Origin of the sequence: Vibrio sp. 10N.222.52.B7, from assembly GCF_041474275.1 — a bacterium.
Classification (GTDB): domain Bacteria; phylum Pseudomonadota; class Gammaproteobacteria; order Enterobacterales; family Vibrionaceae; genus Vibrio; species Vibrio crassostreae_C.
Genome location: NZ_JBFRTU010000021.1, coordinates 94,638 through 141,035, shown reverse-complemented (window position 1 = coordinate 141,035; position 46,398 = coordinate 94,638). Strand labels below are relative to the sequence as shown.

Annotated in this window: 39 protein-coding genes, 1 pseudogene and 1 riboswitch; of the genes and pseudogenes, 17 read left to right on the top strand and 23 right to left on the bottom strand. The window is 44.9% G+C overall.

The genetic code is table 11. From position 1 onward, the window contains the following. Positions 1-89: 89 nt before the first annotated feature. The 3 genes from AB4512_RS08540 to AB4512_RS08530 form a co-directional block, all read right to left on the bottom strand. Positions 90-1,451, bottom strand: coding sequence for a sodium-dependent transporter (locus AB4512_RS08540; RefSeq protein WP_017059919.1), 1,362 nt, complete (start codon positions 1,449-1,451; stop codon positions 90-92). A 289-nt stretch (positions 1,452-1,740) separates the two neighbouring features. After that, entirely contained in the window at positions 1,741-2,499 is a 759-nt protein-coding gene (locus tag AB4512_RS08535; protein ID WP_372174755.1) for a YggN family protein, read from the bottom strand. An 88-nt stretch (positions 2,500-2,587) separates the two neighbouring features. Then, positions 2,588-3,061 (bottom strand): GreA/GreB family elongation factor, encoded by a 474-nt coding sequence (locus AB4512_RS08530; RefSeq protein ID WP_017059917.1) that lies wholly within the window; start codon positions 3,059-3,061, stop codon positions 2,588-2,590. 145 nt (positions 3,062-3,206) lie between these two features. Here AB4512_RS08530 and AB4512_RS08525 point away from each other — a divergent pair, with 145 nt between their 5' ends. Beyond that, positions 3,207-5,141: an ATP-dependent DNA helicase RecQ gene (locus tag AB4512_RS08525; protein WP_372174754.1), complete on the top strand. Its 1,935-nt coding sequence runs from the start codon at positions 3,207-3,209 to the stop codon at positions 5,139-5,141. A gap of 64 nt (positions 5,142-5,205) precedes the next feature. On the opposite strand, the gene dinB is transcribed toward AB4512_RS08525, so the two are convergent. Then, complete coding sequence (dinB, locus tag AB4512_RS08520) at positions 5,206-6,282, bottom strand: DNA polymerase IV (RefSeq protein WP_029235195.1); 1,077 nt, start codon at positions 6,280-6,282, stop codon at positions 5,206-5,208. Positions 6,283-6,445: 163 nt separating this feature from the next. Between dinB and AB4512_RS08515 the strand changes: the two genes are divergently transcribed. After that, a complete protein-coding gene (locus tag AB4512_RS08515) occupies positions 6,446-7,684 on the top strand; it encodes a response regulator (RefSeq protein ID WP_017071276.1) in 1,239 nt (412 codons plus the stop codon). A gap of 135 nt (positions 7,685-7,819) precedes the next feature. Here the strand turns inward: AB4512_RS08515 and nqrM are convergent, their stop codons facing one another. The 9 genes from nqrM to bolA form a co-directional block, all read right to left on the bottom strand. After that, positions 7,820-8,074 carry a (Na+)-NQR maturation NqrM gene (gene nqrM, locus AB4512_RS08510; protein WP_009848378.1) on the bottom strand — a complete coding sequence of 85 codons (255 nt, stop codon included), beginning with the start codon at positions 8,072-8,074 and terminating at the stop codon, positions 7,820-7,822. 16 nt (positions 8,075-8,090) lie between these two features. After that, positions 8,091-9,095 (bottom strand): FAD:protein FMN transferase, encoded by a 1,005-nt coding sequence (locus tag AB4512_RS08505; protein WP_017059913.1) that lies wholly within the window; start codon positions 9,093-9,095, stop codon positions 8,091-8,093. 174 nt (positions 9,096-9,269) lie between these two features. Further along, positions 9,270-10,496, bottom strand: a complete 1,227-nt coding sequence (gene nqrF, locus AB4512_RS08500) for an NADH:ubiquinone reductase (Na(+)-transporting) subunit F (protein ID WP_017059912.1) — start codon at positions 10,494-10,496, stop codon at positions 9,270-9,272. 29 nt (positions 10,497-10,525) lie between these two features. Next, complete coding sequence (nqrE, locus tag AB4512_RS08495) at positions 10,526-11,122, bottom strand: NADH:ubiquinone reductase (Na(+)-transporting) subunit E (protein ID WP_009848375.1); 597 nt, start codon at positions 11,120-11,122, stop codon at positions 10,526-10,528. A gap of 7 nt (positions 11,123-11,129) precedes the next feature. Beyond that, positions 11,130-11,762, bottom strand: coding sequence for an NADH:ubiquinone reductase (Na(+)-transporting) subunit D (locus AB4512_RS08490; RefSeq protein WP_008223083.1), 633 nt, complete (start codon positions 11,760-11,762; stop codon positions 11,130-11,132). Continuing rightward, positions 11,762-12,529, bottom strand: a complete 768-nt coding sequence (locus AB4512_RS08485; RefSeq protein ID WP_004735209.1) for a Na(+)-translocating NADH-quinone reductase subunit C — start codon at positions 12,527-12,529, stop codon at positions 11,762-11,764. Before AB4512_RS08485 ends, AB4512_RS08490 begins: the two co-directional genes overlap by 1 nt. Beyond that, positions 12,519-13,763, bottom strand: coding sequence for an NADH:ubiquinone reductase (Na(+)-transporting) subunit B (locus AB4512_RS08480; protein ID WP_004735208.1), 1,245 nt, complete (start codon positions 13,761-13,763; stop codon positions 12,519-12,521). The genes AB4512_RS08485 and AB4512_RS08480 overlap by 11 nt, the downstream gene beginning before the upstream one ends. Positions 13,764-13,768: 5 nt before the next feature. Next, on the bottom strand, positions 13,769-15,109 hold the full coding sequence (locus AB4512_RS08475; protein WP_032545690.1) for a Na(+)-translocating NADH-quinone reductase subunit A: 1,341 nt from the start codon (positions 15,107-15,109) through the stop codon (positions 13,769-13,771). A 518-nt stretch (positions 15,110-15,627) separates the two neighbouring features. Continuing rightward, on the bottom strand, positions 15,628-15,936 hold the full coding sequence (gene bolA, locus AB4512_RS08470; RefSeq protein WP_017059909.1) for a transcriptional regulator BolA: 309 nt from the start codon (positions 15,934-15,936) through the stop codon (positions 15,628-15,630). A gap of 174 nt (positions 15,937-16,110) precedes the next feature. Between bolA and AB4512_RS08465 the strand changes: the two genes are divergently transcribed. From AB4512_RS08465 to AB4512_RS08450, 4 genes are all read left to right on the top strand, one after another. Further along, entirely contained in the window at positions 16,111-17,262 is a 1,152-nt protein-coding gene (locus tag AB4512_RS08465) for a methyltransferase (RefSeq protein ID WP_017068516.1), read from the top strand. Positions 17,263-17,328: 66 nt separating this feature from the next. Next, positions 17,329-17,898, top strand: coding sequence for a YajG family lipoprotein (locus AB4512_RS08460; protein WP_017059907.1), 570 nt, complete (start codon positions 17,329-17,331; stop codon positions 17,896-17,898). Beyond that, positions 17,898-18,446: a peptidylprolyl isomerase gene (locus AB4512_RS08455; RefSeq protein WP_372174753.1), complete on the top strand. Its 549-nt coding sequence runs from the start codon at positions 17,898-17,900 to the stop codon at positions 18,444-18,446. The genes AB4512_RS08460 and AB4512_RS08455 overlap by 1 nt, the downstream gene beginning before the upstream one ends. A gap of 53 nt (positions 18,447-18,499) precedes the next feature. Then, entirely contained in the window at positions 18,500-19,858 is a 1,359-nt protein-coding gene (locus AB4512_RS08450) for an AmpG family muropeptide MFS transporter (protein WP_372174752.1), read from the top strand. Between the two features lie 78 nt (positions 19,859-19,936). On the opposite strand, the gene AB4512_RS08445 is transcribed toward AB4512_RS08450, so the two are convergent. Continuing rightward, positions 19,937-21,283 carry a DUF4397 domain-containing protein gene (locus AB4512_RS08445; RefSeq protein WP_372174751.1) on the bottom strand — a complete coding sequence of 449 codons (1,347 nt, stop codon included), beginning with the start codon at positions 21,281-21,283 and terminating at the stop codon, positions 19,937-19,939. A gap of 586 nt (positions 21,284-21,869) precedes the next feature. On the opposite strand from AB4512_RS08445, the gene AB4512_RS08440 reads away from it, so the two are divergent. From AB4512_RS08440 to csdA, 3 genes are all read left to right on the top strand, one after another. Beyond that, positions 21,870-22,676 (top strand): outer membrane protein OmpK, encoded by an 807-nt coding sequence (locus tag AB4512_RS08440; protein WP_102394087.1) that lies wholly within the window; start codon positions 21,870-21,872, stop codon positions 22,674-22,676. Positions 22,677-22,786: 110 nt separating this feature from the next. Continuing rightward, a complete protein-coding gene (panE, locus tag AB4512_RS08435; protein ID WP_372174750.1) occupies positions 22,787-23,680 on the top strand; it encodes a 2-dehydropantoate 2-reductase in 894 nt (297 codons plus the stop codon). 87 nt (positions 23,681-23,767) lie between these two features. Continuing rightward, a complete protein-coding gene (gene csdA / locus AB4512_RS08430) occupies positions 23,768-24,979 on the top strand; it encodes a cysteine desulfurase CsdA (RefSeq protein ID WP_371714471.1) in 1,212 nt (403 codons plus the stop codon). 173 nt (positions 24,980-25,152) lie between these two features. Here csdA and csdE read toward each other — a convergent pair whose 3' ends face one another. The 4 genes from csdE to AB4512_RS08410 all read right to left on the bottom strand — a co-directional run bounded on the left by csdE (position 25,153) and on the right by AB4512_RS08410 (position 28,212). Beyond that, complete coding sequence (csdE, locus tag AB4512_RS08425; protein WP_371714492.1) at positions 25,153-25,584, bottom strand: cysteine desulfurase sulfur acceptor subunit CsdE; 432 nt, start codon at positions 25,582-25,584, stop codon at positions 25,153-25,155. Between the two features lie 37 nt (positions 25,585-25,621). Next, complete coding sequence (gene tcdA, locus AB4512_RS08420) at positions 25,622-26,431, bottom strand: tRNA cyclic N6-threonylcarbamoyladenosine(37) synthase TcdA (protein WP_371714493.1); 810 nt, start codon at positions 26,429-26,431, stop codon at positions 25,622-25,624. A gap of 113 nt (positions 26,432-26,544) precedes the next feature. Continuing rightward, complete coding sequence (gene mltA / locus AB4512_RS08415) at positions 26,545-27,657, bottom strand: murein transglycosylase A (protein WP_017059898.1); 1,113 nt, start codon at positions 27,655-27,657, stop codon at positions 26,545-26,547. An 81-nt stretch (positions 27,658-27,738) separates the two neighbouring features. Continuing rightward, positions 27,739-28,212, bottom strand: coding sequence for a DUF2850 domain-containing protein (locus AB4512_RS08410; protein WP_371714508.1), 474 nt, complete (start codon positions 28,210-28,212; stop codon positions 27,739-27,741). Positions 28,213-28,374: 162 nt separating this feature from the next. On the opposite strand from AB4512_RS08410, the gene argA reads away from it, so the two are divergent. Next, on the top strand, positions 28,375-29,712 hold the full coding sequence (argA, locus tag AB4512_RS08405) for an amino-acid N-acetyltransferase (RefSeq protein ID WP_146491375.1): 1,338 nt from the start codon (positions 28,375-28,377) through the stop codon (positions 29,710-29,712). Between the two features lie 282 nt (positions 29,713-29,994). Continuing rightward, on the top strand, positions 29,995-30,186 hold the full coding sequence (locus AB4512_RS08400; protein WP_004735192.1) for a hypothetical protein: 192 nt from the start codon (positions 29,995-29,997) through the stop codon (positions 30,184-30,186). Positions 30,187-30,265: 79 nt separating this feature from the next. On the opposite strand, the gene recD is transcribed toward AB4512_RS08400, so the two are convergent. The 5 genes from recD to AB4512_RS08375 all read right to left on the bottom strand — a co-directional run bounded on the left by recD (position 30,266) and on the right by AB4512_RS08375 (position 41,113). After that, entirely contained in the window at positions 30,266-32,476 is a 2,211-nt protein-coding gene (gene recD, locus AB4512_RS08395) for an exodeoxyribonuclease V subunit alpha (protein ID WP_372174749.1), read from the bottom strand. Then, entirely contained in the window at positions 32,476-36,150 is a 3,675-nt protein-coding gene (recB, locus tag AB4512_RS08390) for an exodeoxyribonuclease V subunit beta (protein WP_372174748.1), read from the bottom strand. Before recB ends, recD begins: the two co-directional genes overlap by 1 nt. A 240-nt stretch (positions 36,151-36,390) precedes the next feature. Beyond that, positions 36,391-36,531, bottom strand: a complete 141-nt coding sequence (locus tag AB4512_RS08385; RefSeq protein ID WP_372157797.1) for a hypothetical protein — start codon at positions 36,529-36,531, stop codon at positions 36,391-36,393. Between the two features lie 27 nt (positions 36,532-36,558). After that, positions 36,559-40,035, bottom strand: a complete 3,477-nt coding sequence (gene recC, locus AB4512_RS08380; protein WP_372174747.1) for an exodeoxyribonuclease V subunit gamma — start codon at positions 40,033-40,035, stop codon at positions 36,559-36,561. 127 nt (positions 40,036-40,162) lie between these two features. Further along, positions 40,163-41,113, bottom strand: coding sequence for a TDT family transporter (locus tag AB4512_RS08375; protein ID WP_017071043.1), 951 nt, complete (start codon positions 41,111-41,113; stop codon positions 40,163-40,165). 208 nt (positions 41,114-41,321) lie between these two features. On the opposite strand from AB4512_RS08375, the gene AB4512_RS08370 reads away from it, so the two are divergent. From AB4512_RS08370 to dapD, 6 genes and pseudogenes are all read left to right on the top strand, one after another. Then, complete coding sequence (locus AB4512_RS08370; protein ID WP_017059889.1) at positions 41,322-42,218, top strand: LysR family transcriptional regulator; 897 nt, start codon at positions 41,322-41,324, stop codon at positions 42,216-42,218. An 88-nt stretch (positions 42,219-42,306) separates the two neighbouring features. Continuing rightward, complete coding sequence (locus AB4512_RS08365; RefSeq protein WP_008223840.1) at positions 42,307-42,600, top strand: YebG family protein; 294 nt, start codon at positions 42,307-42,309, stop codon at positions 42,598-42,600. Positions 42,601-42,755: 155 nt separating this feature from the next. Beyond that, positions 42,756-42,840: riboswitch (Fluoride riboswitch) on the top strand. 194 nt (positions 42,841-43,034) lie between these two features. Then, positions 43,035-43,727, top strand: a complete 693-nt coding sequence (locus tag AB4512_RS08360; RefSeq protein WP_372174746.1) for an iron-sulfur cluster assembly scaffold protein — start codon at positions 43,035-43,037, stop codon at positions 43,725-43,727. 24 nt (positions 43,728-43,751) lie between these two features. Beyond that, positions 43,752-44,741, top strand: a complete 990-nt coding sequence (locus AB4512_RS08355; protein WP_372174745.1) for a GGGtGRT protein — start codon at positions 43,752-43,754, stop codon at positions 44,739-44,741. Positions 44,742-44,938: 197 nt separating this feature from the next. Continuing rightward, positions 44,939-45,082, top strand: a pseudogene (locus AB4512_RS08350) (MarC family protein); the annotation flags it as partial. Between the two features lie 258 nt (positions 45,083-45,340). After that, complete coding sequence (gene dapD, locus AB4512_RS08345) at positions 45,341-46,372, top strand: 2,3,4,5-tetrahydropyridine-2,6-dicarboxylate N-succinyltransferase (RefSeq protein WP_017059885.1); 1,032 nt, start codon at positions 45,341-45,343, stop codon at positions 46,370-46,372. Positions 46,373-46,398: the final 26 nt, after the last annotated feature.

Genomic DNA, 46,398 nt, shown 5'->3' with positions numbered 1-46,398 from the left:
ATTGGGGGTCAGTTCATTATGAGTGGCTTTGTACTTAATATTTCAAGTTCAGAGGAGGTAATTTCAAAAAGCCCAGATAGGGTTCTGCATTAACCGAAAGATGCCCAGATAACCGTTGCTACCAAAATTGGGCACACAAACTTCACATACATTGGCCAAACCTTACCAAACCAACCAAGTTGAAAATCAGGACTGCCTTGTTCAAGCTCTTTCACTTTTGAAGCTCGGCTCCATACCCAACCACCAAACACACAGAACATCAGTGCAGCGACTGGTTGAAGATACTGAGTTGCAATCATCGCTACCATGCCAAACATCGCAGCAAAGTTGTAAACAATCACCACACTAAACAGCGCGATAGCACCACCAATCACCCAGCTTGTTGGCGTTCGTCTAGTATTGAAACGCTCACTCACTAGCGCAACCGGGCCTTCAAGCATCGAAATCGAAGAAGTCAGTGCAGCAATCGTTAGTAGTAAAAAGAACACAATCGCAAAGATCTGTCCAAGCACACCTAAACTATCAAACATCAACGGCAAAACCGTGAATACTAGAGTGTCAGAGCTTAATAGTGAGCCGTCTTCAGCGTAGATTTGAACGCCTTTTTGCATCGCAACAAACATTGCTGGCATCACCACTAATCCAGCAATAAAAGCGACAGCAGTATCCACCAGAGTTACGTTCATCGCCATTTTTGGTAGGTTCTCTTTCTTGCTTAAGTAAGAGCCATAAACCAACATCGAGCAACCGCCAATAGTGAGTGAGAAGAACCCCTGTCCCATTGCCGCCAGAATCAGTTTTCTATCCCACACTTTCTCAAAGTCTGGAATAAGGTAATGTTTTAGGCCTTCCATCGCGCCAGATTGCGTCATGATGTAAACAAACAATAAGCCAAATAAAACAAACAGCGCAGGCATCAAACGAGTCGACCATTTCTCGATGCCTTGCTTAACACCGCCCTGCACAATCAAGATAGTCAGTACATAGAACGCGACGGTACCAAATACGTTGCGCTCAACACTGAAGCCCTTAAACCAATCAGCAATCGCTTCTAGGCCGATAAGATCCGCGACCGCACCAATTAGGAAACAGATCAACCAGCCACCAACAATACTGTAAAACGCCAACACTGCGCTTGGTACACTCAGTCCAACCCAACCGACAAACTCACCGACTTTCTTACCCAAAGGGTTTGTCGTCAAAGATCGCATGCTATCAACTGGGTTTGCTTGGCCGTGACGGCCTATAGCCATCTCAACCACCAACATAGGGAAAGCAACCACGAAGATCATGATCAAATAGACTAAAAGGAAAGCGCCACCACCGTTGCTAGCAACTTGAGTCGGGAAACCCCAAATATTACCCAAGCCAACCGCTGCACCAGCCGCTGCTAAAATAAAACCTAAACGAGAGCTAAAGTGCTCTCTTGAAGAGGAAGATTGTTGGTCCATATCGCCCGCATTAAAAATCAGTGAACTAGTTGAGAAGTACAGTAATAAAAAGCAATGATAGGCACAACCAATAAATGAACAATTCTCTGATTTTTACAATCAATGCGCTATTTAGAACAACAAAATTAACAAAAAACCAGTCTTATCGTTCAATTATAAGCAACAAAGCGAAGCAGTAGGCTTAAGAAGGAAATGGATTGAATTGAGATAAATACTCGCCGTGTGGTTCCATTTATACAAACAAAAAGAGCACCGACCGGTGCTCTTACTATTCATCACTAGACTCGAATTAAATTGTGAAGACTTGGTAATCTTTTAAGTTCGGAATGATTTCATGCAGTTCTTGCTCTTGTTCTGCCATCTCATCAAGTGAATCACAGAAATCATTCGCTTCCTCCTGTACTTGTTGAGAGTGTTCTTTCATTCGCTCTTCAACTTTCAGCTTTAATTCAGCCATACTGTCAGCCAGTTCAGTCAGGTTTAGGCCACCGTCTTGTTTCATTTTTTCTGACATCGCATTAAAAGCGCTAGAGATAAATTCTTGGTTAAAGATTTCTTTCGCCTTCTCGAAATCTTCAGACCAGCCATTGGCCATCGAATCAAAGCTTTCTGCAGGCAACACTAATTCGCCATCTTTGTAATAACGCGCTTCCAGTTCTGCAAAGTAGGTTTTCATTGATTCTTTTACATTATCAAATGACTCAGGTGAATCCAGGCTAGCCGCGATATCATCAATCACGTCATTGGCTAACGCTAAGCTATCGTTGGCCATTTGTTTCGCTCGAGGTAAGTACTCACTCATGTTTTCGCGATATTTCTCAATCGCCGCTTGTTGGTCGGCATCAAGCTCAACCTTCTCACCATGAATATAGAGGTCGTTGTTATCATCAAAAACGGCCGTATCACCATTCACTTGATGGATTTCGACTTTTTGGTCATCAATTCGTAGTTCATTCTTCAAATCAACTCGACACTGAGCAGCAAACGTTGGCAAGCTCACAACAGCGATAACCGCTGTTAGTGATGCAATTAATACATTGTTTTTCATAACATCCTCTCATCAATCTGACAGATTACTATACCCTTGGTATATGCTCCTTTGTCAGAGAAACGTTTTATATCTATTAGTCAGTTAGTTAGTCGATAGAGATAACTTCGTAGCAAAACTGTTTATCTGCGACCTTAAACTCAATCTCATCACCAACTTCTTTACCCATTAGAGCCTGGCCAAAAGGTGCATTTGCCGTCACGATGGCAATCTCATTCTCATTCCACGTGACAGAAAGTCCGCCGACTCTCGGCCCCATAAAAAAGTGTTTATATTGATCATGCTCGTCAATGACCACAACGTAACTGCTCACCGTAACCTTCTCACTATCACGCAACACTAAGTTACGATAACACTGAATATCGTCTTCACACTCTTGTACCCTCACCGCTTGACCATGGGCGAGATACGAAGCTTCTAATGCCAATGTATCGTACTTATGTTCAGGCACTGTCTCTTCATCTGTCGCAGCATCAATAGCGCGTTGAGTAGCAGATTGTGCGATACGTAATCGGGATTCAAGTTGCTCTATGATTATTTGGCGAAGCTCAGACTTATTCATACTATTGGGGTGCTTTTCTATAGGAGCTACAGAATAGAATTAGGTACAATCAGGTGCAAGACATTTGATTCATCAAGCGACGCTATCATGAATGGGCGCCCGCTTTAGCATCAATACGACACTTAATAACTCAGGTAGAACATAAATGATTGAGCAGAAGCTAAAACAAGTATTCGGATTCGACTCACTGCGCAATGGGCAAAAGCAAGTCATTGATAACGTTCTATCTGGTCACTCGACTGCCGCGATATTCCCGACAGGCTCAGGTAAATCGCTGTGCTATCAATTACCAGCATTAGAGTTACCGCACTTAACCTTGGTGATATCGCCACTGTTAGCCTTGATGAAAGACCAACTCGCTTTCCTGCACAGTAAAGGCATTAGCGCAGCGGCAATCGAATCAAGCCAAGACCGACAAACCACACAACAGGTTATGCAGTCAGTGCGTAACGGTGACACCAAGATCCTCATGATCTCCGTCGAGCGCTTGAAGAACGAACGCTTTCGTCAGTTTATCTCCCAAGTGTCGATCTCACTGCTTGTGGTCGATGAAGCGCACTGTATTTCAGAATGGGGACACAACTTCAGACCCGACTACCTGAAGCTTCCTCAATACCAAAAACAGCTCAATATTCCTCAGGTTCTACTACTGACAGCCACTGCGACTACAGCGGTTATCCAAGATATGAAGTCAAAGTTTGAAATTGATGAGGAGCGCGTTGTGGTTACGGGTTTCTATCGTCAAAATCTCGATCTGTCGATTCAACCTTGTGAACAAACCAGTAAGCTAGAAACCTTGTGCAATGTGGTTAACCAAGCTTCTCTCGCTCCGACTATTGTTTATGTCACCCTTCAACAAACGGCAGAGATGGTGGCTCAGCAGCTTCGCAATGCTGGCGTTAATGCAGTGGCTTACCATGCGGGTCTTAAGCCTGAAAATAGAGATGCTATTCAACACCAATTCATGAATGATGACGTGAGCTGTATCGTCGCAACTATCGCGTTTGGTATGGGCGTGGATAAGTCCAACATTCGCCGAGTGATTCACTTTGACTTACCAAAATCGATCGAAAACTACTCACAAGAGATCGGCAGAGCTGGTCGAGATGGGCAAGCGTCTGAATGTGTTTTACTGGCTAACAAACACGGTTTAAGTACACTCGAGAACTTCGTTTTTGGTGATACGCCAGACAACATATCGATCCAAGCGGTATTAAAAGAGATCTACGAAAATCAAAACATTGGCGCTTCTGGCTCGAATCAATGGGAGATCATGCTTAATCAACTATCACGTGAATCCAACATTCGTCAGTTACCGCTAAAAACACTACTGGTGTATCTCGAAATTGAAGGTGTGATTGAGCCCAAGTACAGCTACTTCGCAGACTACAAATTTAAGTTCATTCGTCCGAAACAGCAGATCACAGAGCAATTTCAAAGTGAACGTCGTCAATTTGTCGAAGCGATTTTCCAATGCTCTCCTCAAGCAAGAGTGTGGTGCCAAGTCGACTTCGATGCGCTTTGGACACACTTCCAAGCCGATCGTCAGCGTGTGATTGCGGCTATCGACTACTTCAATGAACAAGGTTGGATTGAACTAGAAAGCAAGCAGATCACCGATGTCTACGCGATCCACAATACTTCTGAAGATATGATGCAACTGTCAGAGCGTCTAACTGAGTTGTTTAAAGCAAAAGAAAACAGCGAGATAAACCGCCTTAACCAAATGCTGAATTTCTTTGAGGCGGATACTTGCCTAAGCTCACGCCTTGCGAGTTATTTTGCCGATGATAAAGCACCAACAAACTGCGGTCACTGCTCTGTATGTCGAGGAGAAGTGGCAATCTTACCAACCGTTGATGTTGAACCTATCGATGATGAGACGGTGATGACATGGATACATGAGTTTATTTCGGCTAGCCAACAACTGATTACCGACGAGGCAATTACTCGCTTCTTATGTGGAATCGCCACCCCGCTTTCAACCAAACTCAAAGCCAGTAAAATGGTCGGTTACGGCAAGCTAGAGCAGCAACCGTTCAGTGATACCTTAGCGCGAGTAAAACAACTTCCTAGGTAATTCTTACTTATAAAAAACCGACTAGGCTATGAAGCGTAGTCGGTATTCATCTCACTCATTATCTTTAAAAGAAGCTCAACTGACGCATTTGGTCTTTAGGTTGCAGCATTACGCTTAAACCAAGCAGGCGTATTTCTCGCCCCTGTTGTCTTTTCAGTATTTCACTAAGCAGCTCTTTGAAGTGTTCACGATCGAGAGAGGCATGGATGTGCTCAATCGTGGTTTGTTGAAAGTCGGCGAACTTGAGCTTAATGCCCTGCTTGATGATCGCTTTGCTTGGGCTAGCCTTTTCTAAGCGAGTCTCGAGTTCAGGAAATAGCTTATCTTCGATTACCTGCCAACATTCTGCGTAGCTTGAAATGTTTTGGGTAAAGGTGCGCTCTACACCTACCGATTTTCGCTCGCGCTCGATGATAACTTCTCGATCATCAATGCCATGACTGCGCTTCCAGAGTGATGCACCTTGACGGCCAAACTTGAGTAGCAGGTCTCGATAGTCAGACTCTTTGATATCCTTACAAGTAAAGAAACCCGCTTGGTGCAGCTTTTCTATGCTCACTTTGCCGACACCGGGAATCTTTTCAAGTGGTAGCTCATCGATCACTGATTGCACGTCTTGTGGAGGGATAACAAACTGACCATTGGGCTTATTCAGATCTGAGGCCACTTTCGCCAAGAATTTAATCGGTGCAATTCCTGCAGAAGCTGTCAGGTTCAGTTCGTTCCAAATATCACGGCGAATAGACTCGGCAATAAGTGTTGCTGAACCGTGACACCGCTTAGAATCGGTGACATCAAGGAAAGCTTCATCCAAGGAAAGTGGTTCAATGATTGATGTGTATCGAGAGAAGATTTCACGGATCTTTTTAGATATCTCGACATAGACCGACATTCTTCCCGGCACAACCAATAGATTAGGACAAAGCTGTAGGGCCTTTCCGGTAGGCATTGCAGAGCGAACACCAAACTTGCGGGCTTCATAATTACAGGTGCTCAAAACGCCGCGTTGCTTTTCATGCCCACCAACAGCTAACGGGCGATTTCGGTAAGCAGGGTTATCACGCATTTCTACAGCCGCGTAAAAACAATCCATATCGACATGGATTATTTTTCTGACTTTCTCTTGGTCCGAACTGCACATTTGGAAATAACTCAACCTTACAACTGTATCTATGAACAGTATAATCAATTATTCTCAGATTTAAAATGATCTGGAGTCCAGCTAAAGAGGTTTCTCTTCAATAGCCATGAGCTCTTCTGATACTATTGTTAACGAGTATTTAGTCTATAAGTAGGGATCGCTTGTGAGTGAAAAAATACTAGTAGTGGAAGATAGCCGAGCATTTCGCAACTACCTGTACCAACAGCTGAAAAATAGCGGTTATGAGGTAGCAGTTGCTGAATCGATTGCAGAAGCAAAAAACATCTTGGAACAAGAGACGGATTTCTTGTGTGCCGTATTAGATTACTGCTTACCTGACGGGCAAGACGGTGAGATCATTGATCTCGTCTTAGGCTATCAACAGAAAATCATTGTCCTGACCGGGATGTTCGACAATCAACTGCGAGAGCAAGTCCTAGCCAAAGGCGTTATCGATTACATACTTAAAGACAGTATGTCATCAGTAAGCTACCTACTTCCCCTGGTTCAAAGAATTTCGAATAATCGCCATCACAAAGCATTGGTTGTCGATGATTCAGCGGTCGTTCGCCGTTACATAGCTCAACTTCTAGAACACCAATATATCCAAACTATCCAAGCCGAAGATGGCGAACAAGCATTAAAGCTCCTTCATAACGATCCCGATATTACGTTCGTTGTTACAGACCATGATATGCCGAAGAAAGACGGTATAGCGATGATCCGTGAGATACGACGCGATCACGACAGAAACCAGTTGGCTATTCTAGGGTTATCAGGCAGCGATGATCGCACCATGACAGCTCGATTCCTTAAAGCGGGGGCTAACGACTTCCTTTACAAGCCTTTTAACCAAGAAGAATTTTTTTGCCGTATCCATCAACTGCTTGATATGAAAGAAGCGGCCAACGAGCTATTTCGACATGCCAACGAGGATGCTCTTACTGGCTTATGGAACCGTCGTTACCTGTTCAATCAAACATGTAAAGGTTGTGAGCAGCGCAGTATAGCCATGATGGATATCGACTTCTTCAAGAAAGTGAACGACACCTACGGTCACGATGGTGGTGATGCAGTCCTCGTGGAAGTCGGCAAGATCATCAAAGACCATTTTAAAGATGATGTTGCTGTACGCTTCGGTGGCGAAGAATTTTGTATTCAGTCGTGTGGTTCGTTTGAGAGCTTTGTTGACAACTTAGAGTCCATGAGAGAAGCCATTGAAAGCCATGTTGTTGAGCATGACTCTCAAAGAATCAAGGTCAGTATCAGTATCGGCGTAACCGATTTAGACGCGAAGCTAGATGAGCAGATCAAAGCCGCTGATGAGCTTCTTTATACGGCAAAAGAGCAAGGTAGAAACCAACTAGTGTTTGCGCGTAACAGCATGCAAATCGAACAATAGTCATTCGCCTCTGTTTCCATTTTTGGTATACCAAGATTAATTGCTAGACCTCAAAACTAAAAAAGCTCAAGACGATAATCTTGAGCTTTTCAATTTGAGGGCATAGATAGCTCTATCCCCTATGACTGTCACCAATTAAGCGATACGGTCTTTACTCCAAGCCGCTTCTTTTTGTTGACGCTCAGCCAGCTTCTCTTCACGGTAAGCTTCACGTGCTTCACGCTTCTTACGCGCGTCACAAGGTTCAGGGCAGTTACATACTTTATCAATACCAACAGCACCCAAACCGCCACAGCTACCTTTCACAACTTTCTTTTGGATAATGTAGCCAATTGACATCGCTGCGATTACTGCAAGAAAAACACCAAATGTAATCAGAAATGTATTCATAATTATCTCGCTTACCTTATTTACCTAAGTATGGCTTAAATGCTTCAGAAGCAATTTCTTTAAAGCCATCTGCTGTTTTTACCACCATGAACACTGGGATGTTATGTTGGTTTGCGACTTCCATTCCTTTTTCCTCACCTAAGACCATAAGGCCCGTAGATAAGCCGTCTGCAGTCATTGAAGACGGGTTTAAAACAGTCACAGAAACCACTTTATGGTGAAGAGGCTTTCCTGTTTCAGGGTTGATGATGTGTGAGTAACGAACACCATCACGTTCAAAATAGTTACGGTAATCACCAGAGGTTGCGATAGCCATATCACCCGGCTCGATGATCTCTTGGATATTACGCTCATCAACGCTTGGTTTCTCAATCGCGATACGCCAGCCCACGTTCTCACGGTTTAAACCTTTCAGACGAATTTCGCCACCGACTTCAACCATGTAGTTGTGAATACCGATAGAATCAAGGTAGTCAGCGACGACGTCAACACCCCAACCTTTTGCAATCGTGGATAGATCGACATACAGGTTAGGTAGGTCTTTCTTCAACATGTTGCCTTCAACACTAAGATGATGGATACCAATCTTAGCCTTGCGAGCCGCCAGCTCTTCATCTGATGGCACAACTTCAGGACGAGCTTCAGGACCAAAACCCCATAAGTTAACTAACGGACCAACCGTTACATCCAGAGCTCCTTCAGTAAGACCGTTCAAACGAATCGCTTCTTTCACAACCGTCGCTGTTTGCTCAGATACTTCGAACGCATCCGCACCTTTATGCTGGTTGAAACGGCTTAATTCGGAATCTTCACGGTAAGTCGACATCTGGTCGTTTACTTCTTCAAGTAGACGATCGATCTCTGTATGAACTTCATTAGACTCAGGAAATTCATCACCATTGATGTATTTAATATTGTAACTCGTGCCCATCGTTGGGCCACTCAAATGCACTTGCTCTCTTGACTGCTCACAGCCCGCAAGAAAAATCAAAGAAGTTAATGCAACAAGCCAAATTCTCACTTGCTTACTCCTGTCTAATGTTGAGGATTTATATAAGGAAAAATAAGAGTAAAAAATAGGTATTTTGAATGCCTTACTCTTTCTTATATAAGCCAGTATGTTGTCAAAAGCTGTCTTAGAAAAACAAATGGCTGACTCGTAGGAGTCAGCCATAATATCAATCACTTAAGTGGATTAACCACCGAAGTCATCTAGTAGGATGTTTTCATCTTCTACACCAAGATCTTTCAGCATGCCGATAACAGCAGCGTTCATCATCGGTGGACCACACATGTAGTACTCACAATCTTCAGGAGCTTCGTGATCCTTCAGGTAGTTTTCGTACAGTACGTTGTGGATGAAACCAGTGTAACCGTCCCAGTTGTCCTCTGGTTGAGGATCAGACAGTGCACAGTGCCACACGAAGTTTTCGTTTGCAGCCGCTAGGCCATCGAAATCTTCAATGTAGAACATCTCACGCTTAGAACGCGCGCCATACCAGTAAGACATCTTACGAGTAGACTTAAGACGCTTAAGTTGGTCGAAGATATGAGAACGCATAGGCGCCATACCTGCACCACCACCGATGAATACCATTTCATTGTCTGTGTCTTTAGCAAAGAACTCACCAAATGGACCAGAAATAGTACATTTGTCGCCTTCTTTAAGAGACCAGATGTATGAAGACATAACACCAGGAGCTACGTCAGGGTTGTTTGGCGGCGGAGTTGCGATACGCACGTTAAGCTTGATGATGCCTTTCTCTTCTGGGTATGAAGCCATAGAGTAAGCACGGATCGAATGCTCTTTAACGATAGACTCATAACGGAACAAGTTGAACTTATCCCAGTCACCACGGTATTCCTCAGGAATATCGTAATCTGCGTATTTCACGTGATGTGGTTCAGCTTCAATCTGAATGTAACCACCCGCGCGGAACGGAACTTCTTCACCTTCAGGGATCGCTAGAGCAAGTTCTTTGATGAAAGTAGCTTCGTTGTTATTCGAGATAACAGTACATTCCCACTTTTTAACACCAAAGATATCTTCGTCTAGTTCAATCTCCATGTCAGTTTTCATAGCAACTTGACATGCAAGACGTTCGCCTTCGCGAGCTTCACCTTTTGTGATGTGATCAAGTTCAGTTGGAAGGATGTCGCCACCACCAGACTTAACTTTTACACGACACTGACCACAAGAGCCACCGCCACCACAAGCAGAAGATACGAAGATACCAGCGCCAGCCAGGGCACCAAGTAGCTTGCTACCAGGTTGAGTAACGATCGCCTTTTCAGGGTCGCCGTTTACTGAAATAGTGATGTCACCTGATGGTACTAACTTAGACTTAGCGAAAAGAATCACTAGTACTAGAGCCAGTACAATAATGGTAAACATCGCTACGCCAAGAATAATACTAAACATTTGTTATTCCTTATTACTGGGTGCTTACCCTACAGTTGAACACCAGAGAAAGACATAAAGCCTAACGCCATCAGACCAACAGTAATGAACGTGATACCAAGGCCACGAAGACCTGGAGGTACGTCAGAGTACTTCATCTTCTCACGGATACCCGCAAGAGCAACGATAGCTAACATCCAACCCACACCAGAACCGAAGCCGTAAACAACAGATTCAGCAAAGTTGTAGTCACGAGTTACCATGAAAGATACACCACCAAAGATTGCACAGTTAACTGTGATCAGTGGAAGGAAGATACCTAGTGCGTTGTACAAAGGTGGGAAGAAACGGTCTAGAACCATCTCTAGGATTTGTACAAGTGCCGCGATAACACCGATGAATGCGATGAAGTTAAGGAAACTTAAATCGACACCTTCAACAAGCGCGTTTTCTTTCAGGATGTGTGTGTAAACAAGGTTGTTTACAGGAACAGCGATTGTAAGTACTACAACTACCGCAACACCAAGACCAAAAGAAGTTTTAACTTTCTTAGATACCGCTAGGAATGTACACATACCTAGGAAGAAAGAAAGCGCCATGTTTTCGATGAAAATCGATTTAACTAGCAGACTAATATAATGTTCCATGACTACCTTACCCCTTCGCTTCTACTTGTTCTGGTTTGAACACACGAATTGCCCAAATCAAGAAACCAATTAGGAAGAATGCAGAAGGTGCTAGAAGCATCAAGCCGTTTGGCTGATACCAACCACCGTTGCTCACTAGAGGTAGTACTTCCATACCAAATAGTTTGCCAGAGCCTAGAAGCTCACGGAAGAAACCAACAGTGATAAGAACGAAACCGTAACCAAGACCGTTACCAAGACCATCGATTAGAGATGGGATTGGCGCAGACTTCATTGCGAATGCTTCAGCACGACCCATTACAATACAGTTAGTAATGATTAGGCCTACGAATACAGATAGCTGCTTAGAGATATCGTATAGGTATGCTTTAAGCACTTGGTCTACCACGATTACTAGTGATGCGATAATTGCCATCTGAACGATGATACGCACACTGTTAGGAATGTGGTTACGGATCAAAGAAACGAAGAAGTTAGACAGAGCAGTAACGAACATTACCGCGATAGTCATAACAAATGCTGTTTCTAGCTTAGTGGTTACCGCAAGAGCAGAACACACACCAAGAACCTGTAGCGCAATTGGGTTGTTGTCCAACACCGGCGCTAAGATGCTCTTTTTAATTTCTTTTGCACTAGACATTAGTTCAGACCTCCGTCACGAACTTTTGCTAGGAACGGACCAAAGCCCATATCACCTAACCAGAAGTCAAATGTATGTTGAACACCAACGCTAGTCAGTGTTGCACCAGAAAGGCCATCTACACCGTGCTCAGAACCTTGAGGAGCGCCACCTTTAACAACCTGGATAGCAGGTTTGTGGTTTTCGTCGAATAATTTCTTACCAACGAATTGAGCGCGCCAAGTTGGGTTCTCAACTTCACCACCAAGTCCAGGAGTTTCACCTTGCTCGTAGTAAGTGATACCAGAAACTGTGTTGCCATCAGTTTCTACCGCAACGAATGCGTACATCATTGACCATAGACCGTTACCGTGAACAGGGATGATAACTTTAGAAGTTTCAGCGCCATCTTTCACTAGGTATACCGTACCCGTGTTAGCACGACGAATGATCTTAGCGATGTCATCTTCAGCTGAAAGCTTGATTGACTGAGCCGGATCTTTTGCCGCTTTACGTTGGTCGTATGCAGCAGCGTCGCCGTCAACGAAATCGCCAGTAGCGAAATCAACTAGACGAGGTTCGATGTTCTCTGCGTACAGTGCTGGGATATTACCCGCAAGTTCAATGCCCGCAACTTCAAGGATCTTAGTTTGCTGATCCAGAACTGCGTTAGCTTGTTGCTTAGGTTTAAGAACAACTGCAGCTGTTGAAACGATGATTGAGCACACTAGGCTCAATGCGATAACAACAAACAGCGTCTTTTTAATGCTATCGTTATTACTTGCCATAGCGCGCTAGTCTCCGCTTAATGTTCTTCTCGATTACAACGTGGTCAAACAGAGGAGCAAATAGGTTTGCGAATAGAATCGCAAGCATCATGCCTTCTGGGTATGCAGGGTTAACTACACGAATCATTACACACATTGCGCCGATTAGGATGCCGTACCACCACTTACCTTTATTGGTAAATGAAGCTGATACTGGGTCAGTCGCCATGAAGAACATACCGAACGCGAAGCCACCTAAAACTAGGTGCCAATGCCAAGGCATGCTGAACATCGCATTAGTGTCAGAACCAATCACGTTAAATAGTGTTGATACTGCAACCATACCGATCATTACACCCGCAATGATGCGCCATGACGCAATGCCCATGTAAACAATCATTGCTGCACCAATCATAAGTGCAAGCGTTGAAACTTCACCGATAGAACCTGGAATGTTACCAATGAATGCGTCCATCCAAGTGATTGCTTCACCTGATGTTACGTTCATTAGTGCACTACCGCCGCCTTGAGCCCATTGGCTAAGCGCTGTTGCACCAGAGAAGCCATCTGCAGCAGTCCAAACTACGTCACCTGAAATCTGTGCAGGGTATGCAAAGAACAGGAACGCACGACCAGCAAGAGCAGGGTTCAAGAAGTTACGACCCGTACCACCGAAGATCTCTTTCGCAACAACAACACCAAAGGTAATACCTAGTGCTGCTTGCCATAGAGGAAGCGTTGGCGGAACGATAAGCGCAAATAAGATAGAAGTAACAAAGAAACCTTCGTTGACTTCGTGCTTACGCACCATACAGAACAGTACTTCCCAGAAACCACCAACGATAAATACCGTTGCGTAGATAGGTAAGAAGTAAGTCGCACCCAAGAGCATCTTACTGCCCCAACCTGCATCGGCCCCTAAGGAGGCTCCAAGCATTTCGGTTAGCCAGTAGTGCCAGTTACCATCAATGATAGAAACTAGTTCTGCACCTGAATACATGTGGTTTAGTGCTGCGATAGCCTGACCACCTGCGTTGTACATACCCCAGAACATTGCTGGGAATACCGCAAGCCAAACCATGATCATGATACGTTTTAAGTCAACGCTATCACGGACATGCGAGCTTTTCTTTGTAACAGTACCTGGTGTGTAGAAAAGTGTTGCTGCTGCTTCGTAAAGCGCAAACCACGTTTCGTGTTTACCACCTGGTTCAAAATGATGCTCGATGTCTTCAATAAACTTTTTAAGGCCCATGAAAATTACCCTTCCTTCACAATTGTATCTAGGCATTCACGAAGTAACTGACCGTACTCGTACTTACCAGGACATACAAAGGTACACAGTGCTAAATCTTCTTCATCTAGCTCTAGCGCACCAAGTGCTTGTGCACTATCAACGTCACCAGCGCATAGATCGCGAAGCAGCAAAGTAGGCTCCATATCTAATGGCATTACTTTCTCGTAGTTACCAATTGGAACCATAGAGCGATCACTACCGTTCGTTGTCGTTGTCATATTGAACAACTGACCTTTAAACACGTGACCAAGGAATGAACGAGTAACAGAGAACTTGTTCTTACCAGGCATAGCCCAGCCGAATAGCTCTTTATCACGACCTTCACGAAGAACCGAAACTTGTTGATGGTAACGGCCAAGGTAAGCATGTGGACCTGAAGCGTGAACACCAGATAGCACTGAACCTGAGATCAGGCGAACTTCACCTGGCATCAACTCGCTGTCCGTCAACTCTTCAAGGCTAGCACCAATTTGAGTACGAACTAGACGAGGGTTGTTAACTACTGGACCAGCCAGAGAAACAACACGCTCAGAGTAAATCTCACCAGTAAGGAACAACTTACCGAATGCGATAACGTCTTGGTAGTTAATGCTCCACGCTACATTTTGTGCATTTACCGGGTATAGGTAATGCATATGCGTGCCTGCAAGACCTGCAGGGTGTGGGCCATCAAAAACATGTTCTTCAACGTTAGACTGAGCTGAACGAGGTAAGCTAGTACCTTTTTTACAAACGTACACTTTACCGTTAGTCAGAGTTGAAAGAAGATCTAAACCAGCAACGAAAGCATCAGACTGCTCGTTAATGATTAATTCTGGCTCAGCTGCTAGCGGATTAGTATCCATAGCAGTAACGAAAATAGCCTGAGTTTCAGAATCAACTGCTGGAACCTTGCTGAACGGACGAGTTCGCAAAGCGGTCCATGCGCCAGACTCAACTAACTGAGCTTTAACCGTTTCACGGTCAAGACTTGCTAGTTGGTTAGCTTCATAGCTATTGAACGTGATTTGCTCATTGCCTGCTACTTCAATCACTACTGATTGAAGAACACGCTTAGCACCACGGTTCACTTCAATAACTTTACCGCTTGCTGGAGAAGTAAATACAACACCTGGGTTCTTTTTATCTGCAAAAAGAACTTGGCCTTTCTTCACTTCATCACCAACGCGAGCATGCATCGTAGGACGCATACCAACGTACTCTTCGCCAAGCAAGGCGACTTTAGTGATGGACTTACCATCATTAATCACCTGGGATGGAGTTCCTGCGATAGGAAGATCCAAACCCTTCTTTATTGTAATCATACGCACTTGCACTACTTTATCGGGAAAAAGATTCTTTTAATTGCGTAAATTCAGGACGTTTTAAAATCGCCCTTAGACACGACATTACAGTGTCCGGTTTTGGTAAATTTGAGATACCAAAATCGCAACATTACATTAATAAACTCATCACAAATATTATGTGAGATTTATCAGGTGCGATATTCTAGCATTTTTTGACAACTTGATGCCATGACCAATAACTTGAATACCGCGTTTATTTGGTGAGATTTGAAGCATATGGACTCTCAAATATGTATAAATTTGACGAGCCGCACAGATAAAATGGCTTTTGAAACGTGTTTTAAACAAGAGATTAATACTCTGTCACAAACTAATATTTTACTAGTTATGTTGAAACACTGTTAATAAAAACATTACTCATTGTAGGTATTTGAGCTCGTTCAATTTGACATCAGTTTGGGTGATATAAGAACGAAAAATACATACGTTTGACGACAAAAAAGCGCCATGGCGCTTTTCTCTGTATATAGGCCTTCTTACTTTCCGCCACCCATACACATTGGACTGTCTGGCACGCTATCTAGCTGCTTCATCCATTCATCTTTTGTATAAGTGTGAATAGACAGTGCGTGGATATTATTGGCTAACTCTTCTGAAAGTGCCTTATTTACCGCTCGATGACGAGCAATAAGACGCAAACCTTCAAACACATCGCTGACAACAATCACTTTGAAATGACTCTCAGAACCAGCCGGAACATTGTGCATATAGCTCTCATTGACCACGTTTAAATGACTTGGTGAAAACTCATTGTGCAATTTTGTTTCGATAACTTCTTGGATCATTGTGATTCCTTAATAACGTATTGGCATTATCCGTGGGATGAGTATAAACCCTAAGCGGTCGACTGTCTGAGTATTTGATAGCGAATGGCGTAGGTTTAGTTGAGTTTTTTCTATCTTGTTCAGCCTGCATTTGAGACAATATCTTTGTTATTTCTTACATAAGTATCTCAAGCAATGAAAACCGAACTTACCCTTCACGATAGAACTTTAACCTTACATCGTTTCCCGAAACGTTCAAATGAAACCCTTCAAGCTTGGGATGCGGGCGACGAATACCTGATCAGTCATGTTGAAGAGATGAACCTCGAACCTGGCAAACACATCCTGATCATGAACGACAGCTTCGGTGCCCTATCCGCTTGGTTCTCGAAAGATCATGATGTCACTATGATGAGCGACTCATTTATCTCTCACCGTGGTGCCCTGAAAAACTTGCAGCGCAATCAAAGTAACCGAGTGAACTTCTTGAACACGATGGATGATATCCCACACGGTATCGATCTTGTGATCATGCAGCTGCCAAAAACAAATCGTCACCTAATCTGGCAATTGAGTCAGCTACGCCAAGCATTGCCTGAAGGCTGCCAAGTGATCGGCGTCAACAAGGTAAAAGAGATTCACACCTCTACGCTTAACCTGTTCGAAAAATACCTAGGCGAAACCAAAACATCACTAGCGAAGAAAAAACACCGCTTAGTCTTCTCATCTCCAAACTGCCAGCCAATTCAAACGGTAGAGCCTTTTGTTGAATGGGATGTAGACGGTGAAGATATCCGCCTGAAAAATTTACCAAATGTTTACTCAGGGGAAGCACTCGATCAAGGCGCTCGCTATATGCTAGAGCACATCCCTCAAGATCCTGAGCTACGTCATATCATCGATCTTGGTTGTGGCAACGGTGTATTGAGTGTAAAAGCAGGGCAATTGAACCCACAAGCCCGTATCACCTGTGTGGATGAAAGCTTTATGGCGGTGGAATCGGCGCGCCAAAACGTCAAAGATAACCTTGGTGAAGAAGGCAACTTCCAGTTCATCGCCAACAACTGTTTAGATGGCTTCAAGAAAAACAGCACCTACTTAGTGATGTGTAATCCTCCATTCCATCAGCAACAAGCAATTACGGATCACATTGCGTGGCAAATGTTCTGTGATGCAAAGCATGTTCTAAGCAATGGAGGCAAATTAATTGTTATTGGCAACCGACACCTCGGATACGATGTCAAACTAGCAAGACTATTTGGTGAAGCTAACGTTGAAACGCTTGAACTAAACCAAAAATTTGAGATATTACAAGCAACAAGAGAACCTGCGAATTTTAATAAATAAGCAGAAACGACTTCACAAGAATTTAAGATACCGAGCTTCTGGTGTGAATTTAGAAAGGATAAAGGAATGAAAAAACTGATTTTGGCTGCTTCTATTATGGCTTTGACAGCATGTTCAGCCCCTCAGCAAGAACAGATCAATGTAATGCCAGAAGCTTCACTAAGCTCAAGCAACCTTGTACAAGGCAAAACATACACACTAACCAGTAAAGATGTTCGTGCCGCTCAATATGTTGCATTGGTTGATAGTGGCCGTTCAAACATTCAGCCAATTCACGCTAAGCAAAACATGCGTATCTCTCTAGAAAATGCTGTTGCACAGCAGTTAGAGTCTCAAGGTTTTCGTGCGAGCGTAAACAGTGAAAACTCGATTGTTTTAGAGATTCAAGAAGCACTCGTTACCGTAGAACACACCATTATGGAAAACAAAATGGACGGTAAAGTAACGCTTGAAGTTACGGCTGAAACGCCTGAAGGCAAACTAGTGAAAACATTCAACGGTACTGCAACGCGCACTGGTGCCTTGAGTGCGTCAAATGACGACATCTCTATGGTTCTTAATGACGTGATTAACTTGGTTCTTACGGAAATCGCTAACGACCAAGAGCTACAAACTTACATGAAGGAACGTTTCTAATGGGTCGTATTTTATCTTCTATCGCATTAATGCTAGTGAGCGTAAGCGTTTGGGCTGGTCCTAAAGTAAACGTGGAAACAACATTAGGCGACTTCACTATTGAGCTTAACCAAGAACAAGCACCGGTTAGCGCGGAGAACTTCCTAAAATACGTGGCAGACGGCAGCTACGAAGGCACTATCTTCCACCGTGTTATTCCTGGCTTTATGGCGCAAGGTGGCGGCTTCGATCAAGAGATGAATCAACAAGCAACTTACGCTCCTATCAAGAATGAAGGCAGCAATGGCTTGAACAACGATACAGCAACAATCGCTATGGCTCGTACTAATGCGCCAGATTCTGCAACTCGTCAGTTCTTCATTAACTTCTCTGATAATGATTTCTTGAACGCAAAAGGTGGCAACCCAGGCTACGCTGTATTCGGCAAAGTAACTGAAGGTTTTGATGTTGTTCAAAAGATGGCAACGATTCCAACCAAGCGAATGGGCCGCATGTCAGACATCCCAGTCGACCCAATCGTCATCACTAAAGTGACCCTTCTTAAGTAATCCAATGTAACGCCCTTATTTCTTAAGGGCGTTTTTCTATACAAGGACGCCCTATGTCATCAGGCACTCCCTCTCTTTCTTGGATGCAGACTTTTCGCAGCTACCTAGATAAACGTCTACTTTGGGTGTTTATGCTCGGCTGTTCGAGTGGCTTCCCATGGGTTCTTATTGGATCCAACATGTCTGGCTGGCTAAAAGATGCAGGTTTAACGCGTGCTGCCATTGGCTACTTTGGTAGTGTGTTTGCCGTGTATGCGATTAACTTTTTATGGGCACCATTGGTAGACCGAGTAAAACTGCCGGTGCTTCACGCAATACTCGGCCAGCGCCGCAGTTGGATCTTTTTCTGCCAAACCATTGTTTTAATCGGCACCTTATTCATCGCAGGCGTCAATCCCGCAGAGAATTTGGCGTTTACCTCAATGTTGGCGCTCGCTATTGCCATTGCCTCAGCCACGCAAGACATCGCGATTGATGCATTTCGTATTGATACCTTCCCAAAATCCGAAGCATCAAAACTGCCGCAAGCTTCCGCAATGGCCGTAATTGGGTGGTGGACGGGGTATTCTCTACCAGGCTACCTTGCCTTTATTAATGCAGACTCAATCGGTTGGAATGGCGTGTATTACGGAATGGCAGGCGTCGTTGTCGTACTAATGCTGTTTACTCTTTTTGTCGGAGAGCCAAATACACAACGCGAAGCCCTGCAAGAACAGGCTCAGCAACGCCACAATAAGGTTGTCGGTTCGAAAGTCGTGGCTTGGTTCAGTGTTACCGTGTTAGAACCGTTTTATGACTTCTTCAAACGAAACGGAGTTCAAGTTGCCATCACCCTACTGCTGTTCGTATTCCTATTTAAGATAGGTGAAGCCTTCCTAGGTCGCATGTCGATCACCTTCTATAAAGAGATAGGTTTCAGTAACGAACAGATCGGCCACTATTCGAAGTTAATTGGTTGGGGCGCAACCATATTCTTCACTTTGGTAGGCAGCGTCTTCAATGTAAAATTCGGTATTGTACGCGGACTGATGATCGGCGGTGTGGCAATGGCGGCCAGTAATCTAATGTTTGCGTGGATCGCTCACACTGGCCCGAGTGAAACCTTGTTCTTGTCAACCATCATTGTCGATAACTTTACAACTGCGTTTTCAACCGTAGCGTTTGTCTCTTTCTTAACACTATTAACCGGGCAGGCCTTCTCTGCAACCCAATATGCATTACTCGCATCCTTGGGTAACTTCGGTCGAACAACACTGGCTTCATTTAGTGGTGAATTGGTCGATTACCTCAATGATTGGTCAACCTTCTTTATACTGACCGCACTTATGGTGATTCCAAGTTTGATCATGCTCTATTCGTTACGCCACTTTTTCACGGATTTACTAGAAAAAGCTAAAACCAACCACGAATAAGAGAAAAAGAAGACAGAATAGAAAGAGGGTAGCTTCACGCTACCCTCTTTTACTTTGTCACTACTGATCTAGTAAACGCTAGTCTGTTGTATCACTCACAATAAGGTTGAAGCCTGTGCCAGCCGAATCGTCGATCGCCACAACTTGATACACCACGCCATCAGCCAAGGTCGCCTGTGCTGAATTAACAGCGATTGTTGATGGGTCACCTGCAACGGTAATCGTTACATAATAAGTTCCCGCTGCAACATAAATGCCATTCGCATAATCTTTGAATTTCACATCACTTAGCGCCGGAGTGCTACCAGAGATCCCCGCCTTTTCTGTTAAGTAGATATCCACCGATGCCGCAATTGGATTAGCAGCGGCGTGGGTAATGTTTAACACCGCACTGGTCGCAACCGGACGACGGTTTTCAGGAATAACCAATGGTTCCAAACTCATTGGAGTTACCGTCCCTACTGCATAGATGCTGTAATCCATACCAGCAAATACCGCGACTCCATCTGCATCAATCAGTGCATTGGTTGTAGTGCCATCAGCAAAGATGTCAATGTCATAACTTCCTGCGGCTAAATCGATAAAACCGCGGATCTCTTTAAACATCAAATCAGCAAGAGGTGCAAATGCAGCTCCGTTGACAAAAACATCTACATCTGGGGCGCCATCAACGAGATGACCGACTCTTACTTCTGCAGTTTCTGCCATGTCGTAGATTAAAGATGAGCCCGAACCGTCCATTACCATCAATTTTACTGGGGAAGCGCTATTGGAGTCAGCTCTTGGCACCGCCGCAATAGTTAGCTCGCTACCGCCAGACAGAGTGATTTCTCCAGAGTCAAAAGCAATAGCATTGCCGCTCACGGTTTCTAATCTCACTCGGTATTGCCCTGCTGGAATATTGAGTACGTCAGTAAAATCTTTATAGCCCAGCGTACCAAGCGGAGCGCCCAATGGATCACTCGGCCCTGTCACATATAGGTTTACATCGCCGACCCCTGTTGCCGCGTGTACTACTTGCACATCTAGACTTGAACTTGTCGCCGTTCCCGCAGCAGGTCGTGTAACAACCAAAGCCTCAACCGGGTTATTGGAACCGTCAGCATCACCGACCACCATCACGGTGTAATCTAATTCACCGCTTAAATCGAATTGGCTTGGCGAAATAACAGTAGCAACAGCGTCACCTGGGAGTTGAACATCGACTTGAAGAGTTGTCTGTCCTTGATCTACTGAGGCGTATCCGGATGCCTGAGCATAATCGACACCGCTCCAACGAGCCTGGCTATTGACTAAAACGTTAGCTAAAGGCGCATCTGGCGATGCATGTACAGCTTGTAGTTGAGTTGTTGGTTCATCGTCATCATCACACCCAACAATGAAAAGGGCTGATATCGCTACAGCGAGTATAGGTGAATATTTCATCGGTCTTCTCTCCAAAAAAGTTAGACCAGTTCGTCACACAAATGATTAGTCCAATAACTAATCTTTAAAAAGTATTTCAAAATCTAGTGCAGTGAACTGTCTTTAATTCTCCGTGATTCAAAAAGTAGCTAGGTTCAAATCCCTAGGCAGTCATCACATGAGTTGTCCATCAATTGATTCCAACTCCACTACGCTGTTGGTCAAAAATAGATCAAAGACGAGATTAAGAGGTGGTTTGAATGAGTCATTTTTTAAGAGAAAACGCTTAGAAAAGAATACTGTTGATTTTGATATGCATATCACTCTATTTAGTATAATCGTTTGCTTAGAGCATCAATTCACCAATTTATCTACAAAATAATCTAATTTCACAAAATCAATAGAATTAGAGGTGCATCAAGATGCATTGCCACCTTAAAGTTCCATCATTTAGATCATTAGTGTGATCCACTTCAAATTAATAATTGTAGTTTTCACTCTGTCTCACTTTTATTTGAGAACAAAATCGCTATTATGCTCGGCATTCGGACATCATAAACACGCACGGATTAGCGGGTTATTCATTTTTAACATAGAGAGTTCCATTATGCGTAAATCACTTTTAACTCTTGGCCTACTTGCAGCAACTTCTGCTCCAGTAATGGCAGCGGATTATTCTGACGGCGACATCCACAAAAACGATTACAAGTGGATGCAGTTCAACCTTATGGGTGCGTTCAACGAGAAGCCTGGTAACTCTAGCCATGATTACATGGAAATGGAATTTGGCGGTCGTTCAGGAATCTTCGACCTATATGGCTATGTTGATGTATTTAACCTACTTTCGGATCCAGGTAGCGATAAAGCAGATAGCGAAGCAAAAATGTTTATGAAATTTGCTCCTCGTATGTCTCTTGATGGGTTGACAGGCAAAGACCTTTCATTTGGTCCAGTACAAGAGCTTTACGTTGCCTCTGAAATTACTTGGGACGGAGTTAACACAACTGACACTACTTTTGGTGTTAACCAGCAAAAAGTTGGTCTAGGTTCTGACGTAATGGTTCCTTGGTTAGGTAAAATTGGCCTAAACCTTTACGGTAACTACGATTCAAACGTTAAAGACTGGAACGGCTACCAAGTTTCTGCAAACTGGTTCAAACCATTCTACTTCTTCGAAAATGGTTCATTCATCTCTTACCAAGGTTACATCGATTGGCAATTTGGTATGAAAGATGAATACAGTGCAGAAAGCAGTGGCGGCGCTATGTATAACGGTATCTACTGGCACTCAGATCGTTACGCTGTAGGTTACGGTCTAAAAGCATACGAAACTGTTTACGGCTTAGAAGATGGCGGTTTCGCCGGTCGTACTTCAGGCGTAGGTCACTACGTAGCAGTAACTTACAAGTTCTAATAGAACTTCTAAGAAAGTTTCCAAAATGGCACCCTCGGGTGCCATTTTTTATTGCTTTCATTTAATGCCTCGCTATCCTTGCAGCATCACTTTCTTATCTCGGTATTACTGTGAACATCACTATTGTTGGACCAGGAGCTATCGGCTCTTTATGGGCGATTAAATTGCTTCAAGCTGGTCATAATGTCTCGTTGTGGAGTCGCTCCCCTGAAACCTCAATTGACCTAACACTTGATGAGCAAACTTCACTTTCCTTCAGTAATAACAATATCGAAAAGCTATCAACGAGTGACTTAGTGATCTTCACAGTCAAAGCTTGGCAAGTAGAAGAAGCCACTACTCCGTTACTTCAATACCTCGACTCTGACACCATTCTCATGTTCATGCATAACGGAATGGGTGCGGTCGATAACATTGCTACTAAAATTGATGATCACCCGATAGTATTGGCGACCACGACTCAAGCCGCATTCAAACCCAGCCGTAATCATGTATCTCATACAGGGTTAGGCCACACCCAATTGGGTGCTTTTAACCAAGTCGGTCAGCAATGCACGTTTTTAGTTGATGTCCTCAACCATGCCCTGCCAGAGGTAAGCTGGAACCCTGAAATAAAAACTGCGCTTTGGACTAAGCTCGCGATTAACTGTGCCATAAATCCACTCACTGGGCTCAAGCAGATTAAGAATGGCGAACTTGCTGATCACCAATTTGAGGGGGTGTTGCGTTCGATAGTTCAAGAACTGACAGAAGTGATGCAAGCAGAAGGGATCGCTTGTTCATTCGACGGATTAGAAGCAAGTGTCAAGCAGATCATCCAAGCCACGGCGCAGAACAACTCATCCATGAAGCAGGATATGTTTTACCAACGCAAGACAGAGATCGACTTCATCACTGGGCACCTAATAAAAACAGCGCTTAAGCATCAGATAAAAGTTCCCGTTAACCAAAAGCTGTTCGATCAGGTCAAAGAGCAAGAAAATAGCTGGAATCATCAAGATTAGTCAGCAACGGTTAACAAGTCGCGATAAAATAACAATACCGCTAAGCACAACGCTAGCACCAATTTCCAAGATTTTAGGTAAGAATAGATGTTTGATATCAATCACATCCGAGAGCAGTTTCCTGCGCTATCACAAACCATCAATCAACAACCATTGATTTACTTAGACAGCGCGGCAACAACACAAAAACCTCAGGTAGTTATTGATGCCATTAGCCAATATTACTCCAAACAAAATGCCAATGTTCACCGTGGTAGTCATAGCTTAACAGCGAACGCGACCAGTCAGTTTGAAGCTGCTAGAGATAAGGTCGCTCAGTTCATTGGCGCAGCCTCATCAAAAGAGATCATCTGGACTCGTGGTGCCACCGAAGCACTCAATTTAATTGCTCAAACTTACGCAAGAAGTACCCTTCAACCTGGCGATGAGATCTTAGTGAGTGAAATGGAACATCACGCCAACATAGTGCCTTGGCAAATTGTTGCAGAACAAACCGGCGCTAAAGTCGTTAAAGTACCAATGACATCGGATTGCGAATTTGACCTCACTGCGTTTGATGCGCTTTTAAATGAACAAACCAAAATTGTTGCATTAGCTCAGATAACCAACGTAACAGGTTCTCGTCAGCCGATTGAAGTCGTCATCGAGAAAGCACACAAAATGAATGCGATTGTTGTGGTCGATGGCGCACAAGGCATCGTTCATGAGCCCGTTGATGTTGCTGCTTTAGGCGCTGATTTCTACGTTTTCTCAGGGCATAAACTCTATGCTCCAGCAGGTATTGGCGTGCTTTACGGTAAGCTTGAATTGTTAGAAGCGATGCCACCTTGGCATGGTGGTGGCAAGATGGTTGAGCGCGTATCTTTCTCTGGCACCACTTTTTCTGAACTGCCGGGTAAGTTTGAAGCTGGCACACCTAATGTAGCTGGAGCTATTGCTTTGAGCACTGCAATAGAGTGGTTGCATCAATTTGACCAACAAGATGTCAAGAATCATGTCCACCAGCTACAGCACAAGACCTACCTTGCACTCAGTAAACTGGGTGATATTCAGGTATTGGGTTATCAACCCAACGCAAGTGTGATTACTTTTGTAATGGACGGTGTTCACCATCAAGATATTGCTACGCTGTTGGATCAGCAAGGTATCGCAGTTCGCGCTGGTCACCACTGCGCTCACCCATTAATGGATGCACTTAATGTGAAAGGAACTGTTCGTATTTCATTTGGTATTTATAACAATCTAGATGATGTTGAAAAGCTCGTAGCGGCGATAGAAAAAGCCGTTGATATGCTTTAGGGAATAATGAAGCACAGTTAGAAGCAGTAACGCAATCCAAACGAGATTCCCTACTACGCTCCTTCGTCGCTTTAGGGAATGACGAAATACAGTTAGAAATCGTCATTCCAGAACTGAGGAACGAAGTATCTGGAATCTCTCTAAAGCACTACGATAAAAATGTGTGGAGACAATTACGATTTAGCGAGGTTCTTGATTTGCTCAACGATCGCTTTTAATCCATTACCGCGAGATGGGCTTAGGTGTGTGATTAGACCGATTTTTTCAAAGTAGCCGTCAATATCGAACGCTTGAATCTGCTCTGATGTTTTGCCGTCATACGCAGCCATCACTAATGCAATCAGACCGCGCACGATACGAGCATCAGAATCAGCACAAAAGTGCCAAACACCATCGATATTCTGAGAAACCAACCACACTTGGCTTTCACAGCCAGAGACAATCACCTGTTCACTTTTCAGTTCATCAGGCATAGTTGGCAGTTTCTTACCCCATTGAATGACTTGGCGATAACGGTCTTCCCAGCCGCTGAATGTCTGCATCTTCGCGACGATATCATCACTGGTAATTTCAGTGCCGAATGGAGAGCTTGGGAATGTGGTCATTTTAATATCCAGTCGATTATTAATTGAATAGAAGACGTTACTTAGCGTGCTTTTGAATCAGCTTTTCTACAATACGCGAAACAGCCACAAAACCAAAAGTCGCCGTTACTACGGTTGCCGCACCAAAGCCCGTCGCACAATCCATGCGCTTTGGACCTTCAGCTGTTGCTTTCGCAGCACATACACTGCCGTCAGCTTGAGGGTATTTCAGCTGTTCAGTCGAGAACACACAATCGATACCAAACTTACGCGCTGGATTCTTAGGGAAATTATGATGACGACGAAGGGTATCTTTTAGCTTCTTCGCTAGCGGATCTTGAATCGTCTTGGTCAAATCGGCCACTTTGATTTGCGTTGGGTCGATTTGCCCCCCCGCACCACCAATGGTGATTACTTTGATTTTGTTACTGCGGCAATACGCCAACAACGAAGCTTTAGCTTTCATGCTATCGATCGCATCCAACACAAAATCGAACTCTTTCGATAAGTATTCCGCCTGATTATCAGGACCGATGAAATCGTCAATCAGGTTAACTTTACACTCAGGGTTAATCAGCTTAACACGCTCAGCCATCACTTCGATTTTGCTCTTACCAACCGTGCCCGACATTGCATGAATTTGACGGTTGATGTTAGTCACACACACATCATCCATATCGATCAAAGTAAGCTCACCTAAACCAGTACGAGCAAGTGCTTCAACAGCCCATGAACCTACACCGCCAATACCGATAACACACACGTGTGCAGCTCTAAGTATGTCGACTTCACTATTGCCATACAGACGACGAGTGCCACCAAATCGTTGGTCATAGTTTTCTGAAGCTGGAGTGGTCAATTCACGCATTGTTGCCGCCAATTTATTTCTGAGAAAAAGAAAAGAGTGCGTTTTATACGCACTCTTGAATAAAAAGTCTAGGGGATTAGCGATTCGCTTTCAATGCCCTATTTTATTGTCGCTTACTCAACCTTTTCAGGAGGCAAAGCCCAAGGCGCTTCGGTTGCGCTGCCATCTAAGCCGAGCTTCCACACGCGACCAAAATGCTTGTAGTGACCCGCTTCAGTGCCTGCTCGCGGCCCCATACCATGGTAGAGATCCAAATGGTTCTGCTTAACCGCGCCGCCCGTATCCAAAACCAATAACAATCTTAATTGGTGCGCACCGCTCCAAGTACCATCCGCATTCAATAAAGGAACCTCAGCCAAAATTGGAGTTCCCATAGGCAAGATAGAGCGATCGCCTGCTACTGCAGCCATTGGCAATAACGGAATCCCAGCACTGCCCATTACTGACAAGTCGTCTCTCGCTTCAAAAAACACGAAAGATGGATTTTGCTCAAGCAACTCTTTGACCACTTCAGGATCGTTTGCCAACACCCACTCTTTGATTGCTTTTAGTGACATTTTTTCGCGTGGAACTAAGCCTCGCTCAATCAAAACACGGCCAATGCTCACATAAGCTTTATTGTTCTTACCTGCGTAAGCGAAATACTGCAGCGTATCATCATCACCGAAGTGCACGAACCCACTGCCCTGCACTTCCATCATAAATGGGTCTATACGGTTTGCTGAGTAACCTAACTCAAGGCCTTGACCTTCTAATGCGCCGTTGTAAATCTCTTCGCGTGTTGGACACTCTTTACCACACTCAGGAAGCCCGTAAACTGGGTAACGGTATTCTTCATTCGCTTCGTGGCGCAGTTCCATAACAGGAGAAAAGTAGCCCGTAAACAAAACATTGCCTTGTTTATCACCACCACCTAGTTGAGCAGTTTGAACGCCAAAATTAGCGAGCTCGCTTGGATCTCCACTCAGCATCGCCCACTCATTGAGTTGTTGATAAAGCGGCTCATAGATTTTAGCCATTGAAGGGGATTTAGAAACCACCATCTCAGCTTGTTCTGCAAATGCGGTATAGTCTCTTGGTTTATTGGATTCAACCTGATCGACCTTATTCAAGGTACGAGGAAATTCGTCATCAAGGTGTTGTTGAGCAAGATCAGTGGGTTGGGCACAGCCAAATAACAAAGAGGCCGCGACTAGGGGAAGCCATTTTTTAATCACAAGAGTCATCCTAAAAATTCTATGCATCGAGGATGACAAAAACAGTCAGATAACACAATCGTAGATTGTAAGAGTTTACAATAAGATAACCTATCGGACGGAGTTATCGATGTGACCTTTAAGACGGAAGATGGGATTGTAATGACTGTCAGAATCGAGCACCATTTCTGTATTGTCAGAGTTGGTCATGCGGAAGCGATAGGTTTTATCACCCGCCTTGTATTCAAAGTAGTTACCGTCAAAATCAAAGGTCGTCGAAACAACAGATCCACGAACTGACACACCATTAGCATTCAGTACAAACTCATCTGTCGCATAATGTGCAACATCCTGCTCTATCCAAGTGCCATATATTAGATGATCAGACGTCGCCGCATCTTGCACTCGGGAAAGCACATCACCAAATAAAGAAACCACAGCAAATGAACCCACCAAGGCTAAAACCATTAAGCAGCGCTCAATGATCTTACGCTTCAACTTAGATTGATTGCGCTGATCTGCTTCACTATAGAGGCCTTTAGTGATCTCATCGATCTTGTTCTTTGTAGCTGGAGCTTGCTGCATTCGTTTACGACTCATAAGGATGCTATGCGCATTCTACACTGAGACAGTTTATATATTGAAGCCTACATAAGAATAGTTTGCGCTTTATTCCAAAAAGGTGTTGTTTAGATTTGAATTTAAATGCTAAATTAACGAATAAATAAACACAAATGGACTTGTTCTGTGAAATTAAGAAGTACAGCGCTAGTAAAAGGTTTCAGACAATCAACCCCTTACGTGAATGCTCACCGTGGCAAAACCATGGTCATTATGCTGGGAGGCGAAGCTGTTGCCGATAGAAACTTTGGTAACATTATTAGCGACATTGCCCTACTCCACAGCCTTGGCGTGAAGATTGTTCTCGTTCACGGGGCAAGGCCACAGATCAACCAACTGCTAGCAAAACAAGATTGCCATACGCCTTATCATAAGAACATTAGGGTCACTGATGAATATTCTCTGGGTGTAGCAATGCAAGCTGCTGGACAGCTGCAACTTGCTATCACCGCGCGCCTTTCGATGAGTTTGAACAACACTCCGATGGCAGGTACTCAACTCAATGTGATGAGTGGTAACTTCATTACGGCTCAGCCGCTAGGTGTGGATGACGGTACGGATTATTGCCACAGCGGGCGTATTCGTCGAATCGATATCGAAGGAATAAATCGCACACTCGACCAAGGATCCATCGTACTGCTGGGCCCTATCGCTAGTTCCGTGACAGGCGAAAGCTTTAATCTGCTTTCTGAAGAAGTCGCCACCCAAGTTGCGATTCGTTTAAAAGCCGACAAACTGATTGGTTTTTGCTCCGAACAAGGGGTAACAGATGAAAGCGGCACTGTACTCGCCGAACTCTTCCCTAAAGACGCCAAGCAAATTCTAGAACGCTTAACGGAATCTCAAAAGCCTGCCGAAGACATGAGCACAGGAACACTGCGCTTCTTGAAAGGAGCGATCTCTGCTTGTCGTGCCGGAGTGCCTCGTTGTCACCTCATCAGCTACAAAGTCGATGGCGCATTAATCCAAGAGCTGTTCTCTTTTGATGGTATTGGCACGCAAGTGGTCATGGCGAGTGCCGAGCAAGTCAGACAAGCTCAGATTGATGATATCGGTGGTATCTTTGATCTCATTCGCCCTTTAGAAGAACAAGGCATCTTGGTTCGCCGATCAAGAGAACAATTAGAGCAAGAGATCCATCGATTTACCATTATCGAAAAAGACGGGCTAATTATTGGTTGCGCAGCGCTATACGCCTACCCGGAAGATCACATGGCAGAGATGGCATGTGTTGCAATTCATCCTGATTATCGTGATGGAAATCGTGGACAATTACTGCTGGATTACATGCGCCACCAATCAAAATCTCGCGATATCGACCAAATATTTGTCCTAACGACACACAGCCTTCATTGGTTCCGTGAACAAGGTTTTTACGAGATAGCAGTTGATGAATTACCGATGGAAAAACAAGGGCTATACAACTATCAACGTAACTCAAAGATCCTAGCACTTAACGTATAAATAAAGTTTTGGAGCAAAATCTCACTTCAACATAAAAATAATTGTAAACGTAATCGTTTTCTATATGAGATTTATTAACTATGCACTTTAACTCACACGTAAAATTGTATAGAATTTGGTCGCTTTAACAAAATAACAAATGTTTTTATTGGAATTACCATCTCGGTTGTCATATCACATGCATTGAGGTGGTCACTGCACGGATTGCTATACCCGTTGACGGTCAGCACGCTAACATTAGCTCTGCTCGTTAATATAAACAGCAAAAAGAGCAACATTGATATGAGAACCATTGTTTGTAACTCGCTGCAAAGTTTTTGGGATATGGCTGATAACCAATTCTTAGAAGGGCTAGACGTACACTGCGTGTTCCCTGTGAGCGAGAATCTAAAAGAGTTTATTTTGAATTGCCAAGCAAAATACAAGATAAACCACATATCGTTTACTCGAGCGTTTTTAAGCAAAGAGTCTTAATAACGTTCAAAGCAACCAGGGATGGTTGCTTTGTGTTTATCTAGCTTAAGTTCAAGTCCTTTCTAACAGTAATTAACAACTAATTCGTTAAGCGACTGCCTAAACCACTCACTCGCTCTGTTTTCACCTTAATCCCACGCTTCAACACATTTGTGTCGCTGAACATCATCAGTCGTTTCTTGGCACGTGTAATACCGGTATAGATAAGCTCTCGCGTTAAAATAGGGCTGAAATCCGGCGGCAAGATCATTAAGGTCAGATCAAATTCACTACCCTGAGATTTATGTATCGTCATCGCATAAGCTGTTTCATGATCGGGCACTCGGCTTGGTAGCACAGCTTTCACGCTGCCATCGGGCAACTCAAAATAGACCTTCAAGCGAGGAGTTGAATCAGGTTGGCTTGAATCCGCCTCAAGCATACAAATACCAATATCACCATTGTATAATCCCAAGCCATGATCATTTCGCGTCACCATGACAGGTCGCCCGTGATACCACAGCTCGTCGTTGTGTGGGTTCACTAAACGTCTTGCGGCAAGCGCTCTTTCAATTCGGTGGTTGAGGCCTTTAACACCAAAATCACCTTCACGAATAGAACACAACAGTCGGCATTGACTGAACAAATCGAGTACCGATTTGGCTCTCGCGTCTTGAGTCTCTAACTCTTCCAATGGCACATTCATTCGGTTGAGATACGCACCATACTCATTAACCAAGGTACGTAGCATCAAGTTATAGCTGTCGCTCGATAGAGGATGGTTCTCAATATCGCCAAATCCTTTGCCGAACACTTGGTCGACTTGATTTGCAGAGCCGTTATTGATTGCTTTTGCCAACTGCCCAATACCAGAACGCGCATCGAAACGGTAACTCTTCTGCAGCATACACAGACTATCTGCAATCGCCGGAGAATTAACGGCTCCCGCTTTTGCCTGCTGTGTATTGGCTATCGCATCAAAACCCGTCATCTCCGCAATCAAGTTGCCTTGTGCACTGCTGTAACCCGCAGAGTTGAATGAACAGATATCACCTAACACCGCACCGGCTTCAACGGAAGCGAGTTGGTCTTTATCCCCCAGCAAGATAAGCCTTGCATGCTCAGGAAGCGCATCCACCAGCTTATACATCATCGACAGATCGACCATCGATGCTTCATCCACCACCAAGATATCAAGGTGAAGTGGATTGCGTCGGTTGTGTCTAAACTCAGCCCGGTTAGGAATCGCACCAAGCAATCGGTGCAAAGTGCTCGATTCCGTTGGTATGTTGGCTTTTACTTCAGGCGCTAAAGGCAGTTGCTCAATCGCTTTACCAATCGACTCAGTTAAACGCGCCGCCGCTTTACCCGTTGGTGCCACTAGCTTAATCGTTGGGGTTTTACCTTGGCTGAGTGATTGCTCGACCATCGCCGACAATAACTTGGTTACCGTGGTTGTTTTACCAGTACCCGGTCCACCAGAAATCACCGCAAAGCGACGACTCAGAGCTACTGCTGCTGCCACTTTTTGCCAGTTCAAACATGCCGATAGCGGTACCAAACTGTCTAGAACACCTAAGTCCGCTACCTGCTTAGCTTGGACGATCGCTTGATCGATTGCGCCCCAATTCAGAGATTGATCATCGACGATATCAAGATGATCACATACCAGCTGTTGACGCAGTACCTGAGACGTTTGTTGGTTTGCTTCAGCCTTGGCTAAAGCGTTAAACAGAAAGTGATAACTACGTGCAAAGAGCTGATTGAGTGTTTCCGTCAGCGCCTTTTTCTGTTCAGTATTAAACTCTACCGGCTTACTTAAACGGTTTAACGTGTTTGCCAGTACCACCTCGTAGTTCCAATAACGCTGTAAGTAGACACGCTGTCCATCAAACATCAGCGGCTTAACACAGTCATTGGTTGCTCCAACTAAATTGGACGATTGAAGTACCGCCAACCAATCAATACCTAACAACTTTTGGTTCAATTGCAGAGCCGTTTCACCGTACAACCCAAGTAACTGGGCTAGATCTGCCGTTTGTTCATGGCCTGTCGTATGCTGCTGTATCAGCTGAGTACAAATGTGTCCTTTGCCTAATTCATGGCTCACTACCCCAGCAAGAAAGCCGATCTCTTGAGAGTAACTCGTGGCTTGCTGATCAATAAAACGAGCAAATTGATAATCCAACTGACGAATAGAACCCTTATCCGCAAGAAACTGGAGTACATCCACAAGTTGCTCAGGGATAAGTGAAACTGGCTTTGCTGTGTTCGCAGTCTCTATGCTGGTATTAGTGGTCGTTGTTGTCATTATAAGAGCCCCATCTGTCCAGTTTCATCGTCATTCAATTGTGCTGAACGTCGGTCTATCACTTTACCGTCAATCAATTGATCCATTTCATCAAGTAAAGCCAATGTTGGTTTCGCCGAGAAAATCCCTTGCTGAGATTGGCCGTCCATGCCTCGTAAGAACAAGTAATAAACACCACCAAAATGTTGTTCGTAGCTGTAATTGGCAACACGACTACGTAAAAAGCGGTGCAGAGCCAATGCATAGATTTGATATTGCAGATCGTAGCGGTGGTCGGCCATCGCTGATTTCAATGCTTCGCCATGGTAGACAGCAACATCATCACCTAAATGGTTCGATTTCCAGTCGAGTACATAGTATTTACCTTGGTGCTCAAACACCAAATCGATGAAGCCTTTCAGCATACCTTGCACGGTTTGGAAACCTAGGTCGCCGGCTTTAGCCGATAACGGGTCGTGATATTGAATGGTTTGATTCAGTTCAGATGCGGCCAACACTTCGATAGGCAACAAGAACTCCATTTCGACTAATCGTTGAGTCGAGTCTTTCTCACTTAGCTTTAGATTTTTGCCATCCAACGCGGTGTTCAGCACCGTGTCGACCAGTTGCTGAAGCACAGGTAGCCACTCTAATTCATATTGCTCTGATTCTAATAAGTGAGTGATTACTTGCGTGTTATGCTCACTGGTTGCTGGTTCGGTAAATTCAACCTCCTCAAACAAGGTGTGCAAGAAAGTACCTGGGCGAGCACCACGTGGGAACGTAAAGATAGATCGTTCAGGTTCAATCAACTCAGATTCATCCTGCTCATCAGCCGAGTCAATATCAAAGCCAGATACCTCAATGGTCGCGTCATGACTCGCACCGTGACTGCCTTGCTTTACAAGCCCCGAGTAACTGGTGATACGCCAAGCCCTGTCGATTGAAGCCTTTAGCTCGTTCGCATGTAAGTCTTCGCTCACTTGCTCTGTCTGTACAAACACTTGCTCGTGCGCGGTTGGAGTTTCGGCTAGCAGCACAATTGAGTTCTTGCCCTCAATGGCTGCAAGAGCCTGATTCAATTCGGCAATACCTTGCTCTTGACCGTTTTGAACCAAATAGCCCATCGCACTCAAATGCACGCCGGTCGGTTCTTTGGTTGAACGCCCTTTACGCAGTGGCGCCATACCAATAAAACAGCCATAAACCGCACGAGTCAGCGCTACATAAATCAAACGCAAGTCTTCCGCTAGTCGCTCTTTATCTGCTTGGGCTAAGGCACTGTCACTACCTGTAATATCCAACACCGTGGTGTCTGAATCATGGTCGTAGAATTTGCCTTCGCTTGCTTCTCGGTAACTCGCAACAAATGGCAGAAATACTAAGTCATATTCCAAACCTTTCGACTTATGAATGGTAACGATTTGAACTAAGTTTCTTTCTGATTCAAGGCGTTGAATGTCATCTTCACTGCCGCCTAAACCATTTTGAGCATCCGAGATCGCTTCCGCTAGCCAGCGTAACAAGCCATAGTCGCTGTCGAGTTCTTGCCTAGCTTGTTGCAACAATTCGCCAATGTGCATCAAATCAGTGAGTGAGCGCTCACCATTTTCTTCTTCCAGTAAGCGTTCCGCGAGATGCCTTTTACTGATCACGCTGCGAAGCATTGGTAATACGCCACGTTGCAGCCACAACTTACGGTATTCTCGAAATTCGTTAACGACGTTTTCCCACACCACTTCATCGTTGTTGAGTTCATCCAATGAAGACGCATCCAGAGCAAACAACTCAGAGGCTAAACTCGCGCGCAATGCACGATCGTTTTCTGGTGTCAGCACCGCTTGCAATAGGCGTTGAATATCTTGTGCGACCAAGTTAATGAACACACTGTCTCGGTTAGACAAATACACACTTGCAATGCCTTGTTCAGAGAGTGCATTCTTGATCAGACGACCTTCACTACCAGTTCGAACCAAGACAGCAATATCACCCGCATTCACGGCATGTTGTTTTTTGCCGTTATCAAAATAGGCTTGCTGGTTTTGAGAAGCGGTCAGAATAGTTTGAATTTGACTCGCCGTCGCATCAGCCATTGCCTTGTGATATTCGCCCTTTGGTAACGGCTTGTCTTCAGCCTCTTGTAGCCAAAAGGTGAGTGCGTGCTGAGTTTCTCCGTTCATCACCCATTGGCGCTTATCAGCCGATGGACTGGCTGCAACAGGCAAAAATGGAATGTCTTGATCATAGATAAACGGACTGTCTGAATTCATAAACACTTGGTTTACTGCACTGACCATATCCGCACTTGAACGCCAGTTGGTGCCTAAAGTGTAGTGAGCACTAACTTGGTTTCTCGCTTTGATATAGGTAAAGATATCTGCGCCACGGAAGCCATAAATCGCCTGCTTCGGGTCACCGATCATAAACAAACCGCACTGCGGATTATCGAGATAGATTCGGCTAAAAATACTGTATTGCAGTGGATCGGTATCTTGGAATTCATCGATCATCGCTACCGGGTATAAGGTGCGAATTCTTTCCACCAGCAAGGATTGCTCATCGACATCGATCGACGCGGATAACTGAGTCAGTAAGTCATCAAACGACAACCACTGCTTCTGCTGTTTAGCCTTGGCTAGCATAGTTCGACAATGGGTAATCGCATGCGCCAATAACGGAGCTTTCAAGTCGGCAGGGTTATTTAAGAAATCTTCAATCGCTTCGAAAACGGCGTGCTGCGGTGCGGTGCCTTTCGGTGTTTTCTCGATTAACGTGGCTTGTGAAAACTTCTCTAATTTATCTGGGTATTGATAATCATGGGTGTCGCTTTGCGCCCATGCCGTCACCGCCTCTAGCCATGTCGGCAGAGACTTCTTGGTGTAGCTACGTTTGTTCACATCCGAACCAGAGATCAAAGCTAAAAAATCCGCTTCAGACTCACACCACAGTGCTTTAAGCTGCTTCACTTTGTCTAGGTTCTGATTGTGTAGAGTTTGCAAATCACCCGACATCGCGTCGACGGTTAGCTTCAATGGAGAACCCGTCAGATAACGATTGACGTCTGCTAACAATGCAGCCGGTGAACCCCAGATATTACGCACCTCACCTGCTAGCTGAATAGGTAGCGGGTAAAACTGCTTACGCCAATAGTCGGCTACTACTTGCGCTTTAAGATGGCTTTCATCTGTCACAAACTCATTATCAAATCGGCTGCCAGACTCGAAGGCATTTTGAGTCAACGTTCGCTGACAAAAGCCGTGAATGGTGTAGACCGCGGCTTCGTCCATTTGCCTTTCGGCATTGAGCAGTGTTTTTGCAGCGCCAGCGTGGTCTTCGATTTCTTGCAGCAAAGGAGCAATCACTGGGTCGTCACTTTGCCCGCGAGCAAACGCAATGCGCGCATCATGGATTCGAGCACGGATACGATCTCGCAGCTCAGCCGTTGCTGCTTCAGTAAAAGTCACCACCAGAATTTGGTCTACGGTTAGTGGCTCATGGTGTCGGGTGGCTTCCGCGAGCTCGCCTTGTGGTGCTGCCGTGCCGTGTCCGAGCAGTAGGCGTAAGTACAAGCCAGCGATGGTAAATGTTTTACCTGTACCCGCCGATGCTTCAATTAAACGCGCGCCATGAAGTGGAAACGTCATGGTATTGAGTGTCTGTGGAGCAATTACCTGAACACTGCTTGTGGTCGTCATGCCTTACTGCCTTCTGATAAATATGTTGTTACAAATGTGACCTAGCATGGAAAACGTCATTCAATTTACGTCCTACGCTGATTTGTTAATAGTTAGTGCGATCTCTCTCACGGATCAATTCGGATCGCCTCGCTACTATGCGCCCACGAGTTCAGGAGCGCGATTCGAGTCTTATACTCATTGCCTACTTAGAACCACAGAATAATGGTCCCTCTGACCTGTGGCCGTACAGCGAACGCCCTACACTAATAATGATTTACTGGCGGCCACTTTATTTACTGTACCTTGCTTCTCTTCATCTTGATTCCCTTCACCTTGAAAGCAAGCGTCCCAAATGCTTACCAGCGACTCTCTTTCGTCTTTCATTAGTTCAGCGTACACACAATTGATCTTATCGATCACAGCCACTTACTCCTGATCTTCCAGATCGGCAGCAGCCAACCTTGCCGCCTGTAACACAAGCGTTGAATACATACGCGACTCAGCCGCCAGCTCATCGTCCCACTTAGGCCAAATACGCGAGATGTAGGTATCTCGACCCTCGCCCGTGAAAGCGAAGCTGTCATTAAAAGTATCGGCCATTTTCTTGAGCGACTTCTCTTCATCATCGACCCATTTACCGCGGCTAAAACCCGCTTCAACGCTGGCCAAGGCGGTTTTCGGGAAGTACGGCAGTGGTGCCGTCATACCTTGATAAAACAGTCGCACTAACTCAGCCAATAAACTCTTCGCCTGCTGCGCATCACCGATAGGTTGTAGCGTTTGGTGAACCACACCTTCTTTTCTGTCATAACCAATAATATGAGTCGTTTTGCCGTGCCCCATCACTGCGCAACACAAGTGATCGATCCACGCGGCCAAGTAATCTTGCGAACGAATTTTGCCACTACGAAAACGTACCAGCCCCGATTGATAGTTTTGAGTAAGCCAACCCATCAAACGAACGGGTTTACCCTCGCCTAGCACGTCAAATTCAATATTTACCTCAAGATCTTGCTGTGGCTGCCCACTTACAAATCGAATCTCTTTGGCTAAGTCTTCTGCTTGAACGCGATTGGTTTCAAATTCGATATCACCAAAAGCGCCGACCGGTAATCGGCCCTGTGCTTTTTGCTCAGAGACAAACAATCGAACCGCTTCATCAGCCCCTTCTGGATGGTCTAGCAACACTTGCAGCAGAGCATCCTTAAGCTGGAAGCTTTCTAAGCCATTAAGCACGAACGGCTCATCGTCTTCCATTACCGGAAGCGGTGGCTCAAACACTACTTTTAGGCGACGATTAAAGAAGTATTGTACCGGCAAGCGCCAGAAACGCTGCAGTTCAACCAGATCGAGTTCTAACGGATAAGTCGCACCAAGCAAATAGTCATCCAACGCACGATTGAATTCGCCACTGCATTCACCGGAACGGTTAGCCGCAGGAAGCCATTCTTTGGCGTAACTCAATACATGGCTTGCATCACCTTGAGTAAAGGCTGCAGGGCTGAACGGCGTCATTGTGTGTTCAAAGCTGATCGCTTGAGTCAGTTTGATGCCTGAATCATCACTTGGTAATGATTGGTCTTCACTTAGGCAGTAGTTTTGCTGGCAGTACTCAATCAACTCTGAAACCAATACCGACGGCACTCGCTCAGTATTATCTTGAATCGAGCGGCCGACATAGCTGATGTACAAACACTCTTGTGCTGACAGCATTGCCTCCAAGAATAGGTAACGGTCATCATCACGACGAGAACGATCGCCAGGTCGTGTGCGTCCGTTCATCAAGTCAAAACCTTCTGGCGGCATTGAGCGAGGGTAAACACCATCATTCATGCCTAACAAACAGACGGTTTTGAACGGAATAGAACGCATCGGCATCAGGGTACAAAAGTTAACTTGGCCCGCTAAGAAACGCTGACTAATACGCGCACCAGATAACTTATTATTGAGGTACTGGTAGATAATGCTTGGCGACAACTCTTGCTCATACAAGGCGTCATCAAGCTGTTCATTTAATTGAGAAAGTGCATCACGAATCGACTTAAGCACCACCTCACCTTCCAGCTCAACCGCAAAGAAATCATCAATCATTTGCAGCAAGGTTTCACGCCACATATCGATTGATTGGGTTTCAGTTAGTCGTTGGCGGTAATGAGCGATACGGTCAATAAAGTGCGCTAACTTACCCGCAAGTTCGGCGTTAATACCCTGAACTTCGTTATAAGCGGCAATCGGAGAGTGTTCAGTTTCAAACAAGCCCGCAGAGTCCGACATCGCATAGCCCAACAACATACGCTGGATACCAAATAGCCAGGTATTTTGCTCGGTTGCAGGTAGGTCAAATTCTGTCGCCGTTGAAGCGTCAACACCCCAACGAATGCCCGCTTCTTCAACCCATTGCTTGGCTTGCTCGAATTGAAACTCATCAATACCAAAGCGCGCCATCATTGCAGGAATTTCTAATAGCTCTAGTAACTCAGACGCTAAACAACGCGTATTCGGTAGCGCGACCAGCTGCATGAAAGCAGTCAATATTGGGCTTTCTTGGTCTGCAGTTCTATCAGAGATCGAGTAAGGGATATAACGCTCACCCGGAGCATTACCAAATACCGCCTGAATAGCAGGGCTGTAAGCATTGATGTCTGCCACCATCACAATGATATCGCGTGGTTTTAAGCTTGGATCAGCATCAAACATCGCTAACAACTGGTCATGGAGAACCTCCACCTCGCGCATTGGGCTGTGACAAGCGTGTACCGTCAACGAACGATCGTCCAGCTCAACCACTTGTTTGTGGTTGCTGGAGTCTAAGATGTGATCGTCTTGGTGCTCTTCTAACTCAAGAATATCGGCTTGCAGTTGATGCAGCAGGCTGTCTCTCTCGACATCAATAAAGAACTCATGCTCTTCGCTGTCTGATTGAGACAGCAAGAACAGGTTATCTCTGCCCAGTTTACCCATAGACGCCAGTAAGCTATTACCGACCGCTTGGCTGGTATGCAGTTCGTCTTCAATATTGGCTTCAATGCCATCTTTTAATGGTGAGACTTCGCCTTCTAGCTGAGGTAAACCATCAACCAAAGCAAACTGCTTACGACGCTGCGCTTCCACTCTCGCCAAGTATTTACGGTCACGAATATCGCCCCAGTAATGTTGGCAAGGGTTGGTAAACATCAGGTGGACATCAATCTGCTCGCCAAGCGCTTTCAATGCGTCCATATAACGAGGAGGCAGTGACGAAATACCAAACACAAACAGACGTTTCGGCAGGTGTTGTAACTGGCCTTGTTGATTAGCTAACGCTTCAATGAAGTCGTGATACAAGTTACCACGGTGATATTTCGATTGGCCTTGAGAGAGCGTTTGCTCGTAGAGTGCCTTCCACAAAATCGGCTGCCAAGGGTGCTCTTGTTGCCCTTCACTATCAATCAATTCTGCAACGGGTTCTCCCGCTTCCCACATCGCCATCCACTCAGGTCGATACACCAAGTAGCCATCGAAGATATCGGCAACTTTCTCGGCTAATTGATACAACTTAGAGCCGTCTTCGTCGTTTTCAAGATAGCGCTGTAGGGGTAAGAAATCAGGGTGGTCAAGCTTCGCAGGTAGCAAACTCATTAGCTTCCATGTCATCGCTTCCTTGTTAAAAGCACTGCGTTTAGGTACATCAGGAAGCACTTGGGTAAACATATCCCAAATGAAGGTTGCTGGAAGAGGAAAGTCTATATTTGCTGCTACACCAAACTCTTTGGCGAGTTCCATCTTAAGCCATTGAGACATACCTGGGCTCTGAACCAAGATCTGCTCTTTTTCGAAAGGGTTGGCTAAAGGATCACTTTTGATTAAATGAACGAGAAGGATTTTTAAAGTATCGACTTTATTGGAATGGTAAACAGTAAACAAAGTGCACTCACGCTAATCTTGCCACAATATAAAGCCAGATTAGCATAAGTGCCGAGTTTGGATTAGGAATATAAGCTTATGAAATACTGAAAACTTAAGCTCCGTTTATCTTTTGAACTATTGCTTCTTACAATCTACTGCCTACCGCGCTTAGAACACGGTGAGGTTTGTAATTCATGTAATAACGAACCGCCACATAACCCACTACAAACGTTGCCACAATCAATTCTAGATACGCTAGGCCAAACACTTGATTGATGTAATGCGCTTCAATACCTTGTGCTTGCATCCACGCAGCCAGTTTGAACAAGGCTGTTGCACCAATCACGATTGGGAAGGTAAACGCTGCATAACCAGGGCTAAATGGAAGACGAAGTAGTTTGAAAAACGCCATATAGATAATGAACGTCATCAACACTGCAATACCAAATAGTAAACCAATGATCACAGGTGAAGGGTTAGCAGTAACGGTTAAGTAACCCGCCAAAGATAGGCTTGCCGGTGCTGCCATAATCGCAATCGTTGGTTTTGCAGCATCTGGCACTTCGTGAGAGAAGATCAAACGGTAAACCATGATTGGTAGCATTACTGCGTAAACCAATAAGCCGAATACCAAAGTCGCGTTAGCTACTGGCTCTAAAACTGGATTACCTGAGAAAGAGACGTCAGCGACGATAATACCGATCGGTGGCACAAACCAGCTTGGCACCATGTGGTGAATCTCAAAGTTTTTAGCTCTGTGGTACAAAAAGCTCGTTAGAAACACAACATGCAAAGCCACAGAAGCCAACCACATAGCTTCTTGTAAGAATTGAGAGATTGGCGCCAAAGACGCTGACACCACCATGCACCCCATTGCAAATGTTGGTACCACACTGCCGACAACAGGGTGAGCAAGATCTTCACGCAATAGGTGACCATGAATCAAAAATTTCACAGCTAAAACAAGAAGTAATACCGCCGCAATGCCAGCACTGATCCACTGCACCAAACCCGGGGTGTGTAAGATACCTTGTGCGACTAGAACACCATCCCAACACCAGCCTAAGCTTGCAATTGCGAGTGCTAACCCTGCCATGGGTGTTGGAGCTCCTGTTAATCTATATTTAATACGTTGAATCATGTCAGCCTCTCTTAAACCTAATTCACTAAACTTGTGAACTCATCAGCTTGTTGAAGCCATAATACGCTTGCGCTTCGTTAAACAATATCCAATTATATATAACAAGTGTTCATCAATACTGAACAGAATCCATTTTCACCAGCAGAGTAAAACTAGGAATCTGATGGCTAATATTTCAATAAAACAGCTCAAAGTGTTCGTCACTATTACTCAGCACTCGACATTGACTGCTGCCTCTGAGGCTCTGTTTCTGTCTAAAGCTGCGGTCAGCATGGCACTAGGCGAAATGGAGAAACAACTCGGCCACTCTCTATTTGACCGGGTCAACAACCGATTAATTCTCAACCAAGAGGGACATAAGTTACTTCCATTGGCGGATGAAATATTACATCGTGCTGCTGGTATTGATGTTTTGTTCCGTGATGATCAGCCTTTAAGTGGCAATCTAAAGGTCGGCGCGAGTGACACGATTGGTAATCAGGTCGCACCGTTTATTTTGTCAGGCTTTCGCGAACGAACTCAACATCAGGATCAAAGCTTGTTCATTTCAAACAGTGCACTGATCTGCCAAAAGTTGGTGGATTATGAACTGGATATCGCGCTAATTGAAGGAAAAACATTACACCCTGAACTCATTTCGAGTCAGTTTAGCAGCGATGAAATGTGCATTATTGTTAGTAATCAACATCCTCTCGTTGCCAAAGAAAAAGTGATTTTAAGCGATTTAGAAGACAGCCATTGGATTTTACGTGAATCAGGCTCAGGGACTCGCGAGTTTTTCCTTCGTGCCGTCGCACCGCGCATCGAACATTGGTATGAATCTTTTGAACTCAACACCACAGAAGCAATCATCAACTCTGTTTCTGCCGGTCTTGGCTTTGCCTGTTTGTCTCGTTTAGCTGCTCAGCGAGCGATCGATTCAGGCCGAGTAAAAGCGCTTAATGTGCCACTTGATATGAAACGCCGATTCTGGATGCTGGTCCATAAAGACAAATATCAAAGCCCACTGCTGAAATCTTTCATGAGTTATTGTGAAGACTGGGCGGCACATCAAGATTGAGGCCGCATAGTACGGGCTCCAACTGGACTTTTAACATCAGAAACTGTATAAAAAGCCAGTAAAATTTATCAAACTTAGAGGATTAACCATGGCTGTTATCGTCAAGTACGTGGTGGAACGCAACGGAGAAGAGAAAATGACTTTTACCTCTAAAGCCGAAGCTGACGCATACGACAAAATGCTGGATATGGCTGATGAGCTTTTTGAACTGTTAGGCAAAAGCGATTTAGTTGAAGATGAAGGCAAGCAAGAAGAACTTGCAATGTACCTAGCGAAGAACAAAGAAGAAGTTCTTTACGCATTAGGTGCTAAGCGTAAGCCAGCTCCGAAAAAAGCTAAGAAGCTTGAAGCTGTTGAAGACGCAGAAGAAGATGCAGCTTAACTAGCTGATACCTTTCTAAAAAACGTCAATGACGCCTCTAATCAGAGTTCGTTATTGGCGTTTTTTTATACTTATCGAAATATAATGAAGCTTGTTTATAGTCGAAATCGCTCTAAACATTCGCTTGCATGAAAGTGTGAGGAAGATCTAATCTATAGCCATCAGGTGATGGGGTTCCACCTAAGCTTTTGCTTCAACCGCCCGTTCTTTCCGAACAGTGCTAATGACTCCTACAGAATCGAAAACAGGTAATACTGTTGGACGTATCGCTATTCCTCCATTTTGAAATGGACTTAGTCTATTAAGACCAAGTTCCATGACACCTTTGGATTATCGATACTCAAGATCTGTAGTGAATTAGCCGCACCTCTTCCAACACGTCCTGTTTTCTCAACGCCCTAGGCCTTAAATGGCTCTATAAGTGAGAAAACATTATGCACTACTCTTCAGAAATTCAATCCATGTGCCCTATTCAAAGGGGTGATCTTCACAACTCGGCTCCAATTCCAGTTGAAGGCGCTATGGTTAGTTCAAAAGATGTTATCGCAATCTCAGGATTGAGCCACGGTGTTGGTACTTGTGCACCACAACAAGGTGCGGCAAAGCTGACTCTTAACGTAAAAAACGGCATCATCGAAGAAGCACTCATCGAGACTATCGGCTGCTCAGGCATGACACAATCTGCCGCGATGGCCGCTGAAATTCTTACAGGAAAAACCATTCTAGAAGCACTCAATACTGACTTGGTATGTGACGCGATTAACGTCGCGATGCGCGAAATCTTCCTGCAGTTTGTTTACGGTCGAACTCAGTCGGCTTTCTCTGAAGGTGGCTTAGAAATCGGCGCAGCGTTGGAAGACTTAGGTCAAACACAGCGCAGCCAAGTCGGAACCAGCTATTCAACCTCAGCGAAAGGCGTCCGTTACCTAGAGCTTGCAGAAGGTTATGTGACCAAGCTTGCACTTGATGATCACAGCGAAGTGATTGGCTACGAATATCTCAACCTCGGCAAAATGATGAAGGCGATTAACCAAGGTGTACCAGCCAATGAAGCGGTTGACCTTGCTACAGGGACTTATGGTCGCTTCGACGAAGCCGTGACCACCATTAACCCACGCCAACAATAATTTTTGCCAATTAAGAGGAAAGATATGATGAACACTCAATTTAATGAATCAGTAACTCGCGCATTGGCAGAAATGAACTTCGACTCTTTGGCGCAAGCAGAGCAATACTGTAAAGCACACAATATAGACCCAAAAACGTTGGTGATGGACACTCAACCAATTGCTTTTGAAAGCGCAGCCGATGCATACACCTTAGGCACAGCCATGGCTCTATTCCGTAAAGCGAGCAACGCTGAACAAGCGGCGAATATCATCGGTGAGGGCCTCCAAGCATTCACAAAACCCGGTAGTGTTGCCGAGCAACGTCAAGTGGGTATTGGGCATGGTGCGCTTGCTGCGCGTCTTCTGAATGAAGAGAGTCACTGCTTTGCTTTTCTTGCAGGTCACGAGTCATTTTCGGCAGCTGAAGGTGCAATTAAAATCGCACTGAACGTCAATAAATCACGTAAAAATCCATTGAAAGTTATCCTAAATGGCTTAGGTAAAGATGCGGCTTACTTAATATCACGCATCAATGGCTTCACTTACGTGCGCACTCAGTACGACTACCAAACGGGTGAACTCGTTGAAACAGAACGTCGCCGTTTCTCAAATGGCCCTCGTGGCGAGATTTTATGCTACGGCGCCGATGATGTTCGTGAAGGTGCGGCTATCATGCACAGAGAAGAGGTAGATGTGAGCATTACGGGTAACTCAACCAACCCAACACGCTTCCAACATCCTGTTGCGGGTATCTACAAAGCAGAGCGAACTCGCCAAGGTCTACCTTATTTCTCTGTCGCTTCAGGCGGTGGTACAGGTCGAACTTTACACCCAGACAACGTTGCTGCTGGCCCTGCATCTTACGGCATGACAGACACCATGGGCAGAATGCACGCAGACGCTCAGTTTGCAGGTAGCTCTTCAGTTCCTGCTCACGTTGCGATGATGGGTTTCATCGGCATGGGTAACAACCCAATGGTCGGAGCGACGGTTGCATTGGCTGTGGCAGTGAGTGAATCTCAACACGCATAACGACAAAGTGAGTCCCACAATCTGCCTGTTATGTAGAGTCTGTTAGTTGAGAATCAAGCAATAACGGACGACTAAAACTATACACCTATCACTAAAACCAAACAGCCAGCCTTATGCTGGCTGTTTTTTATTCACACTTGCTCTACTATCTATTTCTAATAATTATTTGTATCTAAGATTAAATACATTCTGCTGTCGTATTTGGCGAGCGCTTCGTTAAAGCCGTTGGACCAAGCGCACTGAACGTGATTACTCGAATGATGGGGTTGATACTCGCGGTAATCGGTATGCAGATGTTGATTGAAGGGATTGAGCAAGCTTATAAGGCACTGTTTATCTAAAGAGGGGATTCACAGGAGAATGTTGATTAACGCACCAATCAATTTGTGTTGATCTGCAGTGTTTTCTCATTGCAGAGAACTATCTCTCAAAAGACAAGCAATATCATTTTACAGACTTTATCCCGATACGCCCTTTCATAACGAGGGCGCTCTCTTTATGATGAACGCAATTAAATTAACTTTGCTAACGGCAGCGCTTGTTATTCGAGCCGTTGTTTTGGAATAGCAAAATCAAGACTCAACACATGGAGATTCAACATGGCTTATTTTTCACTAGCCTTCGGTACGGCAACCAAAAATCGCGACAATAAAATCATTGAAGCGTTCTTCCCTAACCCGCTTCTAAACCCAAGCGACGCTCTTGTAGCAGCTGTAGCTGAAGTGTCAGGTTACGCTGAAGGCAACCAAGCTATCGAAATCTCTGCTGCACAAAGCGCAGAACTGGCGAAAGCATTCGCAGCAAACGATGATGCAGCTAACGCATCTTTCGCAGAAAAAGCGGCAGCGTCTGAACAGCCACTTGTTCTTGTTGTTCTTGCTACTGACGAGAAGCCAGCATCAGTTGCTGAAGGCTTCCTAAAGCTACAACTTATCTCTAACCGCCTAGTACAACCACACGGTACGGTACTGGACGGCATCTTCGGTCTACTGCACAACATCGCATGGACAAACGAAGGCCCTATCGACCTACCTGAGCTGGCTGAGCGTCAAATCGAAGCTCGCCTTGCAGGTCGTGCTCTGTCTGTAGATTGCGTAGACAAGTTCCCTAAAATGGTGGACTACGTAGTACCAACAGGTATTCGTATTGCTGACACTTCTCGTGTTCGTCTTGGCGCACACGTAGGCGAAGGCACAACAGTAATGCACGAAGGTTTCATCAACTTCAATGCTGGTACAACTGGCGTGAGCATGGTTGAAGGTCGTATCTCTGCGGGTGTTGTTGTAGGTAACGGTTCAGACATCGGCGGCGGCGCTTCTATCATGGGTACTCTGTCTGGTGGCGGTACGATGGTTATCTCTATCGGCGAAAACTGCCTACTAGGCGCAAACGCTGGTCTTGGCTTCCCTATGGGCGACCGTTGTACGGTTGAGTCTGGTCTTTACGTGACTGCGGGTACTAAGGTTCGCATGTTAGATAAAGAAGGCAACGAAGTAGAGATCATTAAAGCTCGCGATCTAGCTGGCGTTTCTGATCTTCTGTTCCGTCGTAACTCAATCACTGGCCAAATTGAATGTCTTGCGAACAAGTCTGCTGTTGAGCTAAACAGCGAACTACACAGCAACAACTAATCTAAGCGCTAGATGCTAGATGCTAG

Coding starts and splice junctions, on each gene's coding strand:
- AB4512_RS08540 (WP_017059919.1), bottom strand. CDS start 1,451: ATGGACCAACAATCTTCCTCTTCAAGAGAGCACTTTAGCTCTCGTTTA.
- AB4512_RS08535 (WP_372174755.1), bottom strand. CDS start 2,499: ATGAAAAACAATGTATTAATTGCATCACTAACAGCGGTTATCGCTGTT.
- AB4512_RS08530 (WP_017059917.1), bottom strand. CDS start 3,061: ATGAATAAGTCTGAGCTTCGCCAAATAATCATAGAGCAACTTGAATCC.
- AB4512_RS08525 (WP_372174754.1), top strand. CDS start 3,207: ATGATTGAGCAGAAGCTAAAACAAGTATTCGGATTCGACTCACTGCGC.
- dinB (WP_029235195.1), bottom strand. CDS start 6,282: ATGTGCAGTTCGGACCAAGAGAAAGTCAGAAAAATAATCCATGTCGAT.
- nqrM (WP_009848378.1), bottom strand. CDS start 8,074: ATGAATACATTTCTGATTACATTTGGTGTTTTTCTTGCAGTAATCGCA.
- nqrF (WP_017059912.1), bottom strand. CDS start 10,496: ATGTTTAGTATTATTCTTGGCGTAGCGATGTTTACCATTATTGTACTG.
- nqrE (WP_009848375.1), bottom strand. CDS start 11,122: ATGGAACATTATATTAGTCTGCTAGTTAAATCGATTTTCATCGAAAAC.
- AB4512_RS08490 (WP_008223083.1), bottom strand. CDS start 11,762: ATGTCTAGTGCAAAAGAAATTAAAAAGAGCATCTTAGCGCCGGTGTTG.
- AB4512_RS08485 (WP_004735209.1), bottom strand. CDS start 12,529: ATGGCAAGTAATAACGATAGCATTAAAAAGACGCTGTTTGTTGTTATC.
- AB4512_RS08480 (WP_004735208.1), bottom strand. CDS start 13,763: ATGGGCCTTAAAAAGTTTATTGAAGACATCGAGCATCATTTTGAACCA.
- AB4512_RS08475 (WP_032545690.1), bottom strand. CDS start 15,109: ATGATTACAATAAAGAAGGGTTTGGATCTTCCTATCGCAGGAACTCCA.
- bolA (WP_017059909.1), bottom strand. CDS start 15,936: ATGATCCAAGAAGTTATCGAAACAAAATTGCACAATGAGTTTTCACCA.
- AB4512_RS08465 (WP_017068516.1), top strand. CDS start 16,111: ATGAAAACCGAACTTACCCTTCACGATAGAACTTTAACCTTACATCGT.
- AB4512_RS08460 (WP_017059907.1), top strand. CDS start 17,329: ATGAAAAAACTGATTTTGGCTGCTTCTATTATGGCTTTGACAGCATGT.
- AB4512_RS08455 (WP_372174753.1), top strand. CDS start 17,898: ATGGGTCGTATTTTATCTTCTATCGCATTAATGCTAGTGAGCGTAAGC.
- AB4512_RS08450 (WP_372174752.1), top strand. CDS start 18,500: ATGTCATCAGGCACTCCCTCTCTTTCTTGGATGCAGACTTTTCGCAGC.
- AB4512_RS08445 (WP_372174751.1), bottom strand. CDS start 21,283: ATGAAATATTCACCTATACTCGCTGTAGCGATATCAGCCCTTTTCATT.
- AB4512_RS08440 (WP_102394087.1), top strand. CDS start 21,870: ATGCGTAAATCACTTTTAACTCTTGGCCTACTTGCAGCAACTTCTGCT.
- csdA (WP_371714471.1), top strand. CDS start 23,768: ATGTTTGATATCAATCACATCCGAGAGCAGTTTCCTGCGCTATCACAA.
- csdE (WP_371714492.1), bottom strand. CDS start 25,584: ATGACCACATTCCCAAGCTCTCCATTCGGCACTGAAATTACCAGTGAT.
- tcdA (WP_371714493.1), bottom strand. CDS start 26,431: ATGCGTGAATTGACCACTCCAGCTTCAGAAAACTATGACCAACGATTT.
- mltA (WP_017059898.1), bottom strand. CDS start 27,657: ATGACTCTTGTGATTAAAAAATGGCTTCCCCTAGTCGCGGCCTCTTTG.
- AB4512_RS08410 (WP_371714508.1), bottom strand. CDS start 28,212: ATGCAGCAAGCTCCAGCTACAAAGAACAAGATCGATGAGATCACTAAA.
- AB4512_RS08400 (WP_004735192.1), top strand. CDS start 29,995: ATGAGAACCATTGTTTGTAACTCGCTGCAAAGTTTTTGGGATATGGCT.
- recD (WP_372174749.1), bottom strand. CDS start 32,476: ATGACAACAACGACCACTAATACCAGCATAGAGACTGCGAACACAGCA.
- recB (WP_372174748.1), bottom strand. CDS start 36,150: ATGACGACCACAAGCAGTGTTCAGGTAATTGCTCCACAGACACTCAAT.
- AB4512_RS08375 (WP_017071043.1), bottom strand. CDS start 41,113: ATGGCAGGGTTAGCACTCGCAATTGCAAGCTTAGGCTGGTGTTGGGAT.
- AB4512_RS08370 (WP_017059889.1), top strand. CDS start 41,322: ATGGCTAATATTTCAATAAAACAGCTCAAAGTGTTCGTCACTATTACT.
- AB4512_RS08365 (WP_008223840.1), top strand. CDS start 42,307: ATGGCTGTTATCGTCAAGTACGTGGTGGAACGCAACGGAGAAGAGAAA.
- AB4512_RS08360 (WP_372174746.1), top strand. CDS start 43,035: ATGCACTACTCTTCAGAAATTCAATCCATGTGCCCTATTCAAAGGGGT.
- AB4512_RS08355 (WP_372174745.1), top strand. CDS start 43,752: ATGATGAACACTCAATTTAATGAATCAGTAACTCGCGCATTGGCAGAA.
- dapD (WP_017059885.1), top strand. CDS start 45,341: ATGGCTTATTTTTCACTAGCCTTCGGTACGGCAACCAAAAATCGCGAC.